This is a genomic window from Pseudomonas sp. PICF141, assembly GCF_002286815.1.
Lineage (GTDB): Bacteria > Pseudomonadota > Gammaproteobacteria > Pseudomonadales > Pseudomonadaceae > Aquipseudomonas.
The window spans coordinates 1-57,008 of record NZ_MUNM01000043.1; the positions used below are offsets into that span (position 1 = coordinate 1).

Sequence of the window (57,008 nt, forward strand, 5' to 3'; positions counted from 1 at the left end):
GCAAGCCCCCTCGCCACAGGTGTCCTTCTCTCGACTAACGGGCATTAGTCTCAAGGAGGGGCCACTCACCGCTATTTACTATCCGCCCCCCTTCTCCTGCATCTGCACCGATGACTTGGTGCCATCAGTATTGTCCTTGGTCTCGTTATCCGAGTTATCGAAACAGCCCTGCAACGCAAGCAGGCAGCAGCAGCAAAGGTAAAACGTGCGAGTGAGGTTCATGGGGATCTCCAGTGTCTCAGGCTTGAAGTAGTGACCCCCTGTCGGTGGAAATGGTTGCGACTTTTTTCGGCCCCGAACGATGCGCCCTGACAAGGGGTTCCCGCCTCCAGGTGGAGCAATGTTCAGCAGAATTTTCATCATGCCGATGCTGTCTGAAAATCAGGCGCTCCCCTATGAGGACTACGGCAATGAAATTCGCGAAAATCGCACAGAAGCTCTCTCTGTGGGCCGGCTATCCCCGGACTTTTCTGGGGGCGATCATTCTGATTGTGCTTTGGGGTTTGAGCGGGCCGGTTTTTCATTTCAACGATACCTGGCAATTGATCATCAACACCTCGACCACCATCATCACCTTCCTGATGGTGTTCCTTATCCAGAACACCCAGAACCGCGACACGGATATCTTGCACTTGAAGATCGATGAGTTATTGCGAGTAACCAAGGAAGCGCAAAACGCGATGCTGGGACTTGAATCGCTGGATATCAAACAGCTGGAAGAGCTGAGAAAGAAATATCGCACCCTCGGCGAGGGCGAAACAATTCCTCTGGACGGCACTGTCGTCCCGGAAACAAAGAAACAGGATTGAAGGAATGTTGATCCGTGCCCCGCGGGTGACCGGCGACGTCACCCGCGTCCGTGGTGCTAACGACTGGCTTGCAGAGCCCTGGCCATCTGCAGATGGTTTTGCAGTTTGGGCAGGGTTTCTTCGGCGAACGCTTTGATTTGCGGCACGTCCGTGGTCTGCGCCTGTTGTTGAAGCTGCTCGATGGATTGCTGTGTGGTTTTCACCTGGTGGGCGGCGTATGCCTGATCGAAGGACGCGTCGTCCTTCACCTCCGGGATCAACGCTTTGGCCTTGTCCATCACCTCTTCACGTGGCGCAACCGGTAAATCAAGTTGCTTGGCAATTTTTGCCAGATGCTGGTTGGCGGTGGTGAGGTCGTTGATTACCACGATCGTGTAATCCTTGACCTCCTTGGATTCGGTTTTCTGATGCGCCAGGCGATTGGCTTCGATGTCGGCCATGCCTTTGGCCGACGCTTCGTTGATGAATTCTGTGGCTGACTGGGCGAAGGCACTGCTGGCAAACAGACTCAATAACGTGACAATACTGACATTGCGTAAACGGGTGGCCATCCGGCTCATGGTCGCGCCCTCCTTCTTTGAAAATTCCAACGGGGGCTTTCGCCCCCGTCTTTTAATAAAAAGCACTTCACTATTACCGGGATTTCTGTCCACCTTTGCGGCCCATGCCGCCTTTCGCAGAGTCTCTATCAACGGTCGTTGTGGTGGTTTTCCCACCTTTGCGACCGGATTCAGACGACTTTGTTCGATCGTGGGCACTACCCGATCCTGGATTTTTGGAAGTAGGCATGGTTCTCATCCTCTTGGTGATGATCGTTGCGAGCAGCCGCTCGCATAGAATAAGAATTTCCAGTGCCAAAAAGGTTTAGAAAAACTGGCAACGCTGCGACGAACGGTGACGGGCTTTCAGGCCCCCAGGTTCAGGTGCTGCTGGCGCTTGGCGCTGTACATCGCCTCATCGGCATGCCTGAACAATTGATTTTCTTCAGTCCCGTGTTCAGGGTAGCGCGCAACGCCAATGCTCGGCTGGATGTTCAGGTTATGCCCGTCCAGGCGCAGGGGTTGAGCCAGCACCTGACGGATTTTTCTTGCCACACTCTCGGCATCCTCCGCGGCATGGATGCTGTGCAACAACACCACAAATTCATCACCGCCGATGCGCGCCACGGTGTCGGTTTCACGCACGCAGCCCTTGAGCCGATTGGCGACCGCTTGCAACAGCATGTCGCCAACCGCATGACCGTGGGTGTCGTTGACACACTTGAAGCGGTCAAGGTCGACGTAGAGCAATGCCATTCGACCTGAGCCTGTTCGGGCCAGTGTCAGCGAGGCTTTGAGTCGTTCGCGCAGCAACTCGCGATTGGGCAACTGAGTGAGTTGGTCGTATTGCGCCATGCGCTGGAGCCGGGCATGCAGTTGCTTGCGCTCGATAGCGGTCGCGACCTGCGCACAAACATATTGCAGCAGTTCCTTGTCTTGCTCGGTATAACGTTCGCCGCCCGGTACGCTTTTAACGACCAACGCACCAATGGTGCCGTTCTTCGAACTCAACGGCACGCCCAGCCAGCAGGGCGAATCCTGGCCTGCGACCAGTGCCGCAAACCCCGTCGGCGGATTGTCCTGATCCGGAGTCAGCAGGATCGGCACGCCGCTGCGAATCACTTCACTGCAAAGACGCCCGGTCACCGTCCCGGGCTCCTCGGGTTGCGGTTCATGGTCGTCGACGTGATAGGGGAAGTTCAGCTGCATGCAATGTTCGTCATACAGCGCCACGGAGAAATTCAATGCCGGAAGCCATTCGCCGATGATCGAATGGATGCGTTTGAACAGCGCCAGCAGATCTTCCGCCGCATGGGCAGCTTCGGAAATGGCATACAGCGCCGCTTGCCGGGACTCGGCCTGTTTGCGCTCGGTGATGTCGCGCGCCACGGCAATGCGCAACTGATCGACCTGCGACCACCGCGCCGACCAGAGAATGTGCACCACCCGGCCGTCCTTGCGCAGGTAACGGTTTTCAAAATTGAGCTTGGGCTCGCCGCCCATGATCTCCCGTGCGGCATCGAGGGTGCGCTGTCGGTCGGCGGGATGCACCAGGTCGATCATCGGCTGGCCGATCAACTCGTCGGGGGTGTAACCGAAAATGCGCTCGCAGGCCGCGCTGACAAATACGAAGCGACCTTGTTTATCTACCGCACAAACGGCGTCCAGCAAGAGATCAATGTAGCTCGCCAGTGGGGCGGAATTTCTGGTTTCCATAATGCCGAGAGCGTGTCCGGACAATGCAACATTGAACAACCCTCCCTGACCGGTCATCCGCCTGAGCGATGACTGTGCAGCCGAGGCTTCCCTGCGATCAGCTTCAAACTTTGTGCGTTACCAGCCCCGGCAGCGCATGCACCAGGGCATTGATGGCAAAACCGATGAACATTACCCCGCACAACCGGGTGATCGCCAGTTCATGACGCTGATACAACGTGCGAACCTGACGCGCCCCGACAATGCCTATGAGAATAGCGTAGGCCAAAAGGCCACCAACGAAGCTCAGGATGATCAACCAGGGCAACATCGACCAATGCAGCAATTCTGCACGGCTGGACAGCAGCGCGGTAAAGGTCGCCACTGCCACGGGATAAGCCTTGGGGTTGGTCAAACCGAACAGGATGCCATGCCAGAACGGCTGCCGAGCAGGCCCCTGAGGGGCATCGGCATTGCCGCGCCGAGCGCGAACCGCACGCAGACCCAGCCAGAACAGGTAGAGCCCACTGAATACGCCCAGTACATCGAATGCAGTGCTGCCGATTTCCCGCGCACCGACAATCGCGATCAGCGCCGTGCTGCACCAGACCACGTCGCCCAGCAAATGGCCGCACAGAAACCCCGCTCCGGCCCGCCGCCCGCGCGCCGCACCGATGCCGAACACCGCCAGCACACCCGGGCCCGGCGTGATGCCATAAATGAAGCCCGAGGCGAGAACGGCCATTAGCAGCGATGGAGTCATGGGATTCCTGTTGAAACGCCGGATGAATGGACGCAAGTCTATCTCAGGACCCGGAGCATCGACTCACTGATCGTCGAAGAACTTCATCCCCGCGTATGGCCGTTGCCGACAACCCGTCAGCCGCGACGCCAGGTCCCCGACATGCGCCTCCAGCTTGTGCCCGTCCGGGTCAAGAAAGTAGAACGAAGCCCCTTCACTGCGGTTGTCCCGCCACGCTTGCACGTTGGCCGATCGCAGGCGTTCGACGAACAACGGGAAGTGTGCGCAATCGATACTGAAGGCGTAATGGGTGTAGTCAGCAGCAGGCGCGGATTGGCGTAGCGGATCGAGAGAAAGGCACAACCACAGGCCGGGTAATGAGAGATAGGCGCCGGCGTCCCATGTGGCTTCCTGCTGGAATTGCAGCAGCTCGCGATAGAACGCCACGCTGCGGTTCAGGTCGGTGACGGCGAGGGTCAGGTGGTTGAGGCCGGTAAGCATGGGTTTGTGACCTAGAGGCGGGTTCCGACCGGAGCGTACAACTTAAACGTCGTTGAGCGTATAGCCGCAGGTGCCGATGAGGTATAGCGCCAACTCCACCAAGCGCTTGCTGGCCGCCGACACCCTCGGTAATGTCGGCTCGGACGAGATCGCAGCATAGCGCTCCTCCCCCCCGAACCGTGCCCTGGTTAAAACGCGCTGCGGAAAATCTCCTCGATCTGCCGCTGATCCGCCGGCCGTGGATTGGTCAGTCCACAAGCGTCTTTGAGGGCATTGCTGGCCAGCACCGGGATGTCGTTGAGCCTGGCACCGAGCTCGCGTAAACCGGCGGGGATTTCCACTTCCCTGGCCAGATCGCGAATGGCCGCGATCGCTGCCTGAGCGCCCTCTTCAGGGCTGAACCCGCGAATATCGGCGCCCATGGCGTGGGCGACATCGGTCAGGCGGTCAGCGCAGACCAACGCGTTGAAACTCTGTACGTGAGGCAGCAGCACCGCATTGCACACGCCATGGGGCAAGTCGTAGAAACCGCCCAACTGGTGAGCCATCGCGTGAACGTAACCCAGGGACGCATTGTTAAATGCCATGCCGGCCAGGAATTGCGCGTAAGCCATGTTCTCCCGCGCGATCATGTCACTGCCGTCGCGTACGGCCTGGGGCAGGTTATTGCTGATCAAGGTGATGGCTTTGAGCGCACAGGCATCGGTAATCGGGTTGGCCGCCGTGGAGACGTAGGCTTCGATGGCGTGGGTCAGCGCGTCCATGCCAGTGGCGGCAGTCAACCCCTTGGGCATGGCGACCATCAGCGCCGGGTCATTGACCGACAACAGTGGCGTGACGTTGCGATCGACGATGGCCATTTTCACGTGACGGGATTCGTCGGTGATGATGCAAAAACGGGTCATTTCGCTGGCAGTGCCGGCGGTGGTGTTGATCGCGATCAGTGGCAGTTGCGGTTTGGCCGACCGATCGACGCCTTCGTAGTCACGAATCGTCCCACCGTTAGTGGCGCACAAGGCGATGCCCTTGGCGCAGTCGTGAGGCGAACCGCCACCCAGGGATACCACGAAATCGCAGCGGGTTTCCTTGAGCAGGCCCAGGCCAAGTTCGACGTTGGCAATGCTCGGATTCGGCTTGGCGCCGTCGAAGATCACCGAGTCGATATCCTGCAAGGCCAGTTTTTCGGCAATCATCGTCGCCACGCCAGCCTTGGCCAATCCGGTGTCGGTGACGATCAGTGCCTTGCGAAAGCCATACTTGCGAATGGCGTCCATGGCTTCGTCAAGGCAACCGGTGCCCATGATGTTCACAGCGGGAATGAAAAACGTACTGCTCATGCGCGAGTCTCCTGGCTGAAGCCGAATCAACAGCACCGATCCGGCGGGTGCGCACAGAATCGACTCATTAGTCGTGCGGTAACTTGATCTGGCTCAAGTCCGGGTCGTGATAAAGTCGCCGTCCATCAGACCTTTTGCTTTGAGACGACAAACGCAATGACCGATTTCCAGGATGTCGATGCCCAACTTGAAGACTGGAACGCCTTGCGCACCACCGCCTCTTTCGGCGGCTTGCTGGTGGGTAACGGTGCCAGTCGTGCGGTTTGGGACGACTTCGGCTACGACTCGCTGTTTGAAAACGCCCGCACCGTCGAAGAGAAGCCTCTGAGCCAATCCGAAATGAGTGTGTTCGAGGCGATGCAGACGCGCAGTTTCGAACAAGTGCTCGGTGCGCTGAAAACCACCAGCCGGGTCAACAAGGCGTTGGCCGTCAGCTCGGCGGCACCGCGCAATCGTTATTACGCAATCAAGGAAGCGCTGATCAACACCGTGCATGCAGTGCACATCCCTTGGCGCTTGGTGGTGCCCTCGACGCTGGCGACGATCAACCAGGAGTTGGCCAGCTATCGGACGGTGTTCACCACCAATTACGATTTGCTCAACTACTGGGCGGTTCAGCACCGACCTGACGCTATTACCGATCTGTTCCAGGGCACCGAGCCGCGTTTTGACCTGAGCGTCACCGCGACCGATAAAACCCGGCTGCTGTACCTGCACGGCGGCCTGCATCTGGTGCGCAATCAGGACGGTACCGCGCGTAAATTGATGTCGACCGAGGGTACGTTGCTCGGCAGTTTCGCCATCAACAATACGATCAAGACCCTCGACGACGTGCCACTGTTCGTCAACGAAGGCCCGACCCAGGACAAGCTCAAAACCATTCGCAGCTCCGATTACCTGTCGTTCTGTTACGACCAGTTACTGGGCCATGGCGATGGGTTGTGCATTTTCGGGCATGCCCTTGGCGAGCAGGACAGCCACATCATTCATGCATTGCGTCAGGCGAAGCCGAAGACAGCGGCGATCTCGATTTACCCGCGTAGCAAGGCGTTCATCCAGCATCAGAAGCGGCATTACGCGAAGGTGTTTGAAGGGACGGGAGTGGAGCTGCGGTTTTTTGATTCGAAGACGCATGCGCTGGGCAGCCCGAAGCTGACGGTACCGGTTGAGGTTTAGTGGCGCCGAGGCCGGCCCCTTCGCGGGCAAGCCCGCTCCCACAGGAATTTGTGAACACCGCCGAACCTATGTGAGAGCGAGCAGGCTCGCTCCCTCATCAAGTATCCGGTGTGTCAGAGCACCGGCAAGGTCTTGTCCTTGATCACCGTGGTCGGACCGTTGGCTTTAACGCTGGCGATGCCTTTATCCCTTGCGGCATCCGATGAATAGGATTCGCTGCTGCCGATGATCTCGTGATTACCGGCCTTCAGGTTGAAGTAAGGATGACCGTCCTTGGTGGTTTTTTTCTCGTAGCGTTCGTCCAGCGGACTGTTGGCCTGAACCGAGGCGATACCGCCATCGGCCGCACCGCGAGAGGTGTACAGCTCACTGGTCAGAATGGTTTCGGCATTGGCCGCTTTCAATACAAACTTGAATTGGCCGTTGACGGTTTTACTCACTTCGTACCATCCAGACATGCTTTTACTCCTTGGCGATTGAGAGGTTTCGCGCTTCAGAGTAAAGACCAAGTCAGGATTTCTGTCGCCTGTACCGACCCCTTCGCGGGCAAGCCTCGCTCCTACAGGACTTCGGTTGACCGCAGGTTTGCGTCCGGCACAAATCCTGTGGGAGCGAGGCTTGCCCGCGAAGGCGTCCTCAACATGGATACAAACCGCTCTACTTCACCGCAGCCCGCACCACCGACAACTCAGGTATCTGCACCCGGCGCTGGCTCAGGTAGCGCATGCAGCTGACCCGCAAGAACGAGGCAAAATTCACCACTTCGCCACGGTAGTCCATCACCTCTTCATACAGCTTGGCGATCAACTGATTGGTGGTCATGCCGTCGACCTCGGCGATTTCGCTGAGGATGTCCCAGAACTGATTCTCCAGCCGCAGGGTGGTCACCACCCCGCAGATGCGCAGCGAGCGGGAGCGCGACTCGTAGAGAATCGGATCGGCCTTGACGTAGAGCTCGCACATGGAAACGTCCCTCGTTACAGCGTGATTTTGGTGCCCAGCAACCCGAGGAAACCGGCCAGCCAGCTCGGGTGCGCCGGCCAGGCCGGTGCCGTGGCCAGATTGCCTTGAACGTGACCTTGCGTCACCGGGATATCGATGAACGTGCCGCCAGCCAGGCGTACTTCCGGGGCACATGCCGGATAGGCGCTGCACTCGCGCCCCTCAAGAATGCCGGCCGCGGCCAGCAGTTGCGCACCGTGACAGACGGCGGCGATCGGTTTGCCGGCCTTGTCGAACGCTCGCACCAGGTCCAGGACTTTTTCGTTCAGGCGCAGGTACTCCGGCGCCCGACCGCCCGGCACCAGCAGCGCATCGTAGTCCGCCGCGTCTACCTTGGCGAAATCGAAGTTCAGGGCAAACAGGTGACCGGGTTTTTCGCTGTAGGTCTGGTCGCCTTCGAAGTCATGGATCGCTGTGCGCACAGTCTGGCCAGCGGCTTTATCAGGGCAAACGGCGTGCACCGTGTGGCCGACCATCAGCAGCGCCTGGAACGGCACCATCACTTCGTAGTCTTCGACGTAATCGCCGACCAGCATCAGAATTCTTTTAGCCGCCATGGGGAAGACTCCTCTGGAAAATGCGTGGGCATGCAGGAGTATTCAAGGTAGACCTTATCCGGCGGGTCGGGTAATAACCAGCTACTACGAACAATGAGCTTTTGTGGCGAGGGGGCTTGCCCCCGTTGGGTCGCGAAGCGGTCCTAATCCGGTTTATTCACTCAGGCCGTGGTCTCTGGTTTTGCGACTGCTACGCAGCCGAACGGGGGCAAGCCCCCTCGCCACAAGGACAGGGCTTTTTCGCTCTACCCTCGATTCTGGTTCATTCCTCGAGCATCAGAGGTAGCCATCAGCCCGCAGCAGTGTTTCCAGGCAATGTTCGCTGATGTGGTAGAAATCCTTCAGTTCCTGGATTTTCACCAACAGCTGAGCGGGATCAATCGGCTCGGCGCGTTTGACCGCCAGGATCATCTTGTTCTTGTTGGTGTGGTCCAGCGAGATGAACTCGAAGACCTTGGTCTCGTAACCGCACGCTTCCAGAAACAGTGCACGCAAACTGTCAGTGACCATTTCCGCCTGCTGGCCCAGGTGCAGGCCGTATTGCAACATCGGCTTGAGCAGTGCCGGGCTCTGGATCTGCAGGCGGATCTGCTTGTGGCAGCACGGCGAGCACATGATGATCGAGGCACCGGAACGAATACCGGTGTGAATCGCATAGTCAGTGGCAATGTCGCAGGCATGCAGCGCGATCATCACGTCCAGCTCGCTCGGCGCGACGCTGCGCACGTCACCGCATTTGAATACCAGCCCCGGATGTTCCAGCTTCGCAGCGGCGGTGTTGCATAGGTTGACCATGTCTTCGCGCAGCTCGACGCCGGTCACCTCGCCCTCGGCCTTCAGGGTATTGCGCAGGTAGTCGTGGATCGCGAACGTCAGGTAGCCCTTGCCCGAGCCGAAATCCGCCACCCGCACGGGTTTGTCCAGCGCCAGCGGCGACGAGGTCAGCGCATGGCTGAAGACTTCGATGAACTTGTTGATCTGCTTCCACTTGCGCGACATCGCCGGAATCAGCTCATGTTGCGCGTTGGTCACGCCGAGGTCTTTGAGGAACGGCCGACTCAGGTCGAGGAAACGGTTCTTCTCGCGGTTGTGCTCGGCGGACGGCACTTCGCGCAATTGCTGAGGTTTGCTCTTGAACAGCGAAGATTTGCCCTTTTTGCTGTATTCGAGCTGGGCTTCGTCGGTCAATGACAGTAAATGCGCATTTTTGAACGATGCAGGCAACAACGCAGCGATGGTCGCCACGCCTTCGGCCAACGGAAGGTTTTTGGTGATGTCGCGGGTCTTGTAGCGGTAGACGAAGGACAGGCAGGGCTGATCCTTGACCGTCAGTTGCTTGATGATCAGCCGCTGCAAATCCGCTTCGCCCCCGACGTACTTGGCCAGCACCAGTTTGATGAAGGCGTGCTGGTCGAGGCTGGTTTGCAGCAGGTCGATGAACTGGGCGTGATGATCCGGCGCGAGGCTGGCGGGAGTGGCGGTGACAGACATGGGGAAAAACGACCTCGGGCGGTGCGGATCGGGGAATGGTGGGTATTTTAGGGGGGATGGCCGTTCGGGACACGCAGTTATTTGCCAAACGGTGCGAATCCTGAGGCCAGTGAGTTCCTTGTGGCGAGGGGGCTTGCCCCCGTTGGGCTGCGAAGCGGCCCCCCATGTATCTTCAGTTGCACCGAGTTCTCTGGTTGACGACTGCTTCGCAGCCGAACGGGGGCAAGCCCCCTCGCCACAGGGAGCGGTGTCAATTGAAATTAGCTCAACACCACCAACCGATTCGGCAATTCGTTGCGCACATGGGTCACTGGCACATGCACCTTGAGCAACTCGCCGCAGGCCTCGATGCATGTCACAAACCCCTGCAAGGTCTGCCCTTGTTTCACCTGTTGCGTAAACGCCGCCACAATCGCGTCCCAGTTCTTGTTGTCCAGCCGTTTGGAAATACCTTCATCCACCAGGATTTCTACATAACGCTCGGCTTCGGAGACGAAAATCAGCATGCCGGTGCTGCCCACGGTGTGGTGCAGGTTTTGCTCCAGGAACTGCCGGCGCGCCAGGTTCGACGCCCGCCAGTGGCGGACCGAGCGCGGGATCAGGCGCGTGGTGACTTTCGGGATCCGGAACAGCAGGCACAACACGATGAAACTGAACCATTGCACCAGCAACAGGCTATGCATAGTCAGCCAGCCCGTCAGGTAATGCACGATCCCCGGCACCACCAGCGCCAACAGACTGGCCCAGAGCAGCGGGATATACGCGTAATCGTCGGCACGCGCCGCAAGCACCGTGACCAGTTCGGCATCGGTATCGCGCTCGACCCGGGCAATGGCCTCGGCGACTTTGCGTTGTTCGTGTGCAGTCAGTAATGCCATGGTTATGAATGCCTGCTCGCTATTGTTGTTTTTACCTGCAGTGTTATCACCAGCCGCCCGACGAGCCGCCGCCCCCGAAACTGCCCCCACCGCCGCTGAAGCCCCCGCCGCCACCGCCAAAACCTCCACCGCCGAAACCGCCCCTCGAGCCGCCACGGCCGCCGCCGCTTGGCAGAATACCGAACATCTGGCCGACGAAGATCGTCAGGATAAACAGCAACACCAGGAACACGAACAACCCCGGCGGCCGTTCAACGGCATCACTCTCCTGATCACCACGCGGGTCAAACACTGTCGACGGTTCGTCCAGCGGATTGCCGCCCAGCACCACCAGCATCGCCGCAACCCCGTCGCTGATGCCTTTGCTGAAGTTACCGGCCTTGAACGCAGGCGTGATCACCTGATGGATGATCACCGAACTCTGCGCATCGGTCAGGCGCCCTTCCAGGCCATAACCGACTTCGATCCGCAGCTTGCGCTCGTCTCGCGCAACGATCAGCAGCGCGCCATTGTTCTTGTCCTTCTGGCCGATGCCCCAATAGCGCCCCAATTGATAACCGAAATCCTCAATGTTGGCACCCTGCAAGTCCGGCAACGTGACCACCACCAACTGCTCGCCGGTGGTTTTTTCGTGGGCGTTGAGCTGTTGCGTCAGTTGCTCGCGCACCGCAGGCTCGATCATCTGGGCGTTGTCCACCACCCGTCCGGTCAGTTCGGGGAACTTCAGCTCGGCCTGGACCGTGAATGCCAATACCCACAGCACCCACATCAGGCCCACTTTCAACACGCGCATTGGCAACCTCATCCTTGTTGACGCTTCAAGCCCGTTCCGGCGCTTACTGGAACTTCACTTCAGGCGCTTTCTCGGCACCGGGGCTGGTCGCCTCGAAGGTTTCACGGATCGGCAGATCGCTGTACAACACGGTGTGCCACAGGCGACCGGGAAAGGTGCGGATCTCGGTATTGTATTTCTGCACCGCCAGGATGAAGTCGCGACGCGCCACGGCGATGCGGTTCTCGGTGCCTTCAAGTTGCGATTGCAACGCCAGGAAGTTCTGGTTGGCCTTGAGGTCCGGGTAGCGCTCGGACACCACCATCAACCGGCTCAGGGCGCCAGTCAGCTGATTCTGCGCCTGCTCGTACTGTTTGAGCATTTCCGGGTTGTCCAGCGTGCTGGCATCCACCTGAATAGAGGTGGCCTTGGCGCGGGCTTCGATCACCGCGGTCAGGGTTTCTTGCTCATGCCGGGCATAGCCCTTGACGGTTTCCACCAGGTTGGGAATCAGGTCGGCGCGACGCTGGTACTGGTTCTGCACCTGGCCCCAGGCGCCCTTGGCCTGTTCGTCCAGGGTCGGGATATTGTTGATGCCGCAGCCGGTCAGCAATGCGGTCAGCCACATCAAGGCTGCGACCTGCAGACTCGACCGATAGTGAAGTCGTACATTCATCTGGTTGATGCTCCCTTGCCTATTCCGTTGGATGAAACAACCTGCGAACTTGAAGCCGGCTCTTGGGGCATAATCTGCGCCGCTACTGGATTGCATCGAGCCAATGGGCTAAAAGATGCCCCGGCGCTAACACATAACTGTGCTGCATTCATTTGAACAACAATAGTCGCTCCCAACATTTTGGCTGACCGGCGTGTATTCACTGCCGTTTAGGCTTTCGAGAAAACCATTCATGAAGAAGCTGTGTTTGCTGGGCCTGTTCGTCAGCCTGGCCAGTCATACCGTATTGGCCGCCACGACGCCCGCACCGATAGAGAACAAGGACGCCTTCATCAACCACCTGATGAAGCAAATGACCCTCGATGAAAAGATCGGCCAGTTGCGCCTGATCAGCATCGGCCCGGAAATGCCGCGGGAGATGATCCGCAAGGAGATCGCTGCCGGCAATATCGGCGGCACCTTCAACTCGATCACCCGCGCCGAAAACCGTCCGATGCAGGACGCGGCCATGCGCAGCCGCTTGAAGATCCCGATGTTCTTCGCCTATGACGTGATCCACGGCCACCGCACCATTTTCCCGATTCCGCTGGCCCTGGCCTCGAGCTGGGACATGGACGCCATTGGTCGCTCCGGGCGTATCGCCGCCCAGGAAGCAGCGGCTGACAGCCTCGACATTACCTTCGCGCCAATGGTCGACATCTCCCGCGACCCACGTTGGGGCCGCACCTCCGAAGGCTTCGGCGAAGACACCTACCTGGTTTCGCGGATCGCCGGCGTCATGGTCAAGGCGTTCCAGGGCATCGGGACGAACGCGGCTGACAGCATCATGGCCAGCGTCAAGCATTTTGCCTTGTACGGCGCGGTCGAAGGCGGTCGCGACTACAACGTCGTCGACATGAGCCCGGTCAAGATGTACCAGGATTACCTGCCACCGTATCGCGCCGCCATCGACGCCGGTGCTGGCGGGGTGATGGTTGCGCTGAACTCGATCAACGGCGTGCCGGCCACCGCCAACACCTGGCTGATGAACGACCTGCTGCGCAAGGAATGGGGCTTCAAAGGCCTGGCGGTCAGCGATCACGGCGCGATTTTCGAGCTGATCAAGCATGGCGTCGCCGCCGACGGTCGCGAAGCGGCGAAGCTGGCGATCAAGGCCGGCATCGACATGAGCATGAACGACACCCTTTACAGCAAGGAATTGCCGGGGCTGTTGAAGGCGGGTGAGATCGAACAGAAAGACATCGACAATGCCGTACGTGAAGTGCTCGCCGCCAAGTACGACATGGGCCTGTTCAAAGACCCATACCTGCGCATCGGCAAGGCCGAAGATGACCCGGCCGATACCTACGCCGAAAGCCGTCTGCACCGCGCCGAAGCCCGTGATGTCGCGCGCCGCAGCCTGGTATTGCTGAAAAACCAGGGCGACACCCTGCCGCTGAAGAAAACCGCGAAAATCGCGCTGGTCGGTCCACTGGCCAAGGCGCCGATCGACATGATGGGCAGTTGGGCCGCTGCTGGCCGTCCTGAGCAATCGGTGACGTTGTTCGATGGCATGACCCATGCGCTTGGCGCACAGTCGACGCTGATCTACGCCCGTGGCGCAAACATCACCAGCGACAAGAAAATCCTCGATTACCTGAACTTCCTCAACTTCGACGCGCCGGAAGTGGTGGATGACCCGCGTTCGGCCAATGTATTGATTGAGGAAGCGGTCAAGGCTGCCAAACAAGCGGATGTAGTGGTGGCCGCGGTAGGCGAATCCCGTGGCATGTCCCACGAGTCGTCGAGCCGTACCGACCTGAACATTCCAGCCAGCCAGCGCGAGCTGATCAAGGCGTTGAAAGCTACCGGCAAACCACTCGTGCTGGTGTTGATGAATGGCCGTCCGCTGTCGATTCTCGAAGAGAACGAGCAAGCTGACGCGATTCTGGAAACCTGGTTCAGCGGCACCGAAGGCGGCAACGCCATCGCTGATGTGCTGTTCGGCGACTACAACCCGTCAGGCAAACTGCCGATCACCATCCCGCGCTCGGTGGGTCAGATTCCGACCTATTACAATCACCTGAGCATCGGCCGGCCGTTCACGCCGGGCAAACCGGGCAACTACACCTCGCAGTATTTCGAAGACACCACCGGGCCGCTGTTCCCGTTCGGCTTCGGCCTGAGCTACACCCAATTCAGCCTGACCGACATGGCCCTTTCTTCAACCACACTGAACAAGACCGGCAAGCTCGACGCCAGGGTCGTGGTGAAGAACACCGGCAAGCGTGATGGCGAAACCGTGGTGCAGTTGTACATCCAGGACGTGACCGGCTCGATGATCCGCCCGGTCAAGGAACTGAAGAACTTCCAGAAAGTGCTGCTCAAGGCCGGCGAACAGAAAGTCGTGCACTTCACCATCACCGAGGACGACCTGAAGTTCTACAACGCCCAGCTCAAGTACGCCGCGGAACCGGGCAGGTTCAACGTGCAGATCGGCCTGGACTCCCAGGACGTGACGCAGCAGAGCTTTGAGTTGTTGTAATCCCTGCACGGACTGATCGTTCCCACGCTCCGCGTGGGAATGCAGCCCGTGACGCTCCGCGTCACTGGACGCGGAGCGTCCCTAGAGGCATTCCCACGCGGAGCGCGGGAACGATCTGGGTGACTATCCCCGCCGATCCAGCATATTCACCACCAGCCGATCCACCCATCCCCACACCCTTTGCTTGATGCGTCGCCACAACGGGCGGCGTTTCCATGCTTCGATGCTGACTTCCTGGCTCAGGGCAAAGTCATTGCCGAAGCTCGCCGCCACCGCCAGGGTCAGTGCGGGGTCCAGGGCTTCGAGGTTGGCTTCCAGGTTGAAACGCAGATTCCAGTGATCGAAATTGCACGAGCCGATACTCACCCAGTCATCGATCAACACCATCTTCAGGTGCAGGAAACACGGCTGGTACTCGAAGATTCTCACCCCGGCCCGCAGCAGTCGCGGGTAGTAGCGATGCCCGGCGTAGCGCACCGACGGATGATCGGTGCGTGGCCCGGTCAGCAGCAGACGCACATCGACGCCACGAGCAGCCGCCCGACGCAGTGAGCGGCGGACTTTCCAGGTCGGCAGGAAATACGGCGTGGCCAGCCAGATTCGGCGCTGGCCGCTGTTCAGCGCGCGAGTCAGCGATTGCAGAATATCGCGGTGTTGGCGGGCGTCGGCATAAGCGACCCGGCCCATGCCCTCGCCCGTGACTGGCACCCGTGGCAAGCGCGGCAAACCAAAGTGCGCAGTGGGTTTCCAGGCGCGCCGATGGCGGTTGGCGATCCATTGGCGGTCGAACAGCAACTGCCAGTCGATGACCAAGGGCCCGGTGATTTCCACCATCACTTCGTGCCATTCGCTGGTGTCTTGGCCCGGGGTCCAGAACTCATCGGTGACCCCGGTGCCGCCGACCACCGCCAGGCATTGATCCACCAGCAGCAGCTTGCGGTGATCGCGATAAAAATTGCCCACCCAACGGCGCCAGCTCAGGCGATTGTAGAAACGCAACTCGACACCGGCAGCCATCAGGCGCTGACGCAAGGTCAGGGTAAAGGCCAGGCTGCCGTAGTCATCGAACAGGCAACGCACCCGCACACCGCGCTCGGCCGCCTGGACCAGCGCCTGCACCATGGCCTCGGCGCAAGCCCCCGCCTCCACCAGGTACAGTTCCAGTTCGACCTGTTCCTCGGCGCGGGCGATCGCCACCAGCATTCGCGGAAAAAACTGCGGACCGTCGATCAGCAATTCAAAGCGGTTGCCGTCGCGCCAGGGGAAAATTGCGCCGCGCATTTCAGCGCGCCGTGAAAATCAGCACCGCACCCACCGGCACCGACAGACTGATGGCCGACAAACCGGCAACCTTGCGCAAGCTTTCCAGGCCCGGGGCCAGGTCGAAGTCTTCAGCGTTGATCACCAACGGTTCGAGGGTCACCACTTGAAAGCGCCGGTCATCGAGACGGGTCGCCAGCAATTCGGCGTTGTACTGGTGTTGTTTGCCATGCAGGTTGACGGTCAGCGGCAAGCGCAACTCCAGTTGCGCTCCGGGCGCCAGGTCGTTGATCGGCCGCAGATCGATTTGCGTGGTGATCAGCGCTTCAGGGAACGTCTGGATATCGAACAGCTCCTTGCGCATGCGTTCGTCACGCAGCGGAATGCCACTGTTGATCGATTCCAGCTCAACTTCCACCTGCGCCAGGCCTTTGGGATCGACCTTGCCGTGAAGCACGAGAAAGCGCTGCACTTCGGAAATATTGGCGTTTTTAGTGCTGATGAACGACAGCCGCGAGGATTCGCCGTCCAGGTACCAATTGGCCTGGGCCGACACGGTGACGCCGGCCAGCAGCAGGGAGGCGAGGGTTTTGCAGACAAAGCGGTTGAACATAGAGACTCATGGGCAGATAAACCTGAGCGAACCTTAACTGGCTGTGGGCGCATTGCAAACTCTAATGCCCCGGATCTTGAATCAAAGACATTCCCCTGTGGCGAGGGGGCTTGCCCCCGTTCGGTTGCGCAGCAGCCGCAAAACCTGTGTATGTGGACTACTTGAAGAAACTCATTGCCTGATTTTGGGAGTGCTTCGCCCTCCAACGGGGGCAAGCCCCCTGGCCACAAAGAGTCTGATGGCTGTCAGGGCTGCAACCGACATCCCTGCCGTTCACCAACCCAAACAGCGCTATGGCTGCGCCCCATACCGCCCGCCTTCACGCGCTTGTTCGCGGCGTCATCGACGAACCCGCTGGTGGGCAAATACTGCTTCACATAGCCTTGGCAATATTCGGCCGGATTGTTCATCACATAGCGGCACGAGCAGTATTCCTTGGCGGTGTAGGCGCTGATGATGCCCGGGAAGGCCCACAGCGCCACCCGCTCCTGCCAGGCCCAACCGAGCAAGGCAATCAGCAGCACCAGCAAAAGTGTGCTGAACGGTCGACGACGAATAAAACTGCGTCGGTTCATGGCTGCACCTTCATGGCAAACGCCTTGAGCACGAGTTTGAGCAATTCGTTGTGCCGATAACTGCCATCGCGATCATCGCCGTAGCGCACGATCACCAGCTTTTCGCTGGGAATCACGTACATTGCCTGCCCCCAATGGCCCAGCGCGGCAAAGGTATCGGCGGGCGCATCGGGCCAGGGATGGGTTGCGCCCTCCACCGCGCGATTGAGCCACCAATGCCCGCCGGGTACCGCTTCATCCTGATTGGCTTGATAGCCAGCGAACGGTTCACGACTGAAGTCGACCCAGTCCTTGGGCAGCAATTGCCGCTCACGCCACCGACCGTCGCGCGCCATCAACAGGCCGACCCGCGCCAGGTCCCGGGCAGTGAGATAGGCGTAGGACGATGCGACAAACGTACCCGTGGCATCCACTTCCCACACCGCGCTGCGAATCCCCAAGGGTTCGAACAGCGCGGTCCATGGATAATCCGGATAACGGGCCGGGCCGACGATGGTTTTCAGCGCGGCGGACAGCAGGTTGCTGTCGCCACTGGAGTAGCGGAATGCCTGACCGGGTTTGGCATATTCGTCGTGGTTGGCAGTGAACGCGGCCATGTCGCGATGTCCACGGGTGTAGAGCATGGCCACCACCGAGGACTTCAATGGGGCATATTCATAATCTTCCTGCCAGTCCAAACCCGAGGCCCAGTGCAGCAGGTCGGCCATGGTCATGGCGGGGTGTTTTTCCAGCGCGGGATAGAATTTGCGCACCGGATCCTGGAGTTTGAACAACCCTTCGCCATAGGCCACACCCAGCACCGCGCCCATCACGCTTTTGCTGATGGACCAGGTCAGGTGCGGCGTTTGTGCAGTGGTCGGGCCGGCGTAGCGTTCGTAAATCAGTTGGCCGTCGCGGATCACCAGCAAGGCATCGGTGCGAATGCCTTGGTGAGTGGCATCGTCGCGGGGCGCGAAGGCGTAGTTCTCCAGGGCTTGAAGTGCCGGACCGGTGATTTTCGGGCCGGGCGACCATTGCTCGGCCGGCCAGTTTTCGGCCTGGGCTGTGAGGCTGAGCAGCAGCATGTAAATCAGGGACAAGCCTTTGAACATGAGGGGCGCTCGGAGGGATGAACCTGCAGAGCCTAGTCGAGCTAGATGACAGTTTTTGAATTTGCGTCGTCCAAGAGATCGCCTTCGCGGGCAAGCCTCGCTCCTACAGGATTTGTGCCGGATGCGATTTGTAGGAGCGAGGCTTGCCCGCGAAGGGTCCCTTCAGCCTTATAACAATCCCGCCAACGCCTTGGCCAACCGCTTGCCCCGCGCCCCTGCCGCCAAATCCATCACCGCCTGATCGCGCTGCCACATCTGCGCCCATTGTGGCGGGCCATCGGCCAGGGCCTGGTTCACTTCAGTCTTGAGCCCGTCGAACTGCGCAAACAACCCGCCCAGCAACACATGCCCCGCCGGATTGTTCGGCGCCTGGCGGCTGACCTCCGCGCACCCGGCCAGCAGCGCCAGCAAGCGCAGTTGCAAGGTTTGTGGCCAGTCGCTGTCCTGCCCGACGCCGAACAGCCACGCCGTCATGGCACTCAGCACATAGATGTCTTCCAGGGTGCGGAACGGTTTGACGTACGCATCCCAGCCATCGCCGGCGAGCAATTCACACAGCGCGTTATCGAGAAACAACCGGCCGTGACCTATGTCCGGCATCAATGGCATCGGCGCGAGTTTTTCCAGACGCACACCCGGTTCGCCGGGGTAAACCACCGCAAGGTTCAAGCGCGGCGTTTCGCCGGGTTCTTCACTGCGGGCGGCGACCAGCAACCAGTCGGCAGCATCGCCGGCGGTGACGAAATCCTTGCGCCCGCTCAGGCGCAGATCGCGCAGCCGGGTTTGCATGTCTGCCACTCGCAAGCTGCGCTGTTCAGTCGCGCACAACGCGCCGAGGCTCAGCGGCGCGCTCGGCCAGAGCATGCGCAACGCCGCCTGATAGCCCACCAGAAACGCCAGCCCTGGCGTCGCCATCAGCCGTCCACCGACCACCGCCAATTCGAACGGCGACACCGCGCCCAATTGTTGCAACAAGCTTGCAAAACCTTCCCCCAGATCAGGATTGACGGGCAGACGATCACGGCGTTTCAACAGGGTTTGCCAGGGCATAAGAGGCTCCTTGTGGGCTGTCATATAAGCATCACCAAAGCTTCATGGCGATGACACCGGGGCTACATAGCCTGACTTTGCACAACACGGCTGCATAAAGAAAGTCGATCGGCTGTAACCCAAGACGGGTGGCCAGCCCGTACGGAGACTCACAATGACTCAGATCGCCCGCATCAGCGACACCGGCAATGAACGCCGCCTGCAAGCCGAACGCCTGGTGGGCGCCGAGGCGTTGCAGGAAGCCCAGGCCTTGCGCTTCACCGTATTCAGCGGCGAATTCAACGCCAAGCTGAAAGGCGCGGAGCTGGGCCTGGACATGGACGACTATGATGTTCACTGCGCCCACATCGGCGTGCGTGACTTGAACACCGGGCGCCTGGTGGCGACCACCCGTTTGCTCGATCACACAGCGGCCAGCAGCCTGGGCAAGTTCTACAGCGAAGAAGAATTCCGCCTGCATGGTCTGGTTCATTTGAAAGGCCCGATCCTGGAAATCGGTCGCACTTGCGTTGACCCGGCCTACCGCAATGGCGGCACTATCGCCGTGCTCTGGGGTGAACTGGCCGACGTGCTGAACCAGGGCGGCTACAGCTATCTGATGGGGTGCGCGAGCATTCCGATGCAGGACGGCGGCATCCAGGCCCACGCGATCATGCAGCGCCTGCGCGAACGTTACCTGTGCACCGAATACTTGCGCGCCGAACCGAAGAAGCCACTGCCGACGCTGGATATTCCGTCCAACGTCATCGCCGAAATGCCGCCGCTGCTCAAGGCCTACATGCGCCTGGGCGCTAAAATCTGCGGCGAGCCGTGCTGGGACGAAGACTTCCAGGTGGCCGACGTGTTCATTCTGCTCAAGCGTGACGAGCTCTGCCCACGTTACGCCAAGCACTTCAAGGCGGCTGTGTAATGAGCCGCTTGCGGGTGTATGCGCGGATCGCGCGAGTGCTTTTGGTGGTGGCGCTGGGCTTGAGCATGGCCAGTGTGTTCGGGTTGTTCGAGCGACTGGGAATGGCCCATTCGATGGTTCGTCGCCAGCGCTGGTCGCGGTTTTTCATGGCGCGGCTGAGCAATGCCCTGCCCTTCCGCGTCACCGTCCATGGTGAATTACCACAGGCGCCGATGCTCTGGGTCAGTAATCACGTGTCCTGGACCGATATTCCATTGCTGGGCATGCTCACGCCATTGTCGTTCCTGTCCAAGGCCGAAGTGCGCACCTGGCCGGTGGCGGGCTGGTTGGCCGCCAAGGCTGGCAGCCTGTTCATTCGTCGTGGTTCAGGCGACAGTCAGTTGATCCGCAAACAGATGACCCGCCATCTGGAACAAGAGCACCCGCTGCTGATGTTTCCCGAAGGCACCACCACCGACGGCCGCTCGCTGCGTACGTTTCATGGTCGTTTGCTGTCCGCGGCGATCGATTCCGAAGTGGCGCTGCAACCGGTGGCGATTCGTTATCTGCGCAATGGCGAGCTCGATACCCTGGCACCGTTCATTGGCGACGATGATTTGCTCTCACACCTGATGCGCTTGTTCGCCAATGATCGGGGCGAGGTGGAGATTCACCTGCTCAAGCCGATCGAGTGCCAGAACCGGGAACGTGCGGCGCTGGCGTTCGAAGCGCAGCAGGTGGTGCAGAAGGCGTTGTTCGGTGAAGTCGCAAAACCTGCCGAGCCACGGCGTGCCGGCGAATTGATCGCTGCCTGAATCTGCTTCTGCAAATCTGCTTCTGCATCTGCTTCTGTAGGAGCGAGGCTTGCCCGCGAAGCTTTTGGCGCCCTCAAGGGCCTCTTCGCGGGCAAGCCTCGCTCCTACGGGGATGTGTGTTAGCGATTCTGCGCGAATGCCTGCAACTCGGGATAGAACAACCGGAAATCCTCGCTCAGCGGTTCATACAACCGTCGCAATTCCTGCATCGCGCCGGCCAGTTCCTCGGGCCGGGTCAACCTGCGCGAAATCCCTCGTAATACCTGCTCAAGCACTTCGAACTCCTGATATGAACCCAGCCAATCATTGGCCACCATGTGCGGCGCAATCTTCGCCAGGCGCTCCGGCAACTGCGATTCGGCGGACAACACCCGGTACACGTCGCAAGTGAATTGTGCGAGCGGACGGTCGGCATAGCGCATCCAGTCCCGCGCCAGGCAATGGTCGAAAAACACATCGAGCACGATGCCGGCGTACCGCCGGCGAGTGATGGAAAACCGTGACAGGGCGATGTCCACCTGCGGATGGCGATCGGTAAACACGTCGATGCTGCGATGCAACTGAATGGCCGCTTCGATCTCCGGATCGAACTGCCCTTGCAGCCGCCCTTTGACGAAATCGCCATACAGACTGCCGAGCAGTTGACCGGGGCGCTGGCCACCGAGGTGCAGATGTGCGAGATAGTTCATGCGCGCAGCTTAGCACTGCGTCATCCATATCGTTATAACCCGATATACCGATTCATGCGGTCATCAGACCAAAATCATATTGGTATATCGCGAAGTACCGATTTAAAGTTCGCCTCATCGCGATATAGCGTTTTACTCATCACGAGCCCACACCATGACCATCGACCTCGACGAAATAATAAAAGCGCTGGCACACCCAGTACGCCGAGACATCCTCATCTGGCTGAAAGACCCCAAGGTCCAGTTCCCGGAACAGCTCCACAACCATGAGTACGGCATCTGCGCCGGACAGATCGATCAACGCTGCGGCCTGTCGCAGTCGACCGTGTCCGCCCATTTGGCAACTTTGCAACGGGCCGGACTGATCAGCAGCCAGAAAGCCGGTCAATGGCACTTTTTCAAACGCAACGAGGACGTGATTCAGGCGTTCCTCGACGCCATCGTCAAGGAGCTCAGCGCTCCGACAAGGAACTGACAATGCCCCTCTCGCTACTCATTCTGGCCTTGAGCGCCTTCGCCATTGGCACCACCGAGTTCGTCATCATGGGCCTGCTACCCGAGGTGGCGGCCGACCTTGGAGTGTCGATCCCCGGCGCAGGCTGGCTGGTGACCGGTTACGCCCTGGGCGTGGCTATTGGTGCACCGTTCATGGCACTGGCCACCGCCAGACTGCCGCGCAAGGCCGCTTTGGTAGCGTTGATGGGAGTTTTCATCATCGGCAACCTGCTCTGTGCCCTGGCCAGTGACTACAACGTTTTGATGTTTGCCCGGGTGGTCACCGCGCTGTGCCACGGTGCTTTCTTCGGCATCGGTTCGGTGGTGGCGGCTGGTCTGGTGCCAGCAAACAAACGTGCATCGGCCGTGGCCCTGATGTTCACCGGCCTGACCCTGGCCAACGTGCTCGGCGTGCCGCTGGGCACCGCGCTCGGTCAGGAAGCCGGCTGGCGCTCGACCTTCTGGGCGGTGACCGTGATCGGCGTGATTGCACTGATCGGCCTGATCCGCTTCCTGCCGGCCAAGCGCGATGAAGAAAAACTCGACATGCGCGCCGAGCTGCGCGCCCTTAAAGGCGCCGGCATTTGGTTGTCGTTGAGCATGACGGCATTGTTCGCTGCCTCGGTCTTCACTTTGTTCACTTATGTGGCCCCGCTGTTGGGCGAGGTCACTGGGGTTTCGCCCCGCGGCGTGACCTGGACCTTGATGCTCATCGGTCTGGGCCTGACGGTCGGCAACATCATCGGCGGCAAGCTGGCAGACAAAAGCCTGGCCGCGACGCTGATCGGGGTGTTCGTCGCCATGGCGGTGGTGTCCACCGTGCTGACCTGGACCAGCATTGCCGTGATCCCGACCGAAATCACCCTGTTCCTCTGGGCCACCGCATGCTTTGCCGCCGTACCCGCGCTGCAAGTGAATGTTGTGACCTACGGCAAGGCGGCACCAAACCTGGTATCGACCCTCAACATCGGCGCTTTCAATGTCGGCAACGCACTCGGCGCCTGGGTCGGCGGCAGCGTCATCGCCCATGGCTTCGGCCTCACCAGCGTACCGCTCGCGGCAGCGGCACTGGCGGTACTCGCCCTGCTGGTGACCCTGATCACTTTCCGTCAGGGCGGCAATGCCGAACTGGCCCCCGCTACTAACTGATCGCTAAAAGAGAGCTATTTCATGACGACTATTTTCGATCCGATCAAACTGGGTGACCTCGAGCTGGCCAACCGCATCATCATGGCGCCACTGACCCGTTGCCGCGCCGATGAAGGCCGTGTGCCAAACGCGCTGATGGCCGAGTACTACGTACAGCGCGCCTCGGCCGGCCTGATCCTCAGCGAAGCGACTTCGGTGACGCCAATCGGCGTGGGCTACCCGGATACCCCCGGGATCTGGTCCAACGACCAGGTGCGCGGCTGGAGTAACGTGACCAAAGCCATCCACGGCGCGGGCGGCAAAATCTTCCTGCAACTGTGGCACGTGGGCCGGATTTCCCATCCCTTGTACCTGAACGGCGAAGCACCGGTCGCGCCGAGTGCCATCCAGCCTAAAGGTCATGTCAGCCTGGTGCGCCCATTGGCCGACTTCCCGACCCCGCGCGCCCTGGAAACCGCAGAAATCGCCGACATCATCGACGCTTACCGCGTCGGTGCCGAAAACGCCAAGGCTGCCGGTTTCGACGGTGTGGAAATCCACAGCGCCAACGGTTACCTGCTCGACCAGTTTCTGCAAAGCAGCACCAACCAGCGCACCGACAACTATGGCGGCTCCCTGGAAAACCGTGCGCGCCTGTTGCTGGAAGTCACCGATGCCGCCATCGAAATCTGGGGCGCGGGCCGCGTGGGTGTGCATCTGTCACCACGTGCCGATCTGCATGACATGGGCGACGACAACCTGTCCGAGACCTTCACTTACGTCGCTCGTGAACTGGGCAAACGCGGCATCGCCTTTATTTGCTCGCGCGAGAAAGAAGCCGGCGACAGCCTCGGCCCACAATTGAAAGAAGCCTTCGGTGGCCCATACATCGCCAACGAACGCTTTACCAAGGACAGCGCCAACGAGTGGCTGGCCAGCGGCAAGGCTGACGCAGTGGCATTCGGGGTACCGTTTATTGCCAACCCGGACTTGCCGGCGCGTTTGAAGGCCGATGCGCCGTTGAACGAGGCGCGTCCGGAACTGTTCTATGCGAAGGGGCCGGTGGGTTACATCGATTACCCGACGCTGTAAACATCTGCCGTTGAAATGCAAAAGCCCCGACTCGAAAGAGCCGGGGCTTTTGCGTTGGAAGATCAAAAGATCGCAGCCTTCGGCAGCTCAGATCTTGTCAGCGCTTGCGCTGTCCCCACGCGACCACAAGACCACTGAGGCAAATCACCGTGATACCGATCACGCCGAAGCTGTCCGGGGTATGGTCGAAGATCAAATACCCATACATCCCCGCAAACAGGATCTGCCCATAACTGAACGGTGCCAGCATCGCCGGCGCCGCATGGCGGAAGGCCTGGGTCAACAACATGTGACCGAGCATGCCGCAAGTGCCCAGCCCGATCATGAACAGGCCGTGCAGCCACGTTGGCGTGCTCCAGAAAAACGGCACCAACGCAGTCATCACCAGGCTGTTGAGAATACCGGTCAGAAAATTACTGGTGGTCGGGCTGTCGATACCGCTGAGCAGGCGGGTGACCAATTGATAGAAGCCAAAACACAACGCCGAACACAGCGGCAGCAGAATCGCCGGGGTAAACAGCGCACCACCAGGCCGTACGACGATCAGCACGCCAACAAACCCACCCAGCACCGCCAGCCATTGGTTACGCGTCACCCGCTCATGCAGCAACGGCACCGACAGCGCCGTCACTAATAATGGCGCAAGGAAGTTAACGGCCGTGGCTTCGGCCAAGGGGATGTATCGCAGACCGGTGGTGAAAAACAGGCTGGTGCCAATCAGGCACAGGGCCCGCAGCAATTGCAAACCGGGCCGTTTGGTGCGCACCACCGCTGAAAAACCAGTGCGTGGCACGAAAATCATCAGCATCAACACGGTGTGCACCACGTAGCGTGCCCATACCACCATCACGATCGGATAAAACCCGGACAGGTATTTGGACAACGTATCGTGACTGGCGAATAACAACACCGCCAGGCAAATCAGTGCGATGCCCTTGATTGGCTGCTCGGCGCCTTTGTACCCGGGGTTGTTAACACTCATTCACACACTCGACACAAAACTCCTACAAAATACGTAGCTCGCTACCTATCAACTCGGCGAACGTCCCTATATAAAAGCACCCCATTACAAAAAGGCGAATGAAGCGAAGACATCTCCTCGCTTCAAACCTTGACACAACCGGATCCAATTACGCATTTTGTTTCATTTGCGCAGGCTGGGACTCAAGCGCAGCATATCCAACCCTGTATCGGCGCAGCGCTCGGCTTCGGTGTGCAGTTGAAAACTGTCGGGAGCCAATAGCCACTGATACAGAATGCCATCGATGTACGCATGCAGGCTGATGGCCGCGCGGGCCGTGTCGAGGTCTTTCGGCAACTGCCCGCGATTCACCGCATTACTCAGGGCCAGTGCGATTCGCACATTGCAATCGAGACTGACCGTCCGGCGCTGCTGGCGCAGGTCGCACATTTCATCGGTGAATTCGCACTTATGGAACAGAATCTCATTGATGCGTCGGGTTTTCGGGTCCAGGGCAACTTGATGAAACAGATGAATCAACAGCTTGCGCATACAGCCCAGCGGATCGAGTTCATCTTCGCTTTCACTGGCCTTGGCCATTTCATCCAGCGGCTCATGCAAGGTATCGAGCATCGCCTGCAGCAGATCCGCCTTGTTGCTGAAATGCCAGTAGATGGCCCCACGAGTCACACCGGCCAGGTTAGCGATATCGGCCAGTGTCGTGCGGGCCACGCCCCGCTCGAAAAAGGCTTTTTCTGCCGCTTCGAGTATCTGGCTTCGGGTTTCTTGAGCTTCCTCTTTGGTACGACGGACCATGGCAGTAAAACCTCAATCAAGGGAGCTTCAGCGAAATCGGAATATCAGCTGAAGGAAAGTGGGGTGAGCGCTCGCGAACCTTTGGATGGCTTTTGTAACCGTGTGGATACATCGCCAAAGCCTTTACAAACAACCATGAACGTAAGTATATTACTTAGCAAGCTACTTATCTACCCGGCTAAATTTTTTTAACCTTCCACCTTTCTTGTGCGCAATTGCGCGCCTGACCGAGGATCTTCATGCAATTCAAGCCAGCTGTTACCGCTCTGGTTACTGCCGTCGCCCTGGCATCGCTGCTCAGCGGATGTAAAAAGGAAGAGGCGGCACCTGCCGCACCAGCACCTCAGGTCGGCGTCGTAACCCTGCAACCTCAAGCCTTCACCCTGACATCCGAACTTCCGGGGCGCACCAGTGCGTTCCGCATCGCCGAAGTTCGCCCACAGGTCAACGGCATCATTCTCAAGCGACTGTTCAAGGAAGGCGGCGACGTCAAGGCCGGTCAGCAGCTTTATCAGATCGACCCCTCGGTCTATGACGCGACCCTCAAAAGCGCCGAAGCCAACCTGCGTTCGACCAAATCGATCGCCGACCGCTACAAGCAACTGGTGGACGAACAGGCTGTCAGCCGCCAGGAATACGACACCGCGCTGGCCAACCGCCTGCAATCGGAAGCGTCCCTGCAAAGCGCCCAGATCAATGTGCGCTACACCAAGGTTTACGCACCGATCTCCGGTCGCATCGGCCGTTCGTCGGTGACTGAAGGCGCATTGGTCAGCAATGGCCAAACCGACGCCATGGCCGTTATCCAGCAACTGGACCCGATCTATGTCGACGTCACCCAGTCTTCGGTGGAGCTGCTTGAGCTGCGCCGCGAACTGGAAAGCGGTCGTCTGCAAAAGGCTGGCGACAATGCCGCCGCGGTCAAACTGACGCTCGAAGATGGCAGCCAGTACCAGCTGGACGGCAAGCTCGAGTTCTCCGAGGTTTCGGTTGACCAGACCACCGGCTCCGTAACCCTGCGTGCCGTGTTCCCGAACCCTGATCACACCCTGCTGCCAGGCATGTTCGTTCACGCGAAGTTGCAGGCCGGTGTGGACAGCGCGGCGATTCTGGCCCCGCAACAAGGCGTGACCCGCGACCTCAAAGGCTCTCCGACCGCGCTGGTCGTCGGTCCGGACAACAAGGTCGAACTGCGTCAGCTCAAGGCCAGCCGCACCGTCGGTAACCAATGGCTGATTGAAGACGGGCTGAAGGCAGGCGATCGCGTGATCACCGAAGGGCTGCAATTCGTCAAACCTGGCGTTGAAGTCAAAGTCACTGAAGCCACCAACGTTGGCGCCAAGAGCCCGGCCCCCGTACAGGCAGCTAACACAGCTGTCGGCGGCAAAGGGGAGTAAACCATGTCGAAATTTTTTATCGACCGCCCGATTTTCGCCTGGGTGATTGCCCTGGTGATCATGCTGGTCGGGGCTCTATCGATCCTCAAACTGCCGATCAACCAATACCCGAGCATTGCCCCTCCAGCCATTGCGATTTCCGTGACCTACCCGGGCGCGTCTGCACAAACCGTGCAGGACACCGTGGTGCAGGTGATCGAGCAACAGCTCAACGGTATCGATAACCTGCGTTATGTCTCCTCGGAAAGTAACTCCGACGGCAACATGACCATTACCGCGACCTTCGAGCAGGGCACCAACTCCGATACCGCGCAGGTTCAGGTCCAGAACAAGCTGAACCTGGCCACCCCGCTGCTGCCACAAGAAGTGCAGCAACAGGGCATCCGCGTGACCAAGTCGGTGAAAAACTTCCTGTTGGTCATCGGCGTGGTGTCGCGCGACGGCAGCATGACCAAGGACGACCTGTCCAACTACATCGTGTCGAACATGCAGGACCCGATTTCGCGCACGGCCGGTGTCGGTGACTTCCAGGTCTTCGGTGCCCAGTACGCGATGCGGATCTGGCTGGACCCGGCCAAGTTGAACAACTTCAACCTGACTCCGGTAGACGTGAAAACCGCCATCGCAGCGCAGAACGTCCAAGTCTCGTCCGGTCAACTCGGCGGCTTGCCAGCCCTGCCCGGCCAGCAACTGAACGCGACGATCATCGGCAAGACCCGTCTGCAGACCGCCGAGCAGTTCAAGGCGATTCTGTTGAAGGTCAACAAGGACGGCTCGCAAGTACGTGTCGGCGACGTTGCGGAAGTCGGTCTGGGTGGCGAAAACTACTCGGTCAGCGCCCAGTTCAACGGCGCCCCGGCTTCCGGTCTGGCGGTGAAACTGGCCAACGGCGCCAACGCCCTCGACACCGCAAAAGCCCTGCGCAATACCATCGACACCCTCAAGCCGTTCTTCCCGGAAGGGATGGAAGTGGTGTTCCCGTACGACACCACCCCGGTGGTGACCGAGTCGATCAAGGGTGTGGTTGAAACCCTGGTCGAAGCGATCGTGCTGGTGTTCCTGGTGATGTTCCTGTTCCTGCAAAACTTCCGCGCCACCGTCATCACCACGATGACCGTGCCGGTGGTATTGCTGGGTACGTTCGGGATCCTCGCGGCGTTCGGCTTCAGCATCAACACCCTGACCATGTTCGGTATGGTGTTGGCCATTGGCTTGCTGGTGGACGATGCCATCGTCGTGGTGGAAAACGTCGAACGGGTCATGAGCGAAGAAGGCCTGTCACCCAAGGAGGCCACCAAGAAATCCATGGGGCAGATCCAGGGTGCCCTGGTCGGTATCGCCCTGGTGCTGTCGGCGGTACTGCTGCCGATGGCGTTCTTCAGTGGTTCTACCGGTGTGATCTACAAGCAGTTCTCGATCACTATCGTTTCGGCCATGGCCTTGTCGGTACTGGTGGCGTTGATCTTCACCCCGGCGCTTTGCGCAACCATGCTCAAGGCGATACCGAAAGGTGAGCACGGCACGCCGAAACGCGGCTTCTTCGGCTGGTTCAACCGCAGCTTCGACCGTGGCGTCAAAAGCTACGAGCGCAGCGTGGGCAATATACTCACGCACAAGGCTCCCTACCTGCTGGCGTACCTGATCATTGTGGTCGGCATGATCTGGCTGTTCACCCGTATTCCAACGGCGTTCCTGCCCGAAGAAGACCAGGGCGTACTGTTTGCACAAGTGCAAACCCCGGCCGGTTCCAGCTCCCAGCGCACGCAAGTGGTCGTGGACGAAATGCGCGAATTCCTGCTGCGTCCAAGCTCGGAGGGCGGTGAAGGCGATGCCGTGGCCTCGGTGTTTACCGTGACCGGCTTCAACTTCGCCGGCCGAGGCCAGAGTTCGGGCATGGCGTTCATCATGCTCAAGCCATGGGAAGAACGTAACGCCGACAACAGCGTGTTCAAACTCGCGGCCCGTGCCCAGCAGCACTTCTTTACCTTCCGTGATGCGATGGTATTTGCCTTCGCGCCACCGGCGGTACTGGAGCTGGGTAACGCCACCGGTTTCGACGTGTTCCTTCAGGACCGCGCCGGTATCGGTCACGAGAAACTGATGGAAGCCCGTAACCAGTTCCTCGGCATGGCAGCGCAAAGCAAAGTCCTGTCGCAGGTCCGTCCTAACGGCCTGAACGACGAGCCGCAATACCAGCTGGAAATCGACGATGAGAAAGCCAGCGCCCTGGGCGTGACCCTCACCGACATCAACAACACCCTGTCGATTGCCCTGGGCAGTAGCTATGTGAACGACTTCATCGACCGTGGTCGCGTGAAGAAGGTTTACATCCAGGGCTTGCCTGGTGCTCGCATGAGCCCCGAGGACCTGAAGAAGTGGTACGTGCGCAACAGCGCCGGCACCATGGTCCCGTTCTCGTCGTTCGCCAAGGGTGAGTGGATCTACGGTTCGCCGAAACTGGCCCGTTACAACGGCGTGGAAGCGATGGAAATCCTCGGTGCCCCGGCGCCAGGCTATTCCACTGGTGAAGCGATGGCCGAAGTCGAAGCCCTGGCCAGGAAACTGCCGGCCGGTGTCGGTATTTCCTGGACTGGCTTGTCGTACGAAGAGCGTCTGTCCGGTTCGCAAGCGCCCGCGTTGTACGCCTTGTCGTTGCTGATGGTATTCCTGTGTCTGGCGGCGCTGTATGAAAGCTGGTCGATCCCGATCGCGGTGATGCTGGTGGTACCGCTGGGGATTATCGGTGCGCTGATGGCCACCAGCATGCGTGGCCTGTCCAACGACGTGTACTTCCAGGTGGGGCTGTTGACCACGATCGGTCTGGCGGCGAAAAACGCCATTCTGATCGTCGAGTTCGCCAAGGAACTGCATGAGCAAGGACGCAGCCTGCGCGATGCTGCGATCGAAGCCTGCCGGATGCGACTGCGACCGATCATCATGACCTCGCTCGCGTTCGTGCTCGGTGTGGTTCCGCTGGCCATTTCCACGGGCGCCGGCTCGGGTAGCCAGCATGCGATCGGTACCGGTGTGATTGGCGGTATGATCACAGCCACTGTGCTGGCGATCTTCTGGGTCCCCTTGTTCTTCGTCACCGTGTCGTCCATGGGCCAGCGCAAAGTCGCCGACCAGGATGACGCCATTGAACCATCTAAAGAGGCTGGCTAATGAGCAAGTCGCTACTCTCCATCGCAGTCGCGGCCTTCGTGCTGAGCGGCTGCTCGCTGATACCCGATTATCAGCAGCCTGAAGCTCCGGTGGCGGGCCAATACCCGCAAGGCCCGGCGTATTCGCCGGCCCAGGCGCCTAACCAGGCCGCTGCCGAACAAGGCTGGAAGCAGTTTTTCCACGACCCGGCGCTGCAACAGCTGATTCAGACCGCACTGGAGAACAACCGCGACCTGCGTGTCGCGGCGCTGAACATCGACGCTTATGCGGCTCAATACCGCATTCAGCGTGCCGATCTGTACCCGGCCGTTTCGGCCACCGGTAGCGGCAGCCGTCAGCGAGTTCCGGAGCGGGCCTCGCAAACCGGCGAAGCGAACATCAGCAGTTCCTATTCTGCCACCGTCGGCATCAGCGCCTATGAACTCGACCTGTTCGGTCGAGTGCGTAGCCTGAGCGAAGAAGCCTTGCAGAAATACTTCGCCACTGAAGAAGCACGCCGCAGCACGCAAATCAGCCTGGTGGCCAGTGTGGCCAATGCCTACCTGACCTGGCAGGCTGACAAAGAGCTGTTGAAACTGACCCAGGAAACCCTCAGCGCCTACGAGGAGAGTTACAAGCTCACCTCGCGCAGCAACGAAGTAGGTGTCGCCTCGGCGCTGGATCTGGCCCAGTCGCGTACCTCGGTGGAGAACGCCCGCGCGCAACTGGCCAAATACACCCGTCAGGTCGCCCAGGATGAAAACAGCCTGGTGCTGCTGCTCGGCACCGGTATCCCGGCCAATCTGCAAGCGGCCAAGCCACTGTCGGACGACGTGCTGAGCGAAGTGCCGGCCGGCCTGCCGTCGGACTTGCTGCAACGTCGTCCGGACATCCTTCAGGCCGAGTACAACCTCAAGGCTGCCAACGCCAATATCGGCGCGGCACGGGCTGCGTTCTTCCCGAGCATCAGCCTGACCGCCAATGCCGGCTCCCTGAGCCCGGACCTGTCCGGTCTGTTCAAGGGTGGTTCGGGCACCTGGTTGTTCCAGCCGCAAATCAACCTGCCGATCTTCAATGCCGGCAGCCTGCGCGCCAGCCTGGATTACTCCAAAATCCAGAAAGACATCGGCGTGGCCAACTACGAGAAATCCATTCAGACGGCCTTCCAGGAAGTCGCCGACGGCCTGGCCGCTCGCCAGACCTACACCGAGCAGTTGCAGGCTCAGCGTGACTTCGTCAGCGCCAACCAGGACTACTACCGTCTGGCCGAGCGTCGCTACCGTATCGGTGTCGACAGCAACCTGACCTTCCTCGATGCCCAGCGCCAGCTGTTCAGTGCCCAACAAGCGCTGATCACCGACCGCCTGGCGCAGCTGACCAGCGCGGTCAATCTGTACAAGGCATTGGGTGGTGGCTGGAATGAACAGACGGCGAAGAACGAGCCATTGAAAGAAGAAGCGCCGAAGATGAAGTTGTTCTGATAGCGCGGTAAAAACACGAAGCCCACCGATTGGTGGGCTTTTTGTTGGCGGCGGGAAAAGCCAGATCAAAAGATCGCAGCCTTCGGCAGCTCCTACGAAGGTGCGATTTTATGTAGGAGCTGCCGAAGGCTGCGATCTTTTGATCTTTTGCCGTTCGATAATCGCCCAAAACCCGCCCTCGCCGATTGAACCGTTCAGTTCCTTTCCCTCACCATCTGTCGCACAAAACCAATAACAACAGGTTCGACACCATGTCCCCGCGCCCTGCCCTGTCCGGCTGACTTCGCCCCCGTTTTTCTGAATTCGACATCTTATGTCTGCAACCCGAACGTTGCGGCACCGCCCCGTCTCATCCCCAAGAATTAGAGAGACCCCAGCCCATGACCCCTTTCACCGCGCAGTATTTCGTTCCCAGCCTGATCGCCATCGCATTGGCCACTGCGGCTCTGCCCGCCATGGCCGAGGAAGCCGGTTTTGTCGAAGGTGCCAAGGTCAACCTGAACCTGCGTAATTTCTACATCAACCGTAATTTCACCAACCCGACCAAAAGCCAGGGCAAGGCTGAAGAGTGGACGCAAAGCTTCATCCTCGATGCCAAATCCGGGTTCACCCAAGGCACCGTCGGATTTGGCATGGACGTGTTGGGTTTGTATTCGGTGAAGCTCGACGGCGGCAAAGGCACCGGTGGTACGCAGTTGTTGCCGCTGGACCACGATGGTCGCCCGGCAGACAATTTCGGTCGAACCAACGTGGCGTTCAAGGCCAGGCTGTCGCACACCGAAGCGAAGGTCGGCGAATGGATGCCGGTGCTGCCGATCCTGCGTTCGGACGATGGTCGCTCGCTGCCGCAAACGTTCCGGGGTGGCCAGATCACCTCGAAGGAAATCGACGGCCTGACCCTTTACGGCGGCCAGTTCCGCGCCAACAGCCCGCGCGATGACAGCAGCATGAATGACATGTCAATGAGCGGTAAAACGGCGTTCACCTCAGACCGCTTCAACTTTCAGGGTGGGGAATATGCCTTCAATGGCACACGCACCCAGATCGGCGTGTGGAACGCTGAACTCAAGGACATCTACAGCCAGCAATACGTCAACCTGACCCATACCCAACCGCTGGGCGACTGGACATTTGGCGCCAATCTGGGGTTTTTCTACGGCAAGGATGACGGCAGCGCCCGGGCCGGCGAGCTGGACAACAAGACCTGGTCGGGCCTGTTCTCGGCCAAATATGGCGGCAACACGTTCTACGTCGGCTTGCAAAAACTGACCGGTGACAGCGCCTGGATGCGTGTCAACGGCACCAGCGGCGGCACGCTGGCCAACGACAGCTATAACGCCAGTTACGACAACGCGAAGGAAAAATCCTGGCAATTGCGCCACGACTACAACTTCGCCGCCCTCGGCGTGCCGGGCCTGACGTTGATGAACCGCTACATCAGCGGCGACAACGTACACACCGCAACCACCAGCGATGGCAAGGAATGGGGCCGCGAAAGCGAACTGGCCTATACCGTGCAGAGCGGCACCCTCAAAAACCTCAATCTCAAATGGCGCAATTCAACCATCCGTCGCGACTTCAGCAACAACGAATTCGACGAGAACCGGTTGATTGTCAGCTACCCGATCAATTTGTTGTGAGGCGTTCATCAGGTTCCTCCTGAATCAGCGAAATAAGCCGCAAGGAAGCGGTTGCCGAGTCGTTATAACAAAATGAAAGTCATTTTATTATCAAAGCAACTTAACGCCTGTTAGTTCTGCCAGTAGACGCCTGCGCCTTGGACTTCTAGAGTCTGACCTTCGAAGTATCCAACGGCTTTTAACCATGGAAGGTAGACACTATGAACTGGTGGCAGATCGATTTATTGATTATGGCTTCTTATGGATTAGTCCATTCTTGCCTGACCACAAAACCGGCAATGAATCTATATGAAAAAATATTTCCCGCCTGGAGCTGGAATATCGGCATGTGTGTATTTTCTGCGGCCACGCTGATTCTGGGCATTCTTTATTGGCAACCGTCCGGGCACTATATTTATGTATTGATACCGGGCAGCCCACTGTTTCATTTCGCCGCATTATCGATGGTCACGCTGTTGGGCCTGACCATTTACTGTTTCCGGTATACCTCGACATTTTGGCAATGGCTCGGCGCTCACCAGCTAATTGCCCGTCTTAGAGGAAGAAAATCTCCCGAGCCCTATCGGCTGCATATTCAAGGCATCAAACGTTACATCCGTTTTCCCCATCATACGTTCTTGATGTTCTTTTTCTGGGCCCACCCGATCATGACGTACGACACCCTGCTCTTTTCAGTCGGTGCGACGATCTATATGTACATAGGCACGTGGCACATGGACAAACGTCTTGAAGCAATATTTGGCGATGAATGGCGGATCTACAAGAAAGATACCGGCCTCATGCTGCCGTCACCCAAAGCATGGTCACGGCTCTTTACAGATATTCGCCAGCAACAAGACGCTATCTGAAAGTGGCTCAGATAATTTCATGCAGGGATGCAATCATGTTTGAAACAGAACTCGAACCCTATCAATACCGGCTGGCCCAACATCCACTGTATGCGGCCATTCGTTCAATCGAACACGTCAGGTTATTCATGAGTCGCCATGTCTTTGCAGTCTGGGACTTCATGAGCCTTGCCAAACGACTGCAACGTGACCTCACCTGCACGCAAATTCCATGGATGCCGGTACAGCATGCCGACTGCGCTCGTCTCATCAATGAAATCATTACTGGCGAAGAATCGGATATCGATCTGAATGGCCACCCAGCCAGTCATTTCCATTTGTACCTGGATGCAATGGCGGAAGTCAGTGCGCCCACCGAGCGAATCGAGATGTTCATGCATCAATTCGCCCACTCTTTTTCGCTACCGCAGGCCCTGACTCAGGCTCGTGTTCCGGCGTACGTCCAGACGTTTGTCAGACACACCCTTAAAACGGCCCGCAAGGCATCCACTGCAGAAGTGGCCAGCAGTTTTCTTTTTGGCCGCGAAGACCCGATACCCGACATGTTTCAGACATTGTTGAACAATTGGGGGATCACCCAAAGTCAGGCCCCCAAGTTTATTCATTACCTGAATCGACACATTGAAGTGGACAGCGGCGACCATGGCCCTGGGGCGCAAAAAATGCTGTCCCGATTGATCACGACGCCCGACCTGCGGGAAAAAGCGTTGAGCGCCGCCATCGAGGCTATCGAACACCGCATCAGGCTTTGGAACGGCATCTATCGCGACATAAAAAAGTCGGACAGAGGTGGGTAAGAATCCGCAGCGATAGTTGGTCAGCCTCATGGACACAGAGGACTTCCTCATGCTCACACGACGAGAGCCAATGGCTCCCGAGAATACCCATTGGGACGCCAAGGCCTACCAGCAATTCTTCCGCCTTCGACAACGCCCTGTTAATGAGTTACTCAACCGGGTTGAACTGAAAAAGCCCAAGTATATTTACGACTTGGGTTGCGGCACCGGTATCGCGACTCAACTGCTGGCAAAGCGTTGGCCCCGAGCCCGTTTGCAGGGCATCGACAGTTCCGGACAAATGCTGCAGGAAGCCCGGTGCCTGCCCATCAAGGCGCTGTGGAAGCAATGTGATCTGCTCGACTGGGCGCCGGAACACTCGGCCGATCTGCTGTTCGCCGCCGCCGTATTGCACTTCATCAGCGACCATGAACAACTGCTGCCGCGCCTTCTTCGCCTGCTCAACCCTGGCGGTTGTCTGGCGGCGCACATGCCCGACTGGCGAGATGCGCCGTGGTACCAATTGATGCTCGACACACTCCAAGATGCCGGTCCCGGCCACACCGCCTTGGGCACCGCGCAACTGCGTCAGGCCATGGCGGCGAGACCGTTGTTGTCGCTGGAAGGCTATTACCGTTTGCTGACGCCACTCACGCAAAAACTGGAGATCTGGGAGACCGAGGAATTACAGGTGGTCGAGGGACGTTCGCCAATCTACGATTGGGTCAAGGTTTCAGCCCTGCGACCGGTATTGATGGCGTTGAATGATGATGAAAAGGCACGCTTTCTGTACCACTACCTGATGCGCGTGCATGCGCATTACCCGCCGGAGAGCGACGGGCTTACGTTGTTTCCATTCAAGCGGATCTTTATCGTTGCGACGGTGTGATTGCACACAGGGCGTTGATCAAGATCGACCACCGCCATCGCGAGCCTGCTCGCGATGGCGGTTAACAGGGTGCAACCTGATGCAAGGGTGGACAGTTACTCCCGCGACTCAACCCCCAACTCATCCCACACCGATTCAGCCAGGTGGAAGGTCGCATTGGCCGCCGGGATGCCGCAGTAGATTGCGCTCTGCATGATCACTTCCTTGATCTCGCCACGGGTCACGCCGTTGTTGGCGGCGGCGCGCAGGTGCAGTTTGAGTTCCTCGTTGCGGTTCATGCCGATCAGCATGGCGAGGGTGATCAGGCTGCGGGTATGACGCGGCAGGCCGGGGCGGGTCCAGATGTCGCCCCAGGCGTGGCGGGTGATCATCTCCTGGAACTCCGAGTTGAACTCGGTCAGTGCATTCAGGCTGCGGTCGACATGGGCATCGCCCAGTACAGCGCGGCGAACGTTCAGGCCCTCGTCATAACGTTGTTTCTCGTCCACAACCATCCCCTTAATGAGCTGACAAAAACGCCAGTACCCGGTCGCTGAACGCAGCGCCAGCCTGGACGTTGGACAGGTGCGCGGCGTTGAATTCGGCGTACTCGGCACCCTGCACACGTTCCTGAATGAAATGCCCGCCGGACGGCGGCGTCACCGCGTCTTCAGTGCCGGCGATCACCAGCAGCGGCACCTTGATCGAAGACAACTGATCGCGCAAATCGGCATCACGTACCGCCGCGCAATTGGCCGCGTAACCTTCAGGCGACGTTGCCGCGAGCATGTCGGTAATCCGCTTCACCACCGCCGGATTGGCCTCGGCAAAATCCGCGGTGAACCACCGCGCAATCGACGCATCACGCAATGCGACCATGGCCGCTGCACCGTCACGCAACACGGTTTCGATCCGTGGATTCCACACCGACGGGTCGCCGATTTTCGCCGCGGTGTTGCACACGATCAGTTTGTTCAAACGCTGACCGGCATTGATCCCCAGCCATTGACCGATCAACCCGCCCATGGACAAACCACAGAAATGCGCGCGTTCGATGTGCAGCGCATCCAGCAGCGCCAACACGTCGCGGCCCAATTGCTCGATGCTGTACGGCCCCGGCGTCACCAATGATTGACCATGACCACGGGTGTCGAAACGCAGCACGCGAAAGTGTTCGCTGAACGCCGGGATCTGCGCATCCCACATGTGCAGGTCGGTGCCCAGTGAGTTGGACAGCACCAACACCGGCGCATCCGCCGGTCCATCGAGTTGCGGCCCTTGAATTTGGTAGTGCAGTTCGCCCTCGGCGAGTTGTACGAATGCCACGGCAGTCTCCTTCAAGCTATCAACGCAAAATGTTCAGCCGTCGCTCGCTCGACCCAGGTATGGGCCTGACCGAGGTAATGGGCGGGGTCCAGCAGATGATCGAGTTCGGCGTCCGACAGCTGCGCAGTCACTTGCGGTTCGTCGCCAAGTACCGCGCGCAGATGACGTTGCTCGGCCACTGCGCGCTTGCAGCATTGCTCCAGCAGATGGTGCGCAGTGTCGCGACCCACCCTTTGCGCCAGCACGATGCTCACGGCTTCGGCCAGCACCAGGCCCTGGGTCAGGTCGAGGTTGCGCGTCATGCGGTCGGCGTCCACTTCCAGTCCGTCGGCCACCAATAGCGCTTGCTGCAGGCTGCCTGACACCAAACAGCAGATCTCGGGCAGGGTTTCCCATTCGGCATGCCACAGCCCCAGGCTGCGTTCATGTTCCTGCGGCATCGCGCTGAACAACGTCGAAAGCAAGCCAGGCACCCGCGTCGCCGCGCCGATCAGCACCGCCGCGCCCACCGGGTTGCGCTTGTGCGGCATGGTCGAGGAACCGCCCTTGCCCGGTGCCGACGGTTCAAACACTTCGCCGGCCTCGGTCTGCATCAACAGGCTGATGTCACGACCGAGTTTGCCGAGGCTGCCGGCGATCAGTCCAAGCACCGCGCCAAACTCCACCAGACGATCACGCTGGGTGTGCCAGGGTTGATCCGGCACGGTCAGTTGCAGTTCTGCGGCCAAGGCTTGGGCAATTGGCATGGCCTGTTCGCCAAGGGCCGCGAGGGTGCCGGAGGCGCCGCCGAATTGCAGCACCAGCAAGCGCGGTTTGAGTTCCCGCAGACGCTGACGGCTGCGCGTCACCGCCCCCAGCCAACCGGCGATTTTCATGCCGAGGGTGACCGGCGTTGCGTGTTGCAGCCAAGTGCGTCCGGCCATGGGTGTGGCGACGTAACGCCTGGCCTGGGTCGCGAGGGTTTCCCCCAGTTGCGCCAGATCAGCTTCGATCAATTCCAGCGCGTGGCGCAGTTGCAGCACCAGGCCGGTGTCCATTACATCCTGGCTGGTCGCGCCCAGATGCACGTAACGCTCGGCTTCGGCATCGTTCTTCGCGATCTGCTTGCCCAACGCCTTGATCAGTGGAATCGCCGAATTGCCCGCCGTGGCAATCGCCTCACCCAGCGCGGCGAAGTCGTAATGCTCGGCCCGACATGCCGCGTCGATAGACGCAACAGCCGTCTGCGGAATCAGCCCAACCCGCGCTTCGGCCCGGGCCAGTGCCGCTTCGAAATCAAGCATGGCCTGAATCCGGCCCCGATCGCAGAACACTTCACGCATGTCGTGTGCCGTGAAGTAGGCATCGAACAATTGATTGCCCGGTCGCTGGTTCATAAACAGTCCTTGCAGGCGTGGGGCCGGTCAGGCCGACACGTAAAGATCAAAGGTCGTGGTGCAAATACTTCGCCGACACGTATCAGTGAACATTTCGAGTCCAGACAGGCATTGCAATATCCCGTTCCATGCTATCCCTGTGGGAGCGGGCTTGCCCGCGATGACTGATTCACATCCAACATTAATGTTGACTGACCCAACGCTATCGCGGGCAAGCCACGCTCCCACAGGTTTGCGGCTTTCACTCAATAATCGAAGAACACCGTCTCGGCATCCGTCCCCTGCAAAACCACATTCCACTGATAAACACCCGCAGCATCCCGCTTCGCCAGCAAGGTGCTGCGCCGCTCGGCTGGCACACATTCCAGTAACGGGTCCGCCACGTTGGCCGGTTCGCCATCAAAGTAAATCCGCGTCAGCAAATGCTTGACTAACCCGCGAGCAAACACCAGCACCACCAAATGCGGCGCCTGGGTCGTGCCTTTCAAGCCTTCCACAGTGCCCGGTTTGATCGTGGTAAAGCGGAAGCGCCCTTGCGCATCCACCGGCACCCGGCCAAACCCTTCGAAGTTCGGGTCCAGGGGTTTGTCCTGATCGTCTTCGGGGTGGTCGTACTTGCCGGCGGCATTGGCCTGCCAGACTTCGAGCATCGCATCGTTGACGAAGTCACCATTGCCATCGACGACTTGCCCGGTGATCGCCACGCGTTCGCCGAGTGTCTGCGCAATGGTCAGGTCTTCGCGGTTCAGCCAGGTCAGGCCAATGTGGTAATACGGCCCGACGGTGTGGGACGTGGTTGCGTTCAGCGTCATCTTATTTCTCCATCGGCGTGGCTTCGCGGCCGCGCAAGACGATGTCCCAACGATAACCGAGGGCGTAGGAAGGGATGGTTTTTTCCAGGTCGAAACGGGCGATCAGGCGCTCTTTGGCGCTGGTATCGGGCACGCAGTTGTAGATGGGGTCGTAGGCCAGCAACGGGTCGCCCGGGAAATACATCTGGGTCACCAGACGCGTGAGAATACTCGGCCCAAACAGTGAGAAATGGATGTGCGCCGGGCGCCAGGCGTTGTGATGGTTACCCCACGGATAGGCGCCAGGCTTGATGGTCTGGAACTGATACCAGCCATCGGCATCGGTCACGGTGCGGCCGGTGCCGGTAAAGTTAGGGTCCAGCGGTGCGTCGTGCAGGTCACGCGCATGGTTGTAGCGACCGGCGGCGTTGGCCTGCCAGATCTCCACCAGAATGCCTGGCACCGGCAGACCGTTTTCATCCAGCACACGGCCGTGAATGATGATCCGTTCACCCAGTGGTTCGCCCGAGTGCTGGGCAGTCAGGTCATTGTCCTGCTCCTGGATGCGCTCGGCGCCGATAGTCGGCCCGGTGATTTCCGACAGCGAATGAGGCAAAAACACCAACGGTTTGGACGGCGAGCGCAGGTTGGTGGATTGATAAGGAGGGTGCAGGTATTCCGGCTGAGTGCCCGCCTGTGGGCGACGGTAACCAGGTTTGTCAGTCATTGCGCTTTCCTCAATTCTTGTTAGTTACTGCTGGGTGTCAGACCCGTTCGATCGCCAAGGCCAGACCCTGGCCGACACCGACGCACATGGTCGCCAGTCCCTTCTTGCCACCGGTTTTTTCCAGCTGATGCAGCGCGGTCAGTACCAGTCGTGCACCGCTCATACCCAACGGATGACCCAAGGCAATGGCGCCACCGTTCGGGTTGACCTGGGCGGCGTCATCCGCCAGCCCCAGCTCACGCAACACCGCCAAGCCTTGGCTGGCGAACGCTTCGTTGAGTTCGATCACATCGAAATCGCTGACCGCCAGGCCTAGGCGCTCGGTCAATTTGCGCACTGCTGGCACCGGGCCGATGCCCATCACCCGAGGTGCAACGCCGGCGCTGGACATGCCGAGCACTTTGGCGCGAGCGGTCAGGCCGTGCTTTTCAACTGCTTCGGCCGAGGCCAGAATCAACGCCGCCGCACCGTCGTTCACCCCGGAGGCATTGCCAGCGGTGACGGTTTTGTCCGGGCCATTGACCGGCTTGAGTTTGGCCAGGGTTTGCAGCGTGGTGTCGGCGCGAGGATGCTCATCCTGATTGACGACACTTTCACCCTTCTTGTGGGCAATGCGCACCTCGACAATTTCTTCGGCGAAAAATCCGGCGGCTTGCGCGGCGGCTGTCCGCTGCTGACTGCGCAGCGCGAAAGCGTCCTGATCCTCGCGGGAAATTTCGTAATCGTCAGCCACGTTGTCGGCGGTCTGCGGCATCGCATCCACGCCGTATTGGGCTTTCATCAACGGGTTGATGAAACGCCAGCCGATGGTGGTGTCTTCCAGCTTCATGTTGCGCGAAAACGCCGCATCCGCCTTGCCCATCACGAACGGTGCGCGGGACATCGACTCGACGCCGCCGGCAATTGCCAACTCCATCTCGCCACTGGCGATGGCGCGGAACGCGGTGCCGATCGCATCCATGCCCGAGGCGCAGAGGCGATTGAGGGTCACGCCCGGAATGGTTTCCGGCAGGCCCGCCAGCAGCAACGCCATGCGCGCCACGTTGCGGTTGTCTTCGCCAGCCTGGTTGGCGCAACCGAGGAACACCTCGTCCACCGCGCTCCAGTCCACCGAGGGGTTGCGCGCCATCAACGCCTTGATCGGCACGGCAGCCAGATCATCGGCGCGAACCGCTGACAGACCGCCGCCGAAACGGCCGATGGGGGTGCGAATGGCGTCGCAGATATAAACGTCACGCATCAGGCTTCTCCAGGTGCTTGGCCGTGGGCGGCTGCGGTGCGGGCTTCCAGATCCCTGAGCGCCTTGAGTTCGACTTCGGTCGGCTCGGCGGTGTTTTCAACATGTTCTGCAAAACGAACAGCCCAACCGGTAGCCGCGGTCACTTGCTCCCGAGTCACGCCCGGGTGCAGCGCAGTGACGACGAATTCATGGGTGCCGGCTTCCGGTTCCATGATGCACAGGTCGGTAATGATGCCGACCGGTCCAGCGCCCGGCAGGCCGAGACGCTTGCGCGAATCACCGCCCTCGCCATGGCCGACCGAGGTGATGAAGTCGAGCTTGTCGACAAAGGAGCGCGCCGACTGCTTGAGGATGATCAATACGCTCTTGGCGGAACCGGCGATTTCCGGCGCGCCACCGGCGCCTGGCAAGCGAACTTTCGGCTGATGGTAGTCGCCCACCACGGTGGTATTGATGTTGCCGAAGCGATCGACTTGCGCGGCGCCGAGGAAACCGACGTCGATGCGTCCGCCCTGCAACCAGTAGCGAAAAATCTCACCGGTCGGGACAACAGTGTCGGCGGTTTCCGCCAGTTCACCGTCACCGATCGACAACGGCAGTACGCTGGGCTTGGCACCGATCGGCCCCGATTCATAGATCAGGACGACATCTGGCGAGGAAGTCAGGCGTGCCAGGTTGGCGGCTTTCGACGGCAGGCCGATGCCGACGAAGCATACCGAACCGTTTTTCAGACGACGGGCGGCGGCGACGGTCATCATTTCATTAGTGGTGTAAGTCATTACTTGGCCTCCGAAGCAGCGGCCAGTTTGGCCTGGAACTCGCTGAAGTCAGCGCAGCCATGGATGTACTCGTTGATCCATGCGGTGAAGGTTTCACGGTCACGGGCAATCGGGTCCCAGGCTTGATAGAAGCGGTTGTCGCGTTCGGTGTAACCGTGGGCGTAGGACGGATGCGCGCCACCTGGCACATGGCAGACCGCGCTCAAGGCCCAGGTCGGCAGCACGCAAGCGTTCATCGGTGCATTGAGGTCGTCGACGATTTCCTCGACAGTGACGATGCAGCGCTTGGCGGCCAGTGCGGCTTCTTTCTGCACGCCGAGAATGCCCCAGAGCAGTACGTTGCCTTTGCGATCGGCTTTCTGCGCGTGAATCACGGTGATGTCCGGGCGCACCGACGGTACCGCCGCCAGCACTTCGCCGGTGAACGGGCACGTGACGGTTTTGATCAGCGGGTTGACCTTTGGCAGGTCGGAGCCAGCGTAAGCACGCAACACCGCGAAGGGTAAGCCCGAAGCGCCCGCGACGTAGGCATTGGCCAGGTCGGCGTGGCTGTGTTCTTCGATTTCCAGCGCATGCGGCCACTGCCTTTCGACCGCGTCACGCAGACGGTGCAGAGAACCCACGCCCGGGTTCCCCCCCCAGGAGAAAATCAGCTTGCGAGCACAACCGGCACCGATCAACTGGTCGTAGATCAAGTCGGGCGTCATCCGCACCAGAGTCAGGTCTTTCTTGCCCTGGCGGATGATTTCGTGACCCGCCGCCGTAGGAATCAGGTGAGTAAAGCCTTCGAGCGCGACGGTATCGCCGTCGTTGACGAACTGCTTTACCGCGTCATGCAGCGAAAGGATTTCAGCCATGGGGCAGGCTCCCGTTTTGTTATGAACCGACAGTGGTAGAAAAAGGCGCGAGGTTCGGCGCCGGAATGACTGAAGGTTAAGCCCCTGAAAAACGCTAAACAATCCGATAATCGACTGAGTGTTCGTTTATCGAACAGATTGTTACTTCCCTACCGATTTCCTTTGCCGATCGTTCCCACGCGGAGCGTGGGAACGATCATCACCTGCCCTCAGGTCGCATCCGCATGGCTGACCATGCCCTTGATCACCACCGCCGTGGTCGCCAATGCGGCCGGAATCACCAGCGCCGTCAGCACCTGTTCGAAATTCCAGCCCAGGCCCAACAACGTTGCGCCCATCCAGGCACCCAGGATCGCGCCGAAGCGGCCAATCCCGAGCATCCACGACACTCCTGTCGCCCGGCCTTGAGTCGGGTAGAACCGCGCCGCCAGCGACGGCATCGCCGATTGCGCCCCGTTGACACACATCCCGGCCACCAGGACCAGGGTCGCCAGCAATGTGATGTTGCCCAGGCTCTGCCCTACCGCGTAGGCAAACACCCCGGCGAACAAGTAGAAAATGCCGATGACCTTGTGCGGATTGAACCGGTCCATCGCCCAGCCCACACCCACTGCGCTCAACACCCCACCGAACTGGAACAGCGCACCAATGAACGCCGCCTGCTCCATGCTCGCGCCGCTGTCACGCATCAGTGTCGGCAACCAACTGGTCAACAGGTAAACAATCACCAGGCCCATGAAGTACGTCAGCCACAGCAACAACGTGCCGGTGCTGTAGGTGCCGGAGAAGATCACCGCAAACACATTGCGCGCCTTCACGGTTTTCTGTTCCGGCACGCTGAAGCTCGAAGCCTGAGCCACCACCGTCGGGTCGATCGGCGCCAAGGCCTTGCGCACCTTGTCCGTGCCACGATTGCGCACCACCAGATAGCGCGCCGATTCCGGCAACCAGAACAGCAAGACGACAGCGAGGATCAACGGCAGAATCCCGCCGATCATCAACAGACTGTGCCAGCCGAAGGCCGGGATCAGCTTGGCCGAGATGAACCCGCCCCCGGCCATGCCAAGGTTGAAGCCGCAGAACATGCTGGTCACCAGCAGGGATTTTTTGCGCTCCGGTGTGTATTCGGACAGCAGCGTTGTGGCGTTCGGCATGCCGGCGCCCAGGCCCAGGCCGGTGAGGAATCGCAGTACCAGCAATTGGTCGACGTTGGTGCTATAGGCCGACGCCAGGCTGAAACCGCCGAACACCAACACCGCGCCCACCAATACGACTTTTCGCCCGAAGCGGTCAGCCAATGGGCCGGAACCCAAAGCGCCGAAGACCATCCCGATCAACGCCGCGCTCATTACCGGGCCGAGACTGGCGCGATCGATGCCCCAGTCCTGAGACAGTGCCGGCGCGATAAAACCCATGGCCGCGGTGTCGAGGCCATCGAGGAAAACAATCAGGAAACATAAAATCACCACCCGCCATTGGTAGCGCGAAATGGGTTGAGTGTTGATGAAGGACTGCACATCGAGGCAGTTTCCTACAGCAGACTGAGGCTGGTTCATTATTTTTATTCCACGCAAAGACGCAGTCGAACAGGTGTCAGCCGGGGCTGACGCTATGACAGGAAAGGAGGTCGGAATCAGGCAATCCGGTTTCGGCAGCTAAACCGATGGGAACAGCGACGGTCGGAAAACGTGCGCATGATGGTGCCTCTTCTCATTATTATTGGGGGCATGATCCGGCGATCGGGCTTAAGGCCAACAGTGCCGGATGACGCTGCCGCGACATTAATGATCCGAGGGAAAGAGCGTCAATTCGATAAACGCGACTCTGTGCGTTTATCGAACAGCTTAGGCAAAGAGCTGCGCGCTCAGGTCACGACTGGCGCTTAGCAGGCCCGGCAAGAAACGTTGCTCCAGCTCGTTGCGACTGACCCGGCCGGCGTGGGTGCTGACGTTCAAGGCCGCCACCACTTGGCCAGAAGCGTCGTACACAGGAACGGCAATTGAGCGCAGGCCCTGCTCCAACTCCTGATCAACAATGCACCAGCCTTGTTGCCGTACCTCTTGCAGGCATTCGAGCAACGCCTGGGGCGTATGCAAGGTGCGACTGGTCTTGGCCTGCAGCTCGGCATGGTCGAGGTATTCACGCAGTGACGTATCGTCCAGCGCGGCGAGAAGAATCCTGCCCATGGACGTGCAATAAGCCGGCAGTCGTCCGCCCACCGAAAGGTCGACGGAAATCAGCCGCTGGGTGGTCGCCGAGCGCGCAATGTACAAAATGTCATCGCCCTCCAGCGTGGCCATGTTGCAGGCCTCATGCAATTGCTCGCTCATGCGGTCCAGATAAGGCTGGGCAGAAACCGCCAAGGGCGTCGACGACAAATAGGCGTGGCCCAGGGTCAGTACTTTGGGCAGTAGCGAATAGGTACGCCCATCGGTGGTGGCGTAACCGAGCTTGATCAGCGTATGCAGGCAACGTCGCACAGCGGCGCGGGGAATTTCGGTGCGATGGCTGATCTGCGCAATGGTCAGGTGCCGCTTGCGTTCCTGGAACGCTTGCACCACCGCCAGGCCACGGGCCAAAGAGGTCATGAAATCCGGGTCACCGGTCAGCGCCTGGATTCGCTTGGCGGGCGAGGCAACGATCGGCGGTGCCACTGAAGCGAAGGAATTGCGCATTTGATCGTTCATATAGTTGTTTCCCACACGAATCAGCGACTATTACAAGCGGCTCCCGGTCTGACACACAAGCCTACGGCCGCCAAGATTGGGCGATTATCGAACCATGGATCGATAATCGCAATCCATGGTTGCTGAGTGTGCGCCCTGCTGCTTTCAGTCTCGGTGCAATACGTTTGTTATTTTCAGTCGCGTTTTAAAGAAGCACCCGTGTACTAATTCGTTCGGCTTAATGACGCCAGAAAGTCACCGCGGTAACTGGCATCACGGCACTGTAGTTGCCGGTAAAAGTTTGCGAGTAACAAAACAATCACACACGAGGAACTACTTTTAACTCCCAAGAGATAGTGTTCTTCGGATCGACCGCTATAATGCATCTCAACGGCGACCGGTTTTTTACGTGCCGATTTCGCCAACCGGCAGCGCAATATCCATTGCCGCTGTCCGCAGCAAGCGCCTGACGCTCATTTCATATGCTCCGCCAACGCGCTCGCTGAAACAGGAGACTGATGCTACGTCAGCTGTTTTTCTCTGGTGCCGTGGCCGCCTGCAACAAGGACGAATTGATTGCTCCGAGGGAACGATGCCGAGTCAGGCATTGTCCCTTCAACGAACGCGGTCAATAAATCGATGCAGCGCGTTTCACCAGAATTAATCTCAACTCAATCAGGTAGCACTGTGACGAAAGACGAACTGCGCGCGGAACTTGAGCGCCAGGAACAACGTTACAAGGAAGTTTACGGCGGGGAAGTCACCACCTACGCCGCTCAGCCCGAACCCGAACGCAAACCCTGGCGTAAACGCGCCACCGTTCAGGACCAGGCCTTCTCTCAGGAATTGCAGAAGATGGAAAAGGAACTCAAAGCCGAAGAGCCATGACTGCTTGGGTTTGAATTCTTTCAAGAGCCTGCATCTACACCTGTTAAAAGCGGGTTGTATCGATGATGCTTTTCGCGCCCGCTACAAGCGGGCGGCGGTCCCTCATCCATTGGATGAGGTAAATGGCTCCTGTCCGACCTTCTTCTCAGATATTTCACACACGCGTTCAAGCCTCTCGCCCTGCCGGGAGAAACCCTTGTGGCTACGGCCTTTGCAAGTCAATTCAATGACTTGTAAAACCCCGAAAAAACCTGGGGCCCGAGGGATTGCTACAAATTAATTCGTTGAAGAATGTAACCGATGAGCAGCTAGTGCATCGATTACCCATCTTTTCTGGCATAATCGCGCCCCCTTACGACCGGGTCAGAAAACCTTCATGATCGATTTATTCAGCGGACTGGATGCTTGGGTGCTTGTGAGCCTCTTCCTCGCCCTGGCTTTTGTCCTCGCCTTCGAGTTCATCAACGGCTTTCATGACACCGCAAACGCGGTGGCCACTGTTATCTACACCAAAGCCATGCCGCCTCATCTGGCGGTGTTCTTTTCCGGTGTGTTCAACTTCCTCGGCGTGCTGCTGGGCGGTGTGGGCGTGGCGTATGCCATCGTCCATTTGCTGCCGGTAGAACTGCTGATCAATGTGAATACCGGTCACGGACTGGCCATGGTGTTCTCGTTGCTCGCCGCCGCCATCACCTGGAACCTGGGCACCTGGTACTTCGGTATCCCCGCCTCCAGCTCGCATACGTTGATCGGTTCGATCCTCGGTGTCGGCCTGGCCAACGCCCTGATCAACGATATTCCGTTGGCCGATGGCGTGAACTGGCAGAAAGCGATTGATATCGGTGCCTCCCTGGTGTTCTCGCCAATGGCCGGTTTCCTGATCGCCGCCCTGGTGCTGATCAGTCTTAAATGGTGGCGTCCGCTGTCCAAGATGCACAAGACACCGGAACAACGCCGCAAGATCGACGACAAGAAACACCCACCATTCTGGAACCGTCTGGTGCTGGTGATTTCGGCGATGGCCGTCAGCTTCGTGCATGGCTCGAACGATGGCCAGAAAGGTATCGGCCTGATCATGCTGGTGCTGATCGGTATCGTACCGGCACAGTTCGTTCTCGACCTGAACAGCACCACCTATCAGATCGAACGTACTCGCGATGCGACCCTGCACCTGAGCCAGTTCTACGAGCGCAACCGCGAATCCCTGGGTGAGTTCCTGGCACTGGGCAAAAGCGTGAAAGGCGATCTGCCGGAGAAATTCCGTTGCAACCCGCAACAGACCGAACCGACCATTTCAGCGCTGCTTGGCACCCTTAAAGGTGTAGCCGACTACCATTCGTTGCCGTCGGAAAGCCGCATCGAAGTACGTCGCTACCTGCTCTGCCTGGACGACACTGCGAAGAAAGTCGCCAAGCTGCCAGGCCTCGCTGCCCGTGAAAAAGCCGACCTGGACAAACTGCGCAAAGACCTGACCACCACCACCGAATATGCCCCGTTCTGGGTGATTCTGGCGGTCGCACTGGCCCTCGGCCTGGGTACCATGGTCGGCTGGAAACGCGTGGTCCTGACCATCGGCGAGAAAATCGGCAAGCAAGGCATGACCTACGCCCAAGGCATGTCGGCGCAGATCACCACAGCGTGCATGATCGGCGCGGCGAACATCTTCAGCCTGCCGGTTTCCACTACCCACGTCCTGTCTTCAGGTGTGGCCGGCACCATGGTCGCGAACAAAAGCGGCCTGCAAGGAGGCACCGTCAGAACCATCCTGCTGGCCTGGGTCCTGACCCTGCCAGCCACCGTGGCATTGTCGGCCGGCCTGTTCTGGCTGGCGTCGAAGGCTCTGGCTAGCTGATACACAGCGGCATAAAAAAAGGCGCGTTCCGTGAGGTTCGCGCCTTTTTTATTGCCCGCATTTCGGTATTAGATCGTTCCCACGCTCTGCGTGGGAATGCAGCCCGGGACGCTCCGCGTCCCTTTCGAGAGCTGGAACGCGGAGCGTCCCTTGAGGCATTCCCACGCAGAGCGTGGGAACGATCGAACTGCGGACAAAAAAAAGGGCGACCGAAGTCGCCCAAAATGCCTTGCGTGCTCATTGCTCCAGAAAGACCCTACGGTTTTTTCCGCTTGTGCGAATCCTTCCAGATAAAAAATCCAAACCCTGCAAAAAACAGAACCATGAGGCCGACAGTCAGCACTCCGGCGATCACCACGTTGTCAAAAAACATGACTGGCCTCCTGCACTTGCCCTGTTGCGATGGCGCTAAGTTAACCAATCAGGCAGGAGAGAAAATTGACCGGGATCAATGCCGCCCTACAAGGGCGTAAAAGGAAGGGGAATAACTGACCTGCATCAATCGATGCAGGGTGTTTCAACGCTTTTTCGGTTTGTTCTTCGGCTTTTTCTTCGCTTTGCCCAACGGCATCGCCTGCTCGAACGCCTGGCGCACTTCGTTCAAGCGCTTTTCATTAAGGTCATGAACCCGCTTGGCGCGTTCGGTATTGAGGTCAATCAGCTTGTCATCTTGGCTCATGGCGTTCAGTGCATCGCTTGGAAATGAATTCAACTGCCGATAAAGGCGACAGGATTACGCCAATAATGCGGTCTGGCGAGTGCGCTGACCAGTAATCCGGCATTCAGATTTCGATATCGACCCACAACCCCTGACGCGGCTGATCCTCCATCAACGGCACCACCGGTACGGTGTTGTCGGCATTGAGCTCATTACCGGGAATCGCCAGGTGCTCTTCAGGATCTTCATCAGCCTCACGACGGCGGCGCTCCCGTTCCTGTTGCCGACGCTGTTCCTCGCGCAGCTGCAGGCCTGCCTCCTCCGGATCGCGCTTTTGCAGGTCGATGGTGCTTTCGTTGGAGCTTTCCTGCACCGGCACCACGGGCGGGATATCCGGGCGCTGGCGAACCGGATCCTGCTGTGACGTGATCGGTACGGCGCTCAAGGGAAGCATCGGTGGCAGCATATTATTAATCTCCTGTCAGCAAGCTGTCGGCTGCCGCAATGGCGACTTGAGCCATCGGTCACAAACTTGTGATCAAGCCTGGCACCGCAGGAGCTGGCGCAGCCTGCGATCTTTTGATCTTCAGCGTCTGAAAAGTTCGCATCCTCCGTCGGCGCGCGCATGTAATCCTTTGGCCCTGAAGGCTCATTCCGTTAAGATAGCCCGCTTTTTCAAGGTGGGAGTCAGGCAGCATGGCGCAGCAGTATCAACCGGGGCAACGCTGGATCAGTGACAGCGAAGCCGAGCTGGGTTTGGGCACCGTTCTGGCACAGGACGGCCGCTTGTTGACCGTGCTCTATCCGGCCACTGGCGACACTCGCCAGTACGCGCTAAGGAATGCGCCCCTCACCCGCGTGCGGTTTTCGCCGGGTGACAGCATCACTCACTTCGAAGGCTGGAAACTGACCGTCCAGGAAGTCGACGATGTCGATGGCCTGCTGGTCTACCACGGCCTCAACGCGCAGAACGAAGTGGTCACCCTGCCGGAAACCCAACTGTCGAATTTCATTCAATTCCGTCTGGCCAGTGACCGTCTGTTCGCCGGCCAGATCGATCCGCTGGCCTGGTTCTCCCTGCGTTATCACACCCTGGAACATACCAGCCGCCAGTTGCAATCCGCCCTTTGGGGCTTGGGTGGCGCGCGTGCGCAACCGATCGCGCACCAGTTGCACATTGCCCGTGAAGTCGCCGACCGCATTGCGCCGCGGGTTCTGCTGGCAGACGAAGTGGGCCTGGGCAAAACCATCGAGGCCGGTCTGGTGATTCATCGCCAACTGCTCTCGGGCCGCGCCAGTCGCGTATTGATCCTGGTACCGGAAAACCTCCAGCACCAATGGCTGGTGGAGATGCGCCGCCGCTTCAACCTGCAAGTCGCGCTGTTCGACGAAGAACGCTTCATCGAAAGCGATGCCGCCAACCCGTTCGAAGACACCCAGCTCGCACTGGTTGCGCTCGAATGGCTGGTAGATGACGAGAAAGCCCAGGACGCGTTGTTCGCCGCCGGCTGGGATTTGCTGGTGGTCGACGAAGCGCACCACCTGGTGTGGCATGAAGACCAGGTCAGCCCTCAGTATTCGCTGGTGGAGCAACTGGCCGAAGTCATTCCTGGTGTGTTGCTGCTGACCGCGACCCCGGAACAACTGGGTCAGGACAGTCACTTTGCGCGTTTGCGCCTGCTCGATCCGAACCGTTTCCATGACTTGCACGCCTTCCGCGCCGAGAGCGAAAACTATCGCCCGGTGGCCGAAGCCGTTCAGGAGCTGCTGGACAAGGGGCGCCTGTCGCCTGAAGCGCACAAGACCATCCACGGTTTCCTCGGCAACGAAGGCGAAGCCCTGCTAGCCGCCGTCAACGATGGCGATATCGAAGCCAGCGCCCGTCTGGTCCGCGAATTGCTGGACCGTCACGGCACCGGCCGCGTGCTGTTCCGTAATACCCGCGCCGCCGTGCAGGGCTTCCCGGAGCGCAAACTGCACCCGTACCCGCTGCCCTGCCCGGCCGAATACCTTGAACTACCATTGGGCGATCATGCCGAGCTGTACCCGGAAGTCAGCTTCCAGGCCCAGCCGGACGCCAACGAAGAAGAGCGCTGGTGGAAATTCGACCCACGTGTCGAGTGGCTGATCGACACCCTGAAAATGCTCAAGCGCACCAAAGTGCTGGTGATCTGCGCCCATGCCGAAACCGCCATGGACCTGGAAGACGCCCTGCGCGTGCGTTCCGGCATTCCGGCCACGGTCTTCCACGAAGGCATGAACATCCTCGAGCGTGACCGCGCCGCCGCCTACTTCGCCGACGAAGAATTCGGTGCTCAGGTGCTGATCTGCTCGGAAATCGGCAGTGAAGGTCGCAACTTCCAGTTCTCGCACCATCTGGTGCTGTTCGATCTGCCGTCGCACCCGGACCTGCTGGAGCAGCGTATCGGTCGTCTCGACCGGATCGGTCAGAAGCACATCATCGAACTGCACGTGCCGTACCTGGAAACCAGTCCGCAAGAGCGGCTGTACCAGTGGTACCACGAAGCGCTGAACGCATTCCTCAATACTTGCCCGACCGGCAACGCCTTGCAGCATCAGTTCGGCCCGCGCCTGTTGCCGCTGCTGGAAACCGCCGACGACGGCGAGTGGCAAGCGCTGATCGACGAAGCCCGCGCCGAACGCGAGCGTCTGGAAGCTGAACTGCACACCGGTCGCGACCGCTTGCTGGAGCTCAATTCCGGCGGCGCCGGCGAAGGTGAAGCGCTGGTCGAGGCCATCCTCGAACAAGACGATCAGTTCGCCTTGCCGATCTATATGGAAACCCTGTTCGACGCTTTTGGCATCGACAGCGAGGACCATTCGGAAAACGCACTGATCCTCAAGCCAAGCGAAAAAATGCTCGACGCCAGCTTCCCGTTGGGCGACGACGAAGGCGTGACCATCACCTATGACCGCAACCAGGCGCTGTCTCGCGAAGACATGCAATTCATCACCTGGGAACACCCGATGGTTCAAGGCGGCATGGACCTGGTCCTGTCCGGCTCGATGGGCAACACCGCCGTGGCACTGATCAAGAACAAGGCGCTGAAACCGGGCACCGTGTTGCTGGAACTGCTCTACGTCAGTGAAGTGGTTGCCCCGCGCTCGCTGCAGTTGGGCCGTTATCTGCCACCGGCGGCCCTGCGCTGCCTGCTCGACGCCAACGGCAACGATCTGTCGACGCGAGTGTCGTTCGAAACCCTGAACGATCAACTGGAAAGTGTACCCCGCGCCAGCGCCAACAAGTTCATCCAGGCCCAGCGCGACCAGCTGACGCCACGGATCAACGCCGGCGAAGAGAAAATCACCCCGCGTCATGCCGAGCGTGTGGCCGAGGCGCAACGTCGCCTGGCGGCGGATACCGACGAAGAACTGGCACGCCTGACCGCCTTGCAAGCAATCAACCCGACCGTGCGCGACAGCGAACTGGTTGCCCTGCGCAAACAACGTGAGCAAGGCCTGGCCATGCTCGACAAAGCGGCGCTGCGACTGGAAGCGATTCGGGTGTTGGTGGCGGGTTAAGTCCCTGCTGCTCCACCACTAAAAACAAGGCCCGCAGCGATGCGGGCCTTTTTTTGTCTGCTTGATTGTTGTGGTGTTCTTGACGGCCTCATCGCGGGCTTGCCCGCGATGGCGATTAGGCAGTCACCGCAGGACCCGCAGGCTCAACCACCGCCACCAACCCTTCCTTCATCCGCTTGGCATCGCGTACAAAACACCGCGAGGCCAAAAACAGAAACACCATGGTGAAGAACAGCGCCACCGGGATCAGGTACATCGCGTCATGCAAACCCACCGCCTTGTACGCCTCGGTCATCTGTTCGGCACCCGCCGAAAGCATCGCACTATGGGCGAAGTGATCGGACAAACCGCCGACCACCACCGGCCCCAATCCGCCGCCCAGCAAATACAGACCGGCGAAGAACAACGCCATGGCCGTAGCGCGCAGGCGCGGTTCGACCACGTCCTGGATCGCCGTGTACACGCAGGTATAGAAGTTGTAGGCAAACAGCCAACCCAGGCTGAATACCGCGACAAATACGCCGATCTCGATGCGTCCGGCGTGCAGCGCCCAAGCGGTGCATACGGTCGAAATGATCAGGCTGAACGCCGCGAACAGCAGCCGACCATTGGCTACGCGCTGGTGAATCTTGTCAGCAATCCAGCCGCCGAGCGTCAGGCCGAACAGCCCGGTTACCCCAACGATCACCCCGGTCGCCACGGCTGCGTCCTGCAATGGCATCAGAAAATATCGCTGCAGCATCGGCACCAGAAACGAGTTGCAGGCATAAGTCGCGAAGTTGAAACACAGCCCCGCCATGACCAGCCACAGGAAAGTCGGCACCGCCAGCACTCGACGGATCGGCCGGTCCACGCGTTCCTGAGACACTTGCACGTTTTCCGCCGCGCCGCGCTTGGGCTCTTTGATGAAGAACATGAACACCGCCAGGATCAGCCCCGGTACCGCCGCGATAAAGAACGGCGCGCGCCAGCTGTCGAACGCCTTGACCATCCAGCCGATGGTGAAGAACGCCAGCAGCAACCCCAACGGCAACCCCAGCATGAAAATGCCCATGGCCCGAGCCCGACGATGAGCCGGGAACAAATCGCCGATCAGTGAATTGGCGGCGGGTGCGTAACTGGCTTCACCGATGCCGATGCCCATGCGCACGATCAGGAAACTCCAGAAACTGCCCACCAGCCCGTTGACCGCCGTCAGCCCGCTCCAGGTTGCCAGGCCCCAGCCCATCAACTTGCTGCGCGAACCGGTATCGGCCAATCGGCCAAGGGGCAAGCCGGCAATGGCGTAAACGATGGTGAATGCGGTGCCGATGATCCCCAGTTGAAAATCACTGAGGCGCCATTCCATGCGGATCGGCTCGATGATGATGGCCGGGATGGTGCGATCGAAGAAGTTAAACAGGTTGGCCAGGAACAGCAGGAACAGAATGCGCCAGGCATTCGCCGCTTGGGTCGAGTTCTGCATGGGTCCGTCTCTTTATTGTTATTGGGGCTTCACTGCCAGCGCATTCGAGCCCGGAACCGTCAATCTAGTCAGGCGCACCCGAACTGTCTGTAATTATTCGTAATGCTGATACCCATCCATGGCAGCCATTGCGAGCCATGAAACAATTTATTTCCAATCGTTCTAAATGCCATTCCAAAAACATTGGGACTAAGGTGCCATCACCGCTTGCGCTCCTTTCAAGGCCTCTATACTGCAAGCATTCGCCAGCGTGCACGGCGCAGGCCAGGGAATTCAGAGACGGGACATGCTATGGAGTGGCTTGGTTTGCATTTCATGACCGGGCTACCAGAGAAGGGGCAGGTCATACTCGATTGCACCCATAACCCGTTTTTGGTCTTGCTGGCCTATCTAGTGGCTTGCGCGACCGGTTTCGCCACACTGGGCATGACCGAGCGGGTCGGCCAAGTGGAAAAACCCGCCACCCAGCGACTTTGGCGCTGGGTCGGTGCCGGGTGTCTGGCGGTCGGTATCTCGGCCATGCATTTCATCAGCATGCTGGCGTTCCAGGCGCCAATCGAAATCCATTACCACTTACCCACTGTCCTGCTCTCGCTGTTGTTCGTCCTGATCGCCGCATGGCTGGCCATGCATACCCTCAGTCATCCTCAGCTCAATTTCTGGCAATACTTGCAGGCCGCCGTGTGGATCGGCCTGGGCATCGCAACCATGCATTACGTGGGCATGGCCGCTCTGCGATCGAATGCGATGGCTTACTACCAACCCGTTCTGTTCGCGCTCTCCATTGTGATCGCCATCGGTGCCAGCCTGGCGGCGCTGTTGATTTCCAGTCACTTGCGCGATGGCGCCGGCGTGTTTCATCAATTGCTCAAATACACCGCCAGCCTGGTGCTCGGGGCTGGCATCGTAAGCATGCATTTCACCGGCATGGCGGCGTTCAGCCTCGTGCTGCCCGCCGGCAGCCTCGGGCCGCTGCCCGGCGACAACAATCACATGCAACTGGGTCTGACGGTGGCGGTAATGACGCTGCTGATCATCGGCAGCGTCATTACCGCTGCATGGGCCGACAAGAAGCTGCAACACAAAGAGCATGACCTGCAACGGGTCAACGCCCTGCTCAGTCAACTGGATCAGGCACGCCTGTCGCTGCAACAGGTGGCGCATTACGACCCCTTGACCAGCCTGATCAACCGACGAGGCTTCAATCAGATCTTCGCCGAGAAACTCATCCAGAAAACCAATGAAGGCGGCATGCTGGCGGTGATGTTCCTCGACATCGACCATTTCAAGCGGATCAATGACAGCCTCGGCCATGACGCCGGTGACGAATTGCTTAAAGTTCTGGCCGGCCATATCAAGACTGCAGTGCGCAGTCATGAAGACGTGGTGGCGCGTTTCGGTGGCGATGAATTCTGCATCCTCATCACCTTGTATGACCGTGAAGAAGCGCGGCAGATGGCCCAGCGCATCATGCTGAAAATGAAGGAACCCATCGAATTGTCGGGACGGCGCATGGTCATGACCACCAGCATCGGCATCAGCCTGTTTCCCGAAGACGGCAAGACGTGCGAAGAACTGCTGAAAAACGCCGACCTGGCGCTTTACCAGTCCAAGGATGGCGGTCGTAACGCCCTGCATTTTTTCAGTGCGAACCTGAAAACCCGCGCCACCCTGGAGTTACAACTTGAAGAAGAACTGCGGTATGCCCTGCGCGAAAACATCGGCTTGATGCTGTATTACCAACCGATTTATGACCTGAGAATCGGCCAGGTCAGCAAACTTGAAGCGCTGATTCGCTGGCAACATCCGGTTCACGGGTTGCTCACACCGGACCGGTTCATCACCATTGCCGAAGCCAACGGCCTGATCGGCGAACTGGACAACTGGGTGCTGCGCAAGGCTTGCGAGGACTTGAGCGAGCTGTCCCATCCCGATTGCGAAGAACTCAAAATTGCAGTGAATTGCTCACCCTTGAACCTGGCGCGAGAAGAACTGGCCGACGAAATCGAACACGCCCTGCACGCCTTCGGGGTAACACCACAGCGCCTTGAACTGGAAGTGACCGAGAATGCGCTGATGGGCAATATCAGCAACACCCTGGTGTTGCTGCGCCAGATTCGCGCCCTCGGGGTCTCGTTGTCGATCGATGACTTCGGCACCGGCTATTCATCCCTGGCCTACCTCAAGCGCCTGCCATTAAACACATTGAAGATCGACCGCTCGTTCATTCAGGACATCCCCAAGGCTACCCAGGACATGGAAATCGTCCAGGCCATTATCGTCATGGCGCATACCCTGCATTTACAGGTCGTCACCGAAGGCGTCGAAACCCTGGAGCAATACGACTTTCTCGAACGCCATGGCTGCGATTTCGTTCAGGGCTACCTGCTCAGCCGTCCGGTGCCGCTGGCCGAGTTGCGTCCAGTGCTGGCCGAAATCAATCAGCGCAAGCACATGCACACCGTCAATCCTTTGAGCTTGGCTCACGGTACAACTGCACTAGCGTCGACGGA

55 protein-coding genes (2 of these 55 only partly in view) are annotated in these 57,008 nt (G+C 59.3%); 19 read left to right on the forward strand and 36 right to left on the reverse strand.

The window, feature by feature from the left end:
• The first annotated feature begins 410 nt into the window (after positions 1–410).
• Positions 411–809 (forward strand): low affinity iron permease family protein, encoded by a 399-nt coding sequence (locus tag BZL43_RS11030; RefSeq protein WP_095632337.1) that lies wholly within the window; start codon positions 411–413, stop codon positions 807–809.
• Between the two features lie 56 nt (positions 810–865).
• Here the strand turns inward: BZL43_RS11030 and BZL43_RS11035 are convergent, their stop codons facing one another.
• The 6 genes from BZL43_RS11035 to yiaY form a co-directional block, all read right to left on the reverse strand.
• On the reverse strand, positions 866–1,369 hold the full coding sequence (locus tag BZL43_RS11035; protein WP_095632338.1) for a DUF4142 domain-containing protein: 504 nt from the start codon (positions 1,367–1,369) through the stop codon (positions 866–868).
• Positions 1,370–1,442: 73 nt separating this feature from the next.
• Complete coding sequence (locus BZL43_RS28810) at positions 1,443–1,598, reverse strand: stress protein (RefSeq protein ID WP_095632339.1); 156 nt, start codon at positions 1,596–1,598, stop codon at positions 1,443–1,445.
• A 116-nt stretch (positions 1,599–1,714) separates the two neighbouring features.
• Positions 1,715–3,064, reverse strand: coding sequence for a diguanylate cyclase domain-containing protein (locus BZL43_RS11045; protein ID WP_095632340.1), 1,350 nt, complete (start codon positions 3,062–3,064; stop codon positions 1,715–1,717).
• 103 nt (positions 3,065–3,167) lie between these two features.
• Entirely contained in the window at positions 3,168–3,806 is a 639-nt protein-coding gene (locus BZL43_RS11050) for a LysE family translocator (protein WP_095632341.1), read from the reverse strand.
• A gap of 63 nt (positions 3,807–3,869) precedes the next feature.
• Positions 3,870–4,286, reverse strand: a complete 417-nt coding sequence (fos, locus tag BZL43_RS11055; protein WP_095632342.1) for a fosfomycin resistance glutathione transferase — start codon at positions 4,284–4,286, stop codon at positions 3,870–3,872.
• Positions 4,287–4,474: 188 nt separating this feature from the next.
• A complete protein-coding gene (gene yiaY, locus BZL43_RS11060; protein WP_095632343.1) occupies positions 4,475–5,623 on the reverse strand; it encodes an L-threonine dehydrogenase in 1,149 nt (382 codons plus the stop codon).
• A gap of 156 nt (positions 5,624–5,779) precedes the next feature.
• Between yiaY and BZL43_RS11065 the strand changes: the two genes are divergently transcribed.
• Positions 5,780–6,799, forward strand: a complete 1,020-nt coding sequence (locus tag BZL43_RS11065) for a DUF4917 family protein (protein WP_095632344.1) — start codon at positions 5,780–5,782, stop codon at positions 6,797–6,799.
• A gap of 113 nt (positions 6,800–6,912) precedes the next feature.
• Here the strand turns inward: BZL43_RS11065 and BZL43_RS11070 are convergent, their stop codons facing one another.
• The 7 genes from BZL43_RS11070 to BZL43_RS11100 form a co-directional block, all read right to left on the reverse strand.
• Complete coding sequence (locus BZL43_RS11070) at positions 6,913–7,257, reverse strand: YegP family protein (RefSeq protein WP_095632345.1); 345 nt, start codon at positions 7,255–7,257, stop codon at positions 6,913–6,915.
• Positions 7,258–7,456: 199 nt separating this feature from the next.
• A complete protein-coding gene (locus tag BZL43_RS11075; protein WP_095632346.1) occupies positions 7,457–7,762 on the reverse strand; it encodes a ribbon-helix-helix domain-containing protein in 306 nt (101 codons plus the stop codon).
• Between the two features lie 14 nt (positions 7,763–7,776).
• Positions 7,777–8,358 (reverse strand): DJ-1/PfpI family protein, encoded by a 582-nt coding sequence (locus BZL43_RS11080; protein ID WP_095632347.1) that lies wholly within the window; start codon positions 8,356–8,358, stop codon positions 7,777–7,779.
• Positions 8,359–8,634: 276 nt separating this feature from the next.
• The gene (locus tag BZL43_RS11085; protein ID WP_095632348.1) at positions 8,635–9,849 is read right to left on the reverse strand and encodes an SAM-dependent methyltransferase; all 1,215 of its coding nucleotides are present in this window, start codon (positions 9,847–9,849) and stop codon (positions 8,635–8,637) included.
• 260 nt (positions 9,850–10,109) lie between these two features.
• Positions 10,110–10,727, reverse strand: a complete 618-nt coding sequence (locus BZL43_RS11090; protein ID WP_095632349.1) for a TPM domain-containing protein — start codon at positions 10,725–10,727, stop codon at positions 10,110–10,112.
• Between the two features lie 46 nt (positions 10,728–10,773).
• Positions 10,774–11,520, reverse strand: a complete 747-nt coding sequence (locus BZL43_RS11095) for a YgcG family protein (RefSeq protein WP_095632350.1) — start codon at positions 11,518–11,520, stop codon at positions 10,774–10,776.
• A gap of 43 nt (positions 11,521–11,563) precedes the next feature.
• Complete coding sequence (locus BZL43_RS11100) at positions 11,564–12,175, reverse strand: LemA family protein (protein ID WP_095632351.1); 612 nt, start codon at positions 12,173–12,175, stop codon at positions 11,564–11,566.
• A gap of 232 nt (positions 12,176–12,407) precedes the next feature.
• On the opposite strand from BZL43_RS11100, the gene bglX reads away from it, so the two are divergent.
• Complete coding sequence (gene bglX, locus BZL43_RS11105) at positions 12,408–14,699, forward strand: beta-glucosidase BglX (RefSeq protein WP_095632352.1); 2,292 nt, start codon at positions 12,408–12,410, stop codon at positions 14,697–14,699.
• A 123-nt stretch (positions 14,700–14,822) separates the two neighbouring features.
• On the opposite strand, the gene BZL43_RS11110 is transcribed toward bglX, so the two are convergent.
• The 5 genes from BZL43_RS11110 to BZL43_RS11130 all read right to left on the reverse strand — a co-directional run bounded on the left by BZL43_RS11110 (position 14,823) and on the right by BZL43_RS11130 (position 19,288).
• Entirely contained in the window at positions 14,823–15,980 is a 1,158-nt protein-coding gene (locus tag BZL43_RS11110; protein WP_095632353.1) for a phosphatidylserine/phosphatidylglycerophosphate/cardiolipin synthase family protein, read from the reverse strand.
• A gap of 1 nt (position 15,981) precedes the next feature.
• On the reverse strand, positions 15,982–16,572 hold the full coding sequence (locus BZL43_RS11115; protein ID WP_095632354.1) for a YceI family protein: 591 nt from the start codon (positions 16,570–16,572) through the stop codon (positions 15,982–15,984).
• A 245-nt stretch (positions 16,573–16,817) separates the two neighbouring features.
• Positions 16,818–17,147, reverse strand: coding sequence for an amidase (locus BZL43_RS11120; protein ID WP_095632355.1), 330 nt, complete (start codon positions 17,145–17,147; stop codon positions 16,818–16,820).
• Positions 17,144–18,238, reverse strand: a complete 1,095-nt coding sequence (locus tag BZL43_RS11125) for a serine hydrolase (RefSeq protein WP_095632356.1) — start codon at positions 18,236–18,238, stop codon at positions 17,144–17,146. The genes BZL43_RS11120 and BZL43_RS11125 overlap by 4 nt, the downstream gene beginning before the upstream one ends.
• A gap of 168 nt (positions 18,239–18,406) precedes the next feature.
• Positions 18,407–19,288 (reverse strand): acyl-CoA dehydrogenase family protein, encoded by an 882-nt coding sequence (locus BZL43_RS11130; RefSeq protein WP_095632357.1) that lies wholly within the window; start codon positions 19,286–19,288, stop codon positions 18,407–18,409.
• A gap of 154 nt (positions 19,289–19,442) precedes the next feature.
• On the opposite strand from BZL43_RS11130, the gene olsB reads away from it, so the two are divergent.
• Positions 19,443–20,198: an L-ornithine N(alpha)-acyltransferase gene (gene olsB, locus BZL43_RS11135; RefSeq protein ID WP_095632358.1), complete on the forward strand. Its 756-nt coding sequence runs from the start codon at positions 19,443–19,445 to the stop codon at positions 20,196–20,198.
• Positions 20,198–20,992: a 1-acyl-sn-glycerol-3-phosphate acyltransferase gene (locus BZL43_RS11140; RefSeq protein ID WP_095632359.1), complete on the forward strand. Its 795-nt coding sequence runs from the start codon at positions 20,198–20,200 to the stop codon at positions 20,990–20,992. Before olsB ends, BZL43_RS11140 begins: the two co-directional genes overlap by 1 nt.
• 119 nt (positions 20,993–21,111) lie before the next feature.
• Here the strand turns inward: BZL43_RS11140 and BZL43_RS11145 are convergent, their stop codons facing one another.
• The gene (locus BZL43_RS11145) at positions 21,112–21,681 is read right to left on the reverse strand and encodes an ACP phosphodiesterase (protein WP_095632360.1); all 570 of its coding nucleotides are present in this window, start codon (positions 21,679–21,681) and stop codon (positions 21,112–21,114) included.
• A gap of 154 nt (positions 21,682–21,835) precedes the next feature.
• On the opposite strand from BZL43_RS11145, the gene BZL43_RS11150 reads away from it, so the two are divergent.
• From BZL43_RS11150 to BZL43_RS11160, 3 genes are read left to right on the forward strand one after another with little or no spacing between them, the layout of a single operon-like run.
• Complete coding sequence (locus BZL43_RS11150; protein ID WP_030132713.1) at positions 21,836–22,156, forward strand: helix-turn-helix transcriptional regulator; 321 nt, start codon at positions 21,836–21,838, stop codon at positions 22,154–22,156.
• 2 nt (positions 22,157–22,158) lie between these two features.
• Entirely contained in the window at positions 22,159–23,325 is a 1,167-nt protein-coding gene (locus BZL43_RS11155) for an MFS transporter (RefSeq protein ID WP_095632361.1), read from the forward strand.
• A gap of 21 nt (positions 23,326–23,346) precedes the next feature.
• On the forward strand, positions 23,347–24,396 hold the full coding sequence (locus BZL43_RS11160; RefSeq protein WP_095632362.1) for an alkene reductase: 1,050 nt from the start codon (positions 23,347–23,349) through the stop codon (positions 24,394–24,396).
• Between the two features lie 97 nt (positions 24,397–24,493).
• Here BZL43_RS11160 and BZL43_RS11165 read toward each other — a convergent pair whose 3' ends face one another.
• Both BZL43_RS11165 and emhR read right to left on the reverse strand, forming a co-directional pair.
• A complete protein-coding gene (locus tag BZL43_RS11165; RefSeq protein WP_095632363.1) occupies positions 24,494–25,378 on the reverse strand; it encodes a DMT family transporter in 885 nt (294 codons plus the stop codon).
• Positions 25,379–25,540: 162 nt separating this feature from the next.
• The gene (emhR, locus tag BZL43_RS11170; RefSeq protein WP_095632364.1) at positions 25,541–26,173 is read right to left on the reverse strand and encodes an efflux system transcriptional repressor EmhR; all 633 of its coding nucleotides are present in this window, start codon (positions 26,171–26,173) and stop codon (positions 25,541–25,543) included.
• 239 nt (positions 26,174–26,412) lie between these two features.
• Here emhR and emhA point away from each other — a divergent pair, with 239 nt between their 5' ends.
• From emhA to BZL43_RS11205, 7 genes are all read left to right on the forward strand, one after another.
• A complete protein-coding gene (gene emhA, locus BZL43_RS11175) occupies positions 26,413–27,570 on the forward strand; it encodes an efflux RND transporter periplasmic adaptor subunit EmhA (RefSeq protein ID WP_095632365.1) in 1,158 nt (385 codons plus the stop codon).
• Between the two features lie 3 nt (positions 27,571–27,573).
• A complete protein-coding gene (gene emhB, locus BZL43_RS11180; RefSeq protein ID WP_095632366.1) occupies positions 27,574–30,735 on the forward strand; it encodes an efflux RND transporter permease subunit EmhB in 3,162 nt (1,053 codons plus the stop codon).
• Positions 30,735–32,195 carry an efflux RND transporter outer membrane subunit EmhC gene (gene emhC / locus BZL43_RS11185; protein WP_095632367.1) on the forward strand — a complete coding sequence of 487 codons (1,461 nt, stop codon included), beginning with the start codon at positions 30,735–30,737 and terminating at the stop codon, positions 32,193–32,195. The genes emhB and emhC overlap by 1 nt, the downstream gene beginning before the upstream one ends.
• 380 nt (positions 32,196–32,575) lie before the next feature.
• Positions 32,576–33,835, forward strand: a complete 1,260-nt coding sequence (locus BZL43_RS11190; RefSeq protein WP_095632368.1) for an OprD family porin — start codon at positions 32,576–32,578, stop codon at positions 33,833–33,835.
• 200 nt (positions 33,836–34,035) lie between these two features.
• Complete coding sequence (locus BZL43_RS11195) at positions 34,036–34,683, forward strand: hypothetical protein (protein ID WP_095632369.1); 648 nt, start codon at positions 34,036–34,038, stop codon at positions 34,681–34,683.
• A 35-nt stretch (positions 34,684–34,718) separates the two neighbouring features.
• A complete protein-coding gene (locus BZL43_RS11200; protein WP_095632370.1) occupies positions 34,719–35,480 on the forward strand; it encodes a DUF3050 domain-containing protein in 762 nt (253 codons plus the stop codon).
• Positions 35,481–35,529: 49 nt separating this feature from the next.
• Positions 35,530–36,348 carry a methyltransferase domain-containing protein gene (locus tag BZL43_RS11205; protein WP_095632371.1) on the forward strand — a complete coding sequence of 273 codons (819 nt, stop codon included), beginning with the start codon at positions 35,530–35,532 and terminating at the stop codon, positions 36,346–36,348.
• 95 nt (positions 36,349–36,443) lie between these two features.
• Here BZL43_RS11205 and pcaC read toward each other — a convergent pair whose 3' ends face one another.
• The 10 genes from pcaC to pcaR form a co-directional block, all read right to left on the reverse strand.
• The gene (gene pcaC, locus BZL43_RS11210; RefSeq protein WP_017336845.1) at positions 36,444–36,836 is read right to left on the reverse strand and encodes a 4-carboxymuconolactone decarboxylase; all 393 of its coding nucleotides are present in this window, start codon (positions 36,834–36,836) and stop codon (positions 36,444–36,446) included.
• Between the two features lie 10 nt (positions 36,837–36,846).
• On the reverse strand, positions 36,847–37,653 hold the full coding sequence (gene pcaD / locus BZL43_RS11215) for a 3-oxoadipate enol-lactonase (RefSeq protein ID WP_095632372.1): 807 nt from the start codon (positions 37,651–37,653) through the stop codon (positions 36,847–36,849).
• Between the two features lie 11 nt (positions 37,654–37,664).
• Positions 37,665–39,029 (reverse strand): 3-carboxy-cis,cis-muconate cycloisomerase, encoded by a 1,365-nt coding sequence (locus BZL43_RS11220; protein WP_095632373.1) that lies wholly within the window; start codon positions 39,027–39,029, stop codon positions 37,665–37,667.
• 245 nt (positions 39,030–39,274) lie between these two features.
• On the reverse strand, positions 39,275–39,841 hold the full coding sequence (pcaG, locus tag BZL43_RS11225) for a protocatechuate 3,4-dioxygenase subunit alpha (RefSeq protein ID WP_095632374.1): 567 nt from the start codon (positions 39,839–39,841) through the stop codon (positions 39,275–39,277).
• 1 nt (position 39,842) lies between these two features.
• Positions 39,843–40,547, reverse strand: coding sequence for a protocatechuate 3,4-dioxygenase subunit beta (pcaH, locus tag BZL43_RS11230; RefSeq protein WP_095632375.1), 705 nt, complete (start codon positions 40,545–40,547; stop codon positions 39,843–39,845).
• Positions 40,548–40,584: 37 nt separating this feature from the next.
• Positions 40,585–41,790: a 3-oxoadipyl-CoA thiolase gene (gene pcaF, locus BZL43_RS11235; protein WP_177409325.1), complete on the reverse strand. Its 1,206-nt coding sequence runs from the start codon at positions 41,788–41,790 to the stop codon at positions 40,585–40,587.
• Positions 41,787–42,566 carry a CoA-transferase subunit beta gene (locus BZL43_RS11240; RefSeq protein ID WP_095632377.1) on the reverse strand — a complete coding sequence of 260 codons (780 nt, stop codon included), beginning with the start codon at positions 42,564–42,566 and terminating at the stop codon, positions 41,787–41,789. Before BZL43_RS11240 ends, pcaF begins: the two co-directional genes overlap by 4 nt.
• A complete protein-coding gene (locus tag BZL43_RS11245) occupies positions 42,566–43,423 on the reverse strand; it encodes a CoA transferase subunit A (protein ID WP_007903838.1) in 858 nt (285 codons plus the stop codon). Before BZL43_RS11245 ends, BZL43_RS11240 begins: the two co-directional genes overlap by 1 nt.
• Before the next feature lie 209 nt (positions 43,424–43,632).
• Positions 43,633–44,979: an MFS transporter gene (locus BZL43_RS11250; RefSeq protein ID WP_095632378.1), complete on the reverse strand. Its 1,347-nt coding sequence runs from the start codon at positions 44,977–44,979 to the stop codon at positions 43,633–43,635.
• A 288-nt stretch (positions 44,980–45,267) separates the two neighbouring features.
• Entirely contained in the window at positions 45,268–46,110 is an 843-nt protein-coding gene (pcaR, locus tag BZL43_RS11255; protein WP_095632379.1) for a pca regulon transcriptional regulator PcaR, read from the reverse strand.
• A gap of 666 nt (positions 46,111–46,776) precedes the next feature.
• On the opposite strand from pcaR, the gene BZL43_RS11260 reads away from it, so the two are divergent.
• Both BZL43_RS11260 and BZL43_RS11265 read left to right on the forward strand, forming a co-directional pair.
• The gene (locus BZL43_RS11260) at positions 46,777–46,977 is read left to right on the forward strand and encodes a hypothetical protein (protein WP_007903846.1); all 201 of its coding nucleotides are present in this window, start codon (positions 46,777–46,779) and stop codon (positions 46,975–46,977) included.
• A gap of 376 nt (positions 46,978–47,353) precedes the next feature.
• The gene (locus BZL43_RS11265; protein ID WP_095632380.1) at positions 47,354–48,829 is read left to right on the forward strand and encodes an inorganic phosphate transporter; all 1,476 of its coding nucleotides are present in this window, start codon (positions 47,354–47,356) and stop codon (positions 48,827–48,829) included.
• A 256-nt stretch (positions 48,830–49,085) separates the two neighbouring features.
• On the opposite strand, the gene ccoM is transcribed toward BZL43_RS11265, so the two are convergent.
• The 3 genes from ccoM to BZL43_RS11275 form a co-directional block, all read right to left on the reverse strand.
• Complete coding sequence (ccoM, locus tag BZL43_RS28725; protein ID WP_007906619.1) at positions 49,086–49,202, reverse strand: cytochrome c oxidase subunit CcoM; 117 nt, start codon at positions 49,200–49,202, stop codon at positions 49,086–49,088.
• A gap of 144 nt (positions 49,203–49,346) precedes the next feature.
• On the reverse strand, positions 49,347–49,508 hold the full coding sequence (locus BZL43_RS28280; protein ID WP_007906621.1) for a hypothetical protein: 162 nt from the start codon (positions 49,506–49,508) through the stop codon (positions 49,347–49,349).
• Between the two features lie 103 nt (positions 49,509–49,611).
• A complete protein-coding gene (locus BZL43_RS11275) occupies positions 49,612–49,953 on the reverse strand; it encodes an aspartate-semialdehyde dehydrogenase (RefSeq protein WP_095632381.1) in 342 nt (113 codons plus the stop codon).
• Positions 49,954–50,183: 230 nt separating this feature from the next.
• Between BZL43_RS11275 and rapA the strand changes: the two genes are divergently transcribed.
• Positions 50,184–53,030, forward strand: a complete 2,847-nt coding sequence (gene rapA / locus BZL43_RS11280) for an RNA polymerase-associated protein RapA (RefSeq protein ID WP_095632382.1) — start codon at positions 50,184–50,186, stop codon at positions 53,028–53,030.
• 115 nt (positions 53,031–53,145) lie between these two features.
• Here rapA and BZL43_RS11285 read toward each other — a convergent pair whose 3' ends face one another.
• Positions 53,146–54,495 (reverse strand): MFS transporter, encoded by a 1,350-nt coding sequence (locus tag BZL43_RS11285; protein ID WP_095632383.1) that lies wholly within the window; start codon positions 54,493–54,495, stop codon positions 53,146–53,148.
• A 291-nt stretch (positions 54,496–54,786) separates the two neighbouring features.
• Between BZL43_RS11285 and BZL43_RS11290 the strand changes: the two genes are divergently transcribed.
• Positions 54,787–57,008, forward strand: the 5' portion of a protein-coding gene (locus BZL43_RS11290; protein WP_095632384.1) for a bifunctional diguanylate cyclase/phosphodiesterase. Its footprint extends 61 nt past the window's final position; the window shows 2,222 of its 2,283 coding nt (coding positions 1–2,222); it begins with the start codon at positions 54,787–54,789; the stop codon falls past the right edge of the window.
• Positions 56,960–57,008: the 3' portion of an NAD(P)-dependent oxidoreductase gene (locus BZL43_RS11295; RefSeq protein WP_177409324.1), read on the reverse strand. Its footprint extends 848 nt past the window's final position; only the last 49 of its 897 coding nucleotides appear in the window; its start codon lies beyond the right edge, outside the window — the gene reads right to left on this strand; it ends in the stop codon at positions 56,960–56,962. The genes BZL43_RS11290 and BZL43_RS11295 overlap by 110 nt on opposite strands.

Bases quoted from the DNA above. Each gene is read 5' to 3' on its own strand.
- BZL43_RS28810 (WP_095632339.1), bottom strand. From the start codon at position 1,598: ATGCCTACTTCCAAAAATCCAGGATCGGGTAGTGCCCACGATCGAACA.
- emhC (WP_095632367.1), top strand. From the start codon at position 30,735: ATGAGCAAGTCGCTACTCTCCATCGCAGTCGCGGCCTTCGTGCTGAGC.
- yiaY (WP_095632343.1), bottom strand. From the start codon at position 5,623: ATGAGCAGTACGTTTTTCATTCCCGCTGTGAACATCATGGGCACCGGT.
- fos (WP_095632342.1), bottom strand. From the start codon at position 4,286: ATGCTTACCGGCCTCAACCACCTGACCCTCGCCGTCACCGACCTGAAC.
- rapA (WP_095632382.1), top strand. From the start codon at position 50,184: ATGGCGCAGCAGTATCAACCGGGGCAACGCTGGATCAGTGACAGCGAA.
- BZL43_RS11285 (WP_095632383.1), bottom strand. From the start codon at position 54,495: ATGCAGAACTCGACCCAAGCGGCGAATGCCTGGCGCATTCTGTTCCTG.
- BZL43_RS11125 (WP_095632356.1), bottom strand. From the start codon at position 18,238: ATGTTCAAAGGCTTGTCCCTGATTTACATGCTGCTGCTCAGCCTCACA.
- BZL43_RS11130 (WP_095632357.1), bottom strand. From the start codon at position 19,288: ATGCCCTGGCAAACCCTGTTGAAACGCCGTGATCGTCTGCCCGTCAAT.
- BZL43_RS11075 (WP_095632346.1), bottom strand. From the start codon at position 7,762: ATGTGCGAGCTCTACGTCAAGGCCGATCCGATTCTCTACGAGTCGCGC.
- pcaH (WP_095632375.1), bottom strand. From the start codon at position 40,547: ATGACTGACAAACCTGGTTACCGTCGCCCACAGGCGGGCACTCAGCCG.
- BZL43_RS11065 (WP_095632344.1), top strand. From the start codon at position 5,780: ATGACCGATTTCCAGGATGTCGATGCCCAACTTGAAGACTGGAACGCC.
- BZL43_RS11035 (WP_095632338.1), bottom strand. From the start codon at position 1,369: ATGAGCCGGATGGCCACCCGTTTACGCAATGTCAGTATTGTCACGTTA.
- BZL43_RS11165 (WP_095632363.1), bottom strand. From the start codon at position 25,378: ATGAGTGTTAACAACCCCGGGTACAAAGGCGCCGAGCAGCCAATCAAG.
- BZL43_RS11030 (WP_095632337.1), top strand. From the start codon at position 411: ATGAAATTCGCGAAAATCGCACAGAAGCTCTCTCTGTGGGCCGGCTAT.
- bglX (WP_095632352.1), top strand. From the start codon at position 12,408: ATGAAGAAGCTGTGTTTGCTGGGCCTGTTCGTCAGCCTGGCCAGTCAT.
- pcaG (WP_095632374.1), bottom strand. From the start codon at position 39,841: ATGACGCTGAACGCAACCACGTCCCACACCGTCGGGCCGTATTACCAC.
- emhB (WP_095632366.1), top strand. From the start codon at position 27,574: ATGTCGAAATTTTTTATCGACCGCCCGATTTTCGCCTGGGTGATTGCC.
- pcaR (WP_095632379.1), bottom strand. From the start codon at position 46,110: ATGAACGATCAAATGCGCAATTCCTTCGCTTCAGTGGCACCGCCGATC.
- BZL43_RS11155 (WP_095632361.1), top strand. From the start codon at position 22,159: ATGCCCCTCTCGCTACTCATTCTGGCCTTGAGCGCCTTCGCCATTGGC.
- BZL43_RS11095 (WP_095632350.1), bottom strand. From the start codon at position 11,520: ATGCGCGTGTTGAAAGTGGGCCTGATGTGGGTGCTGTGGGTATTGGCA.
- BZL43_RS11265 (WP_095632380.1), top strand. From the start codon at position 47,354: ATGATCGATTTATTCAGCGGACTGGATGCTTGGGTGCTTGTGAGCCTC.
- BZL43_RS11085 (WP_095632348.1), bottom strand. From the start codon at position 9,849: ATGTCTGTCACCGCCACTCCCGCCAGCCTCGCGCCGGATCATCACGCC.
- BZL43_RS11245 (WP_007903838.1), bottom strand. From the start codon at position 43,423: ATGGCTGAAATCCTTTCGCTGCATGACGCGGTAAAGCAGTTCGTCAAC.
- BZL43_RS11090 (WP_095632349.1), bottom strand. From the start codon at position 10,727: ATGGCATTACTGACTGCACACGAACAACGCAAAGTCGCCGAGGCCATT.
- BZL43_RS11195 (WP_095632369.1), top strand. From the start codon at position 34,036: ATGAACTGGTGGCAGATCGATTTATTGATTATGGCTTCTTATGGATTA.
- olsB (WP_095632358.1), top strand. From the start codon at position 19,443: ATGACTCAGATCGCCCGCATCAGCGACACCGGCAATGAACGCCGCCTG.
- emhR (WP_095632364.1), bottom strand. From the start codon at position 26,173: ATGGTCCGTCGTACCAAAGAGGAAGCTCAAGAAACCCGAAGCCAGATA.
- BZL43_RS11220 (WP_095632373.1), bottom strand. From the start codon at position 39,029: ATGAACCAGCGACCGGGCAATCAATTGTTCGATGCCTACTTCACGGCA.
- BZL43_RS11115 (WP_095632354.1), bottom strand. From the start codon at position 16,572: ATGTTCAACCGCTTTGTCTGCAAAACCCTCGCCTCCCTGCTGCTGGCC.
- ccoM (WP_007906619.1), bottom strand. From the start codon at position 49,202: ATGTTTTTTGACAACGTGGTGATCGCCGGAGTGCTGACTGTCGGCCTC.
- BZL43_RS11160 (WP_095632362.1), top strand. From the start codon at position 23,347: ATGACGACTATTTTCGATCCGATCAAACTGGGTGACCTCGAGCTGGCC.
- BZL43_RS11110 (WP_095632353.1), bottom strand. From the start codon at position 15,980: ATGCGCGGCGCAATTTTCCCCTGGCGCGACGGCAACCGCTTTGAATTG.
- BZL43_RS11190 (WP_095632368.1), top strand. From the start codon at position 32,576: ATGACCCCTTTCACCGCGCAGTATTTCGTTCCCAGCCTGATCGCCATC.
- emhA (WP_095632365.1), top strand. From the start codon at position 26,413: ATGCAATTCAAGCCAGCTGTTACCGCTCTGGTTACTGCCGTCGCCCTG.
- BZL43_RS11275 (WP_095632381.1), bottom strand. From the start codon at position 49,953: ATGCTGCCACCGATGCTTCCCTTGAGCGCCGTACCGATCACGTCACAG.
- BZL43_RS11050 (WP_095632341.1), bottom strand. From the start codon at position 3,806: ATGACTCCATCGCTGCTAATGGCCGTTCTCGCCTCGGGCTTCATTTAT.
- BZL43_RS11150 (WP_030132713.1), top strand. From the start codon at position 21,836: ATGACCATCGACCTCGACGAAATAATAAAAGCGCTGGCACACCCAGTA.
- BZL43_RS11145 (WP_095632360.1), bottom strand. From the start codon at position 21,681: ATGAACTATCTCGCACATCTGCACCTCGGTGGCCAGCGCCCCGGTCAA.
- BZL43_RS11070 (WP_095632345.1), bottom strand. From the start codon at position 7,257: ATGTCTGGATGGTACGAAGTGAGTAAAACCGTCAACGGCCAATTCAAG.
- BZL43_RS11200 (WP_095632370.1), top strand. From the start codon at position 34,719: ATGTTTGAAACAGAACTCGAACCCTATCAATACCGGCTGGCCCAACAT.
- BZL43_RS11100 (WP_095632351.1), bottom strand. From the start codon at position 12,175: ATGAATGTACGACTTCACTATCGGTCGAGTCTGCAGGTCGCAGCCTTG.
- BZL43_RS11250 (WP_095632378.1), bottom strand. From the start codon at position 44,979: ATGAACCAGCCTCAGTCTGCTGTAGGAAACTGCCTCGATGTGCAGTCC.
- BZL43_RS11205 (WP_095632371.1), top strand. From the start codon at position 35,530: ATGCTCACACGACGAGAGCCAATGGCTCCCGAGAATACCCATTGGGAC.
- BZL43_RS11240 (WP_095632377.1), bottom strand. From the start codon at position 42,566: ATGACTTACACCACTAATGAAATGATGACCGTCGCCGCCGCCCGTCGT.
- BZL43_RS11045 (WP_095632340.1), bottom strand. From the start codon at position 3,064: ATGGAAACCAGAAATTCCGCCCCACTGGCGAGCTACATTGATCTCTTG.
- BZL43_RS11140 (WP_095632359.1), top strand. From the start codon at position 20,198: ATGAGCCGCTTGCGGGTGTATGCGCGGATCGCGCGAGTGCTTTTGGTG.
- BZL43_RS28280 (WP_007906621.1), bottom strand. From the start codon at position 49,508: ATGAGCCAAGATGACAAGCTGATTGACCTCAATACCGAACGCGCCAAG.
- BZL43_RS11080 (WP_095632347.1), bottom strand. From the start codon at position 8,358: ATGGCGGCTAAAAGAATTCTGATGCTGGTCGGCGATTACGTCGAAGAC.
- BZL43_RS11120 (WP_095632355.1), bottom strand. From the start codon at position 17,147: ATGAACCGACGCAGTTTTATTCGTCGTCGACCGTTCAGCACACTTTTG.